42 protein-coding genes (1 of these 42 running past the window's edge) are annotated in these 57,671 nt (G+C 70.4%); 27 read left to right on the top strand and 15 right to left on the bottom strand.

The genetic code is table 11. The features are described from left to right. A protein-coding gene (locus OK345_RS15550) for a serine/threonine-protein kinase (protein ID WP_265128924.1) crosses the window boundary here: on the top strand, positions 1 to 1,070 show its end. 1,738 nt of this gene lie to the left of the window's left edge; the window shows 1,070 of its 2,808 coding nt (coding positions 1,739-2,808); the start codon falls outside the window, past its left edge; it ends in the stop codon at positions 1,068 to 1,070. On the opposite strand, the gene recQ is transcribed toward OK345_RS15550, so the two are convergent. Further along, positions 1,028 to 2,827, bottom strand: a complete 1,800-nt coding sequence (gene recQ / locus OK345_RS15545; protein ID WP_265128923.1) for a DNA helicase RecQ — start codon at positions 2,825 to 2,827, stop codon at positions 1,028 to 1,030. The genes OK345_RS15550 and recQ overlap by 43 nt on opposite strands. Positions 2,828 to 3,662: 835 nt before the next feature. Next, on the bottom strand, positions 3,663 to 4,211 hold the full coding sequence (locus tag OK345_RS15540) for a Dps family protein (protein WP_265128922.1): 549 nt from the start codon (positions 4,209 to 4,211) through the stop codon (positions 3,663 to 3,665). Between the two features lie 89 nt (positions 4,212 to 4,300). On the opposite strand from OK345_RS15540, the gene hrpA reads away from it, so the two are divergent. After that, a complete protein-coding gene (hrpA, locus tag OK345_RS15535) occupies positions 4,301 to 8,425 on the top strand; it encodes an ATP-dependent RNA helicase HrpA (protein ID WP_265128921.1) in 4,125 nt (1,374 codons plus the stop codon). Positions 8,426 to 8,446: 21 nt separating this feature from the next. Here the strand turns inward: hrpA and OK345_RS15530 are convergent, their stop codons facing one another. The 3 genes from OK345_RS15530 to OK345_RS15520 are packed head-to-tail and all read right to left on the bottom strand — an operon-like array spanning position 8,447 to position 9,998. After that, the gene (locus tag OK345_RS15530; RefSeq protein WP_265128920.1) at positions 8,447 to 8,932 is read right to left on the bottom strand and encodes a DUF4124 domain-containing protein; all 486 of its coding nucleotides are present in this window, start codon (positions 8,930 to 8,932) and stop codon (positions 8,447 to 8,449) included. 41 nt (positions 8,933 to 8,973) lie between these two features. Further along, on the bottom strand, positions 8,974 to 9,456 hold the full coding sequence (locus tag OK345_RS15525) for a hypothetical protein (RefSeq protein ID WP_265128919.1): 483 nt from the start codon (positions 9,454 to 9,456) through the stop codon (positions 8,974 to 8,976). Between the two features lie 26 nt (positions 9,457 to 9,482). Next, positions 9,483 to 9,998, bottom strand: a complete 516-nt coding sequence (locus tag OK345_RS15520) for a hypothetical protein (protein ID WP_265128918.1) — start codon at positions 9,996 to 9,998, stop codon at positions 9,483 to 9,485. A 63-nt stretch (positions 9,999 to 10,061) separates the two neighbouring features. Here OK345_RS15520 and OK345_RS15515 point away from each other — a divergent pair, with 63 nt between their 5' ends. Beyond that, positions 10,062 to 12,215 (top strand): RelA/SpoT family protein, encoded by a 2,154-nt coding sequence (locus tag OK345_RS15515; protein ID WP_265128917.1) that lies wholly within the window; start codon positions 10,062 to 10,064, stop codon positions 12,213 to 12,215. Between the two features lie 69 nt (positions 12,216 to 12,284). Continuing rightward, entirely contained in the window at positions 12,285 to 13,793 is a 1,509-nt protein-coding gene (locus OK345_RS15510; protein ID WP_265128916.1) for a hypothetical protein, read from the top strand. A gap of 9 nt (positions 13,794 to 13,802) precedes the next feature. On the opposite strand, the gene OK345_RS15505 is transcribed toward OK345_RS15510, so the two are convergent. Continuing rightward, positions 13,803 to 15,902, bottom strand: coding sequence for a glycosyltransferase (locus OK345_RS15505; protein WP_265128915.1), 2,100 nt, complete (start codon positions 15,900 to 15,902; stop codon positions 13,803 to 13,805). A 96-nt stretch (positions 15,903 to 15,998) separates the two neighbouring features. Between OK345_RS15505 and mrcB the strand changes: the two genes are divergently transcribed. The 4 genes from mrcB to tsaB are packed head-to-tail and all read left to right on the top strand — an operon-like array spanning position 15,999 to position 21,767. Then, positions 15,999 to 18,422: a penicillin-binding protein 1B gene (gene mrcB / locus OK345_RS15500; protein WP_265128914.1), complete on the top strand. Its 2,424-nt coding sequence runs from the start codon at positions 15,999 to 16,001 to the stop codon at positions 18,420 to 18,422. A 16-nt stretch (positions 18,423 to 18,438) separates the two neighbouring features. Further along, complete coding sequence (locus OK345_RS15495; RefSeq protein WP_265128913.1) at positions 18,439 to 18,957, top strand: tetratricopeptide repeat protein; 519 nt, start codon at positions 18,439 to 18,441, stop codon at positions 18,955 to 18,957. 60 nt (positions 18,958 to 19,017) lie between these two features. Beyond that, entirely contained in the window at positions 19,018 to 21,063 is a 2,046-nt protein-coding gene (yoaA, locus tag OK345_RS15490) for a DNA repair helicase YoaA (RefSeq protein WP_265128912.1), read from the top strand. Then, positions 21,060 to 21,767, top strand: coding sequence for a tRNA (adenosine(37)-N6)-threonylcarbamoyltransferase complex dimerization subunit type 1 TsaB (gene tsaB, locus OK345_RS15485; RefSeq protein WP_265128911.1), 708 nt, complete (start codon positions 21,060 to 21,062; stop codon positions 21,765 to 21,767). The genes yoaA and tsaB overlap by 4 nt, the downstream gene beginning before the upstream one ends. 166 nt (positions 21,768 to 21,933) lie before the next feature. On the opposite strand, the gene OK345_RS15480 is transcribed toward tsaB, so the two are convergent. Both OK345_RS15480 and gshB read right to left on the bottom strand, forming a co-directional pair. Next, entirely contained in the window at positions 21,934 to 22,821 is an 888-nt protein-coding gene (locus OK345_RS15480) for an energy transducer TonB (RefSeq protein ID WP_265128910.1), read from the bottom strand. Next, the gene (gene gshB / locus OK345_RS15475; protein ID WP_265128909.1) at positions 22,818 to 23,768 is read right to left on the bottom strand and encodes a glutathione synthase; all 951 of its coding nucleotides are present in this window, start codon (positions 23,766 to 23,768) and stop codon (positions 22,818 to 22,820) included. Before gshB ends, OK345_RS15480 begins: the two co-directional genes overlap by 4 nt. Positions 23,769 to 24,015: 247 nt before the next feature. On the opposite strand from gshB, the gene pilG reads away from it, so the two are divergent. The 7 genes from pilG to OK345_RS15440 all read left to right on the top strand — a co-directional run bounded on the left by pilG (position 24,016) and on the right by OK345_RS15440 (position 35,912). Continuing rightward, positions 24,016 to 24,417: a twitching motility response regulator PilG gene (gene pilG, locus OK345_RS15470; protein ID WP_265128908.1), complete on the top strand. Its 402-nt coding sequence runs from the start codon at positions 24,016 to 24,018 to the stop codon at positions 24,415 to 24,417. A gap of 18 nt (positions 24,418 to 24,435) precedes the next feature. Further along, a complete protein-coding gene (locus OK345_RS15465) occupies positions 24,436 to 24,798 on the top strand; it encodes a response regulator (protein ID WP_265128907.1) in 363 nt (120 codons plus the stop codon). Continuing rightward, positions 24,798 to 25,328 (top strand): chemotaxis protein CheW, encoded by a 531-nt coding sequence (locus OK345_RS15460; RefSeq protein ID WP_265128906.1) that lies wholly within the window; start codon positions 24,798 to 24,800, stop codon positions 25,326 to 25,328. Before OK345_RS15465 ends, OK345_RS15460 begins: the two co-directional genes overlap by 1 nt. 41 nt (positions 25,329 to 25,369) lie before the next feature. Then, entirely contained in the window at positions 25,370 to 27,403 is a 2,034-nt protein-coding gene (locus OK345_RS15455; protein WP_265128905.1) for a methyl-accepting chemotaxis protein, read from the top strand. Between the two features lie 118 nt (positions 27,404 to 27,521). After that, positions 27,522 to 34,157, top strand: coding sequence for a hybrid sensor histidine kinase/response regulator (locus OK345_RS15450; RefSeq protein ID WP_265128904.1), 6,636 nt, complete (start codon positions 27,522 to 27,524; stop codon positions 34,155 to 34,157). Beyond that, entirely contained in the window at positions 34,144 to 35,409 is a 1,266-nt protein-coding gene (locus OK345_RS15445) for a chemotaxis protein CheB (RefSeq protein WP_265128903.1), read from the top strand. Before OK345_RS15450 ends, OK345_RS15445 begins: the two co-directional genes overlap by 14 nt. A gap of 35 nt (positions 35,410 to 35,444) precedes the next feature. After that, a complete protein-coding gene (locus OK345_RS15440; protein WP_265128902.1) occupies positions 35,445 to 35,912 on the top strand; it encodes a chemotaxis protein CheW in 468 nt (155 codons plus the stop codon). 693 nt (positions 35,913 to 36,605) lie between these two features. On the opposite strand, the gene OK345_RS15435 is transcribed toward OK345_RS15440, so the two are convergent. Both OK345_RS15435 and bioA read right to left on the bottom strand, forming a co-directional pair. Continuing rightward, a complete protein-coding gene (locus OK345_RS15435) occupies positions 36,606 to 37,340 on the bottom strand; it encodes a 16S rRNA (uracil(1498)-N(3))-methyltransferase (protein ID WP_265128901.1) in 735 nt (244 codons plus the stop codon). After that, positions 37,331 to 38,722: an adenosylmethionine--8-amino-7-oxononanoate transaminase gene (gene bioA, locus OK345_RS15430; RefSeq protein WP_265128900.1), complete on the bottom strand. Its 1,392-nt coding sequence runs from the start codon at positions 38,720 to 38,722 to the stop codon at positions 37,331 to 37,333. The genes OK345_RS15435 and bioA overlap by 10 nt, the downstream gene beginning before the upstream one ends. 74 nt (positions 38,723 to 38,796) lie before the next feature. Here bioA and nudE point away from each other — a divergent pair, with 74 nt between their 5' ends. The 8 genes from nudE to OK345_RS15390 all read left to right on the top strand — a co-directional run bounded on the left by nudE (position 38,797) and on the right by OK345_RS15390 (position 44,799). Further along, entirely contained in the window at positions 38,797 to 39,345 is a 549-nt protein-coding gene (gene nudE, locus OK345_RS15425; protein WP_265128899.1) for an ADP compounds hydrolase NudE, read from the top strand. Further along, the gene (gene cysQ, locus OK345_RS15420; RefSeq protein WP_265128898.1) at positions 39,342 to 40,163 is read left to right on the top strand and encodes a 3'(2'),5'-bisphosphate nucleotidase CysQ; all 822 of its coding nucleotides are present in this window, start codon (positions 39,342 to 39,344) and stop codon (positions 40,161 to 40,163) included. Before nudE ends, cysQ begins: the two co-directional genes overlap by 4 nt. Positions 40,164 to 40,209: 46 nt before the next feature. Next, entirely contained in the window at positions 40,210 to 41,037 is an 828-nt protein-coding gene (mazG, locus tag OK345_RS15415) for a nucleoside triphosphate pyrophosphohydrolase (RefSeq protein WP_265128897.1), read from the top strand. Further along, positions 41,034 to 41,357: a YnfA family protein gene (locus OK345_RS15410; RefSeq protein WP_265128896.1), complete on the top strand. Its 324-nt coding sequence runs from the start codon at positions 41,034 to 41,036 to the stop codon at positions 41,355 to 41,357. The genes mazG and OK345_RS15410 overlap by 4 nt, the downstream gene beginning before the upstream one ends. 44 nt (positions 41,358 to 41,401) lie before the next feature. Further along, complete coding sequence (locus tag OK345_RS15405; protein WP_265128895.1) at positions 41,402 to 41,707, top strand: Mpo1-like protein; 306 nt, start codon at positions 41,402 to 41,404, stop codon at positions 41,705 to 41,707. Between the two features lie 98 nt (positions 41,708 to 41,805). Continuing rightward, entirely contained in the window at positions 41,806 to 42,912 is a 1,107-nt protein-coding gene (gene gcvT / locus OK345_RS15400) for a glycine cleavage system aminomethyltransferase GcvT (RefSeq protein ID WP_265128894.1), read from the top strand. Positions 42,913 to 42,997: 85 nt separating this feature from the next. Then, entirely contained in the window at positions 42,998 to 43,393 is a 396-nt protein-coding gene (gene gcvH, locus OK345_RS15395) for a glycine cleavage system protein GcvH (protein ID WP_265128893.1), read from the top strand. 887 nt (positions 43,394 to 44,280) lie between these two features. Next, entirely contained in the window at positions 44,281 to 44,799 is a 519-nt protein-coding gene (locus OK345_RS15390; RefSeq protein WP_265128948.1) for a hypothetical protein, read from the top strand. A gap of 311 nt (positions 44,800 to 45,110) precedes the next feature. Here OK345_RS15390 and OK345_RS15385 read toward each other — a convergent pair whose 3' ends face one another. Next, entirely contained in the window at positions 45,111 to 46,511 is a 1,401-nt protein-coding gene (locus OK345_RS15385; protein WP_265128892.1) for a serine hydrolase domain-containing protein, read from the bottom strand. 79 nt (positions 46,512 to 46,590) lie between these two features. Between OK345_RS15385 and OK345_RS15380 the strand changes: the two genes are divergently transcribed. After that, entirely contained in the window at positions 46,591 to 47,196 is a 606-nt protein-coding gene (locus tag OK345_RS15380) for a LemA family protein (protein WP_265128891.1), read from the top strand. Positions 47,197 to 47,266: 70 nt separating this feature from the next. Beyond that, positions 47,267 to 49,186: a M48 family metallopeptidase gene (locus tag OK345_RS15375; RefSeq protein WP_265128890.1), complete on the top strand. Its 1,920-nt coding sequence runs from the start codon at positions 47,267 to 47,269 to the stop codon at positions 49,184 to 49,186. A gap of 3 nt (positions 49,187 to 49,189) precedes the next feature. Here OK345_RS15375 and OK345_RS15370 read toward each other — a convergent pair whose 3' ends face one another. Next, entirely contained in the window at positions 49,190 to 50,824 is a 1,635-nt protein-coding gene (locus OK345_RS15370; RefSeq protein WP_265128889.1) for a GMC family oxidoreductase, read from the bottom strand. Between the two features lie 584 nt (positions 50,825 to 51,408). On the opposite strand from OK345_RS15370, the gene OK345_RS15365 reads away from it, so the two are divergent. Next, positions 51,409 to 52,716, top strand: coding sequence for an NTP/NDP exchange transporter (locus OK345_RS15365; protein ID WP_265128888.1), 1,308 nt, complete (start codon positions 51,409 to 51,411; stop codon positions 52,714 to 52,716). A gap of 71 nt (positions 52,717 to 52,787) precedes the next feature. On the opposite strand, the gene OK345_RS15360 is transcribed toward OK345_RS15365, so the two are convergent. From OK345_RS15360 to OK345_RS15350, 3 genes are all read right to left on the bottom strand, one after another. Further along, complete coding sequence (locus tag OK345_RS15360; protein ID WP_265128887.1) at positions 52,788 to 53,267, bottom strand: hotdog fold domain-containing protein; 480 nt, start codon at positions 53,265 to 53,267, stop codon at positions 52,788 to 52,790. A 70-nt stretch (positions 53,268 to 53,337) separates the two neighbouring features. Then, positions 53,338 to 55,809: an acyl-CoA dehydrogenase gene (locus tag OK345_RS15355; protein WP_265128886.1), complete on the bottom strand. Its 2,472-nt coding sequence runs from the start codon at positions 55,807 to 55,809 to the stop codon at positions 53,338 to 53,340. Beyond that, complete coding sequence (locus tag OK345_RS15350) at positions 55,806 to 56,723, bottom strand: alpha/beta fold hydrolase (protein ID WP_265128885.1); 918 nt, start codon at positions 56,721 to 56,723, stop codon at positions 55,806 to 55,808. The genes OK345_RS15355 and OK345_RS15350 overlap by 4 nt, the downstream gene beginning before the upstream one ends. Before the next feature lie 144 nt (positions 56,724 to 56,867). Between OK345_RS15350 and OK345_RS15345 the strand changes: the two genes are divergently transcribed. Continuing rightward, a complete protein-coding gene (locus OK345_RS15345; protein WP_265128884.1) occupies positions 56,868 to 57,467 on the top strand; it encodes a TetR/AcrR family transcriptional regulator in 600 nt (199 codons plus the stop codon). The last annotated feature ends 204 nt before the right edge of the window (positions 57,468 to 57,671 follow it).

The raw sequence follows: 57,671 nt of genomic DNA, 5'->3' as shown, positions 1-57,671 counted from the left end.
GCCGCCTGGCCGAGGCCGAGCGGCAGTTCCGCCAGGCCATGGAAATGATGCCGGGACAGGAGACCAGCCTGTTCCACATGCTGGAGACCCGGCTGGCGCAGCTGCTGCGCGAACAGGGGCGGTATGCCGAAGCGCAACCGCTGCTGGGGCGGGGGATGCGCCGGGCGGTGCAGCTCTACGGGCCGGAAAGCACCTTCGTACTGTTGCAGCATGAGGCGCTGGCCGACCTGTACCAGGATTCCGGCGACTACGAGGCGGCCGACCGCGAGCACCGGGCGCGGTTGCAGCTGGGCGAGGTCGTCGAAGGCAGCGACAGCATCAGGCAGGCCATGGCCCTGTACAACTACGGCACCCTGCAGGAGATGCGCGGCGACCTGCAGCAGGCGGAGAAGCTGTACCGCCGGTCATGGCAGTTGCGGGTGCGGAAGCTGGGCGCCGATTCGCCCATCAGCATGCGGGCCGAGGCGGGGCTGGCTGCGCTGCTGGCACGGCAGGGGCGGCTGCGCGAGGCGTGGCCGCTGCTGGAACATGCCGACGCGGGGATGGGGGCCAGTCTGCCGGAGGATGCGCCGGCGCGCATGGAAGCCCGCCTGCTGCGGGCGGAATGGCATGTCCTCAATGGCGAGCCGGCATTGGCCAATTCGCTGCTGGACGCGATGCGGCCAGGAGTAAAGGAAGGCTCGCGATCCATGGAGCAGATGCGCTACCTGCGGGTGCGGGCACTCGCGCAACAGCGATTGGGTGACGCCGGCGGTGCCGTGCGGGCATGGCGGGCAGGGTTGGAAGCTGCCGAACGGATTCATGGCCCGGACAATCCGGCGACCGTGCGCTGGCGGGTGGAGCTGGCTGCAGAACTGCTGGCTGCGGGGCATGCCGGCGAAGCCGCGGTCCAGCTGGCCAGGGCGGCTCCCGTGGCGCACCGGAAGCTGCTGCCCGAGGCCCCGCTGCGATTGCAGTTGCAGCAGTTGATCGACCTGGCCCAGGCCATGCCCGGGCCGGTCGATGCCGGTTCGGGCAGCGATGCCCCTCAGCCCTCGTTGCGCACGATCTCGACCAGCCGCTCGCCGTAGCGGGCGAGCTTGCTGCCGCCGATGCCGCCCACCTTCGCCAGTGCGTCGATACTGGTCGGACGCTGCTCGGCGATGTTGCGCAGGGTGCTGTCGTGGAAGATGACGAACGCCGGCACGTTCTGTTCGCGCGCCAGTTCGGCGCGCAGGCCGCGCAAGGCGGTGAACAGGGGCAGGTCCTGCGGCAGCACCGACAGTCCGGTGCGCTGGCCGCTGCGGTCGCGCTCGCGGCTGCGCGGCGATTCGCGTCGCATCATGACCTGGCGGCGGCCCTTGAGTACGTCGCGGCTGGCGTCGGTCAGGCGCAGGCCGCCGTAGGCCTCGCTGTCCACTTCCAGCAGGCTGGAGGCGACCAGTTGCCGGAACACGCTGCGCCAGGTGCGGGCATCCAGGTCGCTGCCGATGGCGTAGGTACTCAGTTGCTGGTGGCCGAACTGGCGGATCTTCTCGTTGTCGCTGCCGCGCAGGATGTCGATCAGGTGGCCGACGCCGAAGCGCTGGCCGCTGCGGTAGACGCAGCTCAATGCCTTCTGCGCGGCGACGGTGGCGTCCCAGGCATCGGCCGGGGTCAGGCAGTTGTCGCAGTTGCCGCAGGGCCGGGGATAGGTCTCGCCGAAGCCGGCCAGCAGCACCTGGCGCCGGCACTGCATCGATTCGCAGTAGCCCAGCAGGTGGTCGAGCTTGGCGCGTTCCAGCTGCTTGCGCTCCTCGCCGGCTTCGCCCTGCTCGATCATCTGCTTGAGCAGCACCACGTCGCCCAGCCCGTAGCACAGCCAGGCCTCGGCCGGCTCGCCGTCGCGGCCGGCGCGGCCGGTTTCCTGGTAATAGCCCTCCAGCGACTTGGGCAGGTCGGTATGGGCGACGAAGCGCACGTCCGGCTTGTCGATGCCCATGCCGAAGGCGATGGTGGCGCACATCACGATGCCGTCCTCGCGCAGGAAGCGTCGCTGGTTGGCGGCGCGCACCTCGGCCGGCAGCCCGGCGTGGTAGGGCAGGGCCTGCAGGCCCTCGCCGCGCAGGAACTCGGCGGTTTCCTCGACCTTGCGCCGCGACATGCAGTAGACGATGCCGGCGTTGCCGCGATGCCCGCGCAGGAAGTCCAGCAGCTGCCGCCGCGCGTTGTCCTTCTGCACCACGGTGTAGCGGATGTTGGGGCGGTCGAAGGAGCTTACGAACCGCTGCGCCTGCTCCAGCTGCAGGCGCTCGGCGATCTCGCGCTGGGTCGGCGGATCGGCGGTGGCGGTGAGTGCGATCCGCGGCACCTGCGGCCAGCGCTCGTGCAGCACGGTGAGCTGGCGGTACTCGGGGCGGAAATCGTGACCCCATTGCGAGACGCAGTGGGCCTCGTCGATGGCGAACAGCGCCACCCGGCTGCGGTCGAGCAGCGACAGGAAGCGGCCGGTCAGCAGCCGCTCGGGGGCGACGTAGAGCAGGTCCAGCTCGCCGGCCAGCAGTTCGCGCTCCACCCGCGCGGCGGTTTCGGCATCGAGCGTGGAGTTCAGGAATTCGGCGCGCACGCCCAGTTGGCGCAAGGCCTCCACCTGGTCCTGCATCAGCGCGATCAGCGGCGAGACGACGATGCCGGTGCCGTCGCGCAGCAGCGAAGGCACCTGGTAGCACAGCGACTTGCCGCCGCCGGTGGGCATCAACACCAGTGCGTCGTTGCCGGCGGCAACGTGTTCGACGATGGCTTGCTGGTTGCCGCGGAAGGCGTCGTAGCCGAAGACGCGCCGCAGGACTTCGTGGGAGGGGGACGACATGCGCCTAGGATACCGCGTCGCCCATGGGCGATCGTCGGCCGCAGCGCTGTCGCGCCATCGGGAAATGGCGGCCGCAGGGGTAGGGATTCCACGAAGGCCGGCCCCATGCCGGCGTGGCCCGGCCGTCGTCGCAATCCGGCGGGATGTCCCAGATCACCAGCGGTTCGTTGGCCGGAAAGGGAGGCCAATGAGGGTTCCGGAGAGCCGCCGAGAGCGGGAGACGCCGCCGGCGGGGGACTGACCAGGCAGGCCAGGGCCAGGAAGCGGCGGTGTTGCAGGCGAAGAGCCTTCTCGAGTCAAGGGCGCGCACCGGCAGGTGCGGGGTTGTGGCAGGCGAGCAAGCGGGAGCGGTTGCACCATGGGCGCAACCGCGGGCGGGTTTATCGCAACAGCAAGCGGGAAATGCCGCCGAAGGTTCCGGCAGGCGGGACCTGGCCGGGAGGCAGCGATGTCACAGAGGAAGAGCCCCCTTGAGTCAAGGAGGCGCGCCGATAGGCGGGGGGATCTGGCAGGCAGATGAGCAGGGTCCAAGGTTCCGTGCGCGGAACCTTGGAAATCCGAAGGGCGAATGCCCGAAGGATTTGCTTCCCCCTTGAGTCAAGGGGGCGCGCCGACAGGCGGGGGGATCTGGCAGGCAGATGAGCAGGGTCCAAGGTTCCGTGCGTGGAACCTTGGAAAATCCGAAGGGCGAATGCCCGAAGGATTTGCTTCCCCCTTGAGTACAAGGGGGCGCGCCGACAGGCGCGGGGATCCGGCAGGCGAGTGAGCAGGGGCCCAAGGTTCCGCCAACGGCGGAATCTTGGGCAAGCCCGTCAGGGGCAACGCCCCAGAGGGCTTACTGCAACAACGAACGCAGCATCCAGGCGTACTTCTCGTGGGTCTGCAGGCGCTGGGTCAGCAGGTCCACCGACGGATCGTCGCCGGCATCGTCGGCGGTCCTGAGTACCTTGCGTGCGGTGCGGCACACCGCTTCGTTGCCGGCGACCAGCTGCCGCACCATCTCGCGCCAGTCGGCGCTGTCGGTCAGGCCCGGCTCCTCCGGGATCGAGGTCAGCGCCACGAATTCGCGGTACGAGCCCGGCGCGTTGTAGCCCAGGGCACGGATGCGCTCGGCCACCTCGTCCAGTGCGCCCCACTGTTCGGTGTACTGGGTCTCGAACATGGTGTGCAGCGAGTTGAACATCGCGCCGGTGACGTTCCAGTGGAAGTTGTGGGTCTTCAGGTACAGCGTGTAGGCGTCGGCGAGATAGTGCGACAGGCCATCGGAAATCTTCTTGCGATCGGCGTCCTTGATCCCGATATCGATGTTCGGCGCCGAAGATGCGGCGGCGGCGAGTTTCTGTTTGCCGGTCTTGCTCTTCTCGGGGGTCTTGCTCTTGGCCACGGCGGCATTCTCCTGAGGGGTGGAATAAGGCGTCACAATAGCGAGCCTAAGGCATTGCCTGTCATTCAAGTTTTCACGTCGGTCCATTGATGAGTGCTATCGAGAACAACCCGGCAACACGATTGCGCGAGCAGCGTGCCGCCATCGACGGTGCCATGAGCCGCGACCGTGGCCGGCTGCTGGGCCTATGGTCGCGCTGGCAGTCCCAGCCCGGCAACCCGGCCGCCGCGGGAGCCTTCGAACAGGCCCTGCAGGCGTCGCTGCAGCGCCGGCAACTGCGCGCGCAGCGGCAGCCGGCGATCACCCTGGACGAGCAGCTGCCGATCGCGCGCGAGGCCGCGGACATCGTCGAGCTGATCCGTCGGCACCCGGTGGTGGTGATCGCCGGCGAGACCGGTTCCGGCAAGACCACCCAGCTGCCCAAGCTGTGCCTGGCGGCCGGACGCGGCGTGGCCGGGATGATCGGCTGTACCCAGCCGCGGCGCATCGCCGCACGCGCGGTGGCCACCCGTGTGGCGGAAGAACTGCGGTCCGAGCTGGGCACCACCGTCGGCTACCAGGTGCGCTTCACCGACCGCGTCGGCGACGACACCCGCATCAAGTTCATGACCGACGGCATCCTGCTGGCGGAAATCGCCAGCGACCGCTGGCTGTCGGCCTACGACACGATCATCGTCGATGAGGCCCACGAGCGCAGCCTCAACATCGACTTCCTGCTCGGCTACCTGAAACAGCTGCTGCGCAAGCGCCCGGACCTGAAGCTGATCGTCACCTCGGCCACCATCGACACCGGGCGCTTCGCCAGGCACTTCGACGACGCGCCGGTGATCAGCGTCGAGGGCCGTACCTACCCGGTGGAAGTGCGTTACCGGCCGCTGGAAGGCGAAGGCGACGACGCGGGGCGCGAGGGCGAGCGCAGCGTCAACGATGCCATCGTCGCCGCCATCGACGAGATCACCCGGCTCGACCCGCGCGGCGACGTGCTGATGTTCCTGCCCGGCGAGCGCGAGATCCGCGACGCGCACCAGGCGCTGGAGCGGCGCAAGTACCGCGAGACCGAAGTGTTGCCGCTGTACGCGCGGCTCTCGGTCAAGGACCAGGACCGGGTGTTCAACCCGGGACCGAAGCGGCGGCTGGTGCTGGCCACCAACGTCGCCGAGACCTCGCTGACGGTGCCGCGGATCCGCTACGTGGTCGATCCGGGCTACGCCCGGGTCAAGCGCTACAGCCCGCGGCAGAAGCTGGACCGGCTGCATATCGAACCCGTCTCGCAGGCCAGCGCCAACCAGCGCAAGGGCCGTTGCGGGCGCATCGCCGAGGGCATCTGCTACCGGCTGTATTCGGAAGCCGATTTCGCCGCACGCCCGGAATTCACCGATCCGGAGATCCGCCGTTCCTCGCTGGCCGGGGTGATCCTGCGGATGCTGCAGCTGGGGCTGGGGCGGATCGAGGACTTCCCGTTCCTGGAGCCGCCGGACGAGCGTGCGGTGGCCGACGGCTGGCAGCAACTGGCCGAGCTGGGCGCGATCGACAAGAACCGCAAGCTCACCGCCATCGGCCGGCAGATGGCGCGGCTGCCGGTGGACGTGAAGCTGGCGCGGATGCTGGTGGCCGCGCAGCAGCAGGGCTGCCTGCGCGAGATGCTGGTCATCGCAGCGTTCCTGGGTATCCAGGACCCGCGCGAACGGCCGCCGGAAGCGCGCGAGGCGGCCGACAACGCGCATGCGAAGTTCGCCGACCCGCGTTCGGAGTTCCTCGGCATCCTGCGCCTGTGGGAGGGGTATCGCGCCGCGCACGAGGAGCTGACGCAATCGAAGCTGCGCGACTGGTGCGGGCGCCATTTCCTCGGCTTCCTGCGCATGCGCGAGTGGCGCGAACTGCATCGGCAGCTGCGCCTGCTGTGCGGCGAACTGGGCTGGGATGCGGATGCCGGCGAGCTTGTCCAGGTGCTGCTCTCCGGACCGGTCGCACCGCCGCCGCGCGAAGCCGGCGAGGCCGCCCGGCGCGCCACGCGCGGGCAGCTGCACCGTGCCGCGCGCCTGGCGCGGGAAGGGCGCGGCGAAGCGCCGCCGCCCGCGCAGCCGAAGCCATCGGCGCCATCGGACTCGCCGTCCGGCAGTGTTCCGCAGGTCAGCGACAAGGCCCGCGCGGCCGCCTACCAGGCCCTGCACCGGGCGATCCTGGCCGGACTGCCGACCCAGATCGGCCACCGCACCGAGAAGGGCGATTTCCAGGCGCCGCGGCAGCGCCGCTTCCACCTGTTTCCCGGCTCGGCGCTGGCGAAGAAACCGCCGCCATGGGTGCTCAGCGCGACCCTGCTCGATACCCAGCGGGTGTGGGGCCTGACCAACGCCGCCATCGAGCCGGACTGGGCGATCGCCGAACTGCCGCACCTGCTGGCGCGCAAGCATTTCGACCCGCACTGGTCGCGCGCGCAGGGGCAGGTGCTGGCGTCGGAGCAGATCAGCCTGTTCGGGCTGGTGCTGGCGCCGAAGAAACCGGTGCACTACGGCCGCATCGCCCCGGGCGAGGCGCACGACATCTTCGTGCGGCAGGCACTGGTGACCGGCGAGATCAACACCCGCGCCGGCTTCGTCGCCGACAACCTCAAGGTGCTGGAGCAGGCGCGCGAGGAAGAGGCCAAGCTGCGCCGCGCCGGCATCGTCGCCGACGAGGACTGGCAGGCGCGCTGGTACTTGGACCGGATCCCGGCCGAGATCCATTCGGCCAGCGGGCTGGATGCGTGGTGGAAGACGCTGCCGGCCGACAAGCGACGCGCGCTGCACTGGTCGCTGAGCGACCTGCTGCCCGGCGAGGGCAGCGAGCAGGACCGCTACCCGAAATATTTCCCGCTGGGCGACGCGCGGCTGGCGCTGCACTACCGCTTCGAGCCGGGCGCGGACGACGACGGGGTGACCCTGGAGGTGCCGCTGCACCTGCTCAACGCGCTGGATCCGGCACGGCTGTCATGGCTGGCGCCGGGCTTCGTCGCCGACAAGGCCGCCGCGCTGATCCGCAGCCTGCCCAAGGCGATGCGGCGCAACTACGTGCCGGCGCCGGATTTCGGGCGTGCGTTCTTCGAGGCGTTCCCGCAGGCCGCGGCCGACGATATCCGCGGCGAGCTGGCGCGCTTCCTGTCCAGGGCGACCGGCGCGCAGGTGGCGGCCACCGATTTCGACGAGGCGGCGCTGGAGCCGCACCTGCGCATGAACCTGCGCCTGCGCGACGAACAGGGCAAGGTGCTGGCGGTCTCGCGCGAGCTCGACGCCTTGCGCGCCCGTTTCGGCGAGCGTGCCGGGCAGGCGTTCGCGGCCCGCGCGGGCCGCGCGCTGGCGGCCGAAGGGCTGCGCGAATTCCCCGCCGCGCCGATTCCGCTGCAGGTGCCGGGCGAGGCCGGGGTGCCGGCCTGGCCGGCGCTGGTGGACCAGGGCGACCGCGCCGCGCTGCGCATCTTCGCCGACCGCAACGAGGCGCAGGAGGCGCATCCGCAGGGCGTGCGCCGGTTGCTGCAGATCGCCCTGGCCGACAAGGCCCGGCAGGCGCGCAAACAGTTGCCGCTGTCGCCCAAGACCGGGCTGCTGTATGCGGCCATCGAGACGTTCCAGGCCGGCGCCGATGGCAAGACGTCGGAGAAGGAGCGGCTGCGCGGCGACCTGGTCGATGCGGCGATGAACGCGGTGCTGGCCGATGGACTGGAGGACATCCGCGACCCGGCCGCGTTCGCCCAGCGCCGCGACGAGGCCGGCAAGCGCCTGTTCGGCGAGGCGATGGAACGGCTGAAGCTGGCCGAGAACATCCTGTCGCTGGTGGCCGAGCTGAAGCCGCAGCTGGAGGCGCCGCTGATGGGCTGGGCGCGCGGCAACCTGGACGACATGGAGCGGCAGCTGGCGGCGCTGGTGCATCCGGGGTTCCTGCGGCAGACCCCGGCCGATGCGCTGGCACAGTTCCCGCGCTACCTGAAGGCGATGATCCTGCGCGCCGAACGCGCCAAGCGCGATCCGCCGCGCGACCAGGCGCGGATGCTGGAGCTCAAGCCGTTCCTGGATGCGCTGGAAGAGGCGGAGATCGGCGGCCAGCGCCAGCGCCCGCAGTGGCAGGCGCTGCGCTGGGACATCGAGGAGCTGCGGGTGTCGCTGTTCGCGCAGGAACTGGGCTTCAGGTCCGGGATCTCGGCCAAGAAGCTGGCGCAACGGGTGGCGGCGCTGCGCGGCTGAGGCCGCCGCACCCGGCAACCGTCAGCTTGCGCCGGCAGCTGCCGGCGCGCTTGCCGGGGTGGCGCCATGCTCCAGCGCGCAGCGTTTCCGCGCCGCGCCCAGTTGTGCGTTGGCCGAGGCGCGCTCGCGCGCGATCGCCTGCTGCAGGCTGGCGACCTGGCCGCGGATGGCGGCGTTGTCCGGGGCGCCGGCCAGCTGCTGGTGCAACGCGGCCACCTGCTGCTGGTAGCTGGCGACGCGATCGTTGGAGGGGCCGTAGATCGATGCGCCGGCGGTGGAAACGCAATGCTGCTCGGCGTCCAGGCCGCTGCCCGCGGTAGCCGGCGGCGCGTCGGGATCGACGCTGCTGGCCGGGCGGGTCACGCGCAGCGCCATCGGCTGCGTGCTTTCGTCGCAGGGATGCTGCGAATACACCGATTCGCCGTTCCTGCCCTTGCATTTGTAGACCTCGGCAGCGGCGGCGCCGGGAAGCAAGGCCAGCAGGATGGCGGCATGGATCAGACGCATGGCTTCTTTACTCCTTTGTCCCGATGATTGCTGGCCGCAGTTCAATCGATGCGCTCGACCTTGGCGCGCTGGTTCTGCCCTGGCAGCTGTAGATACCATCCGCCCATGTTGCCGGGGGCGATGTTGACATCGGGGTTGTCCACGGGCTGCCGCAGGAACAGATCGCCCTGTACCACGCGCCAACGCTGACCGTTCTCCAGTCTCAGCACATCACCCCGGGACCAGCCGCGGATACTGCCGGAGATTCGGGTGATGACCGGCTCACGATCACGCACCAAAGGCTTCCCGGCCACAGCTTCGCGTTCGCCCTGCGCACGTGCGTGTTCGACCAGTTCGGTTTGTTCGCTGTCGAGCAGGCGGTTGAGCAGCGCCAACTGTTCGGTGGAAAGACGATCCAGGCCGGTGGCCTGGAATTGCTCGACGCTGAGACGTTGTTCCAGTGGAACGTAGGCGCGCTTGGCCGCGAACGCCAGTATCGGCTGTGACGCCAAGCCGATCAGCAGAATGATGGATAATCGACGCATGCGGTTTCCTCGATTCGGATGGCGGATCACTTGACCCGGCGGACCTTGGCGCGGGCGTTGTAGCCCTCGATCTGCAGGTACCACACGCCCAGCAGGCCGGGGGTGATGCGCACCGGGGGCGACGACCGGCGTACCCCGGGCAGCGACGCGGCATCGGTCTGTTCCCACTGCTGGCCGTTGTCCAGCGTGTACAGCTGGCCCTTGCGGAAGCCGGTGAACTCGCCGCTGAGGCTGCTCTCGATCGGTTCGGAAGAGCCGAAGTCGAAGAAGCCGCGGTTCTTGCTGATCACTTCCTGGCGGCCTTCTTCGCGCGCCTGCTCGACCACGCTGGCGGTGGCCTGTTCCACCTTGCCCTGCAGCCAGTCGTTGAGCGAGGCCAGTTCGGCGGCGCTGAGCTTGTCCAGGCCCGCGGCCTTGAACTCGGCTTCGCTCATCTGTTGCTGCAGGTCGCCGTGGAGCACGCGCTGGGCGGCGGCGGGCAGGCTGATCGACAGTGAAAGCGCTAGGCAGGCAAGCAGCGCGGGCTGGCGGAGCAGGCTCATGGGCGATTGTTCCCGGGGATGGTTGGGCGCTAGTGTAGAGGCATCCGTTTGCGATTGACCGCTGTGAACCGTTCTTTCCCCCCTGGCCTGGATGCCCTGCTGCAACGTCCTTCGGTGGCCTCGCTGTCGCCGGCGCTGCGGCAGGCGTTGCTGCAGTGCTGGCAGGCGCCGGAAACCGGGCGCGAGCCCCGCCTGCCATGGCCGGTGCTGGCCGACACCGTCGATTCGCTGGCATTGCTGGCGGCCGACGAGGGGGTGATCGTGGCGGCGCTGCTGTTCGACCTGCCGGGCCTGCGCGCCTCGGTGGCCGAACTGCCGCTTGGTGCCGCCGCGCCGGTGGTCGCCGGCCTGCTCGACGGACAGGACGCGGCCGACCAGGTCTGGGCGCTGCATGCCGGGCGCGAGGCCGGGCGCAACAGCGAGGGCCTGCGCCGGTTGCTGCTGTCCATCGTCCACGACCTGCGGGTGGTGCCGATCCTGCTGGCGCGGCAGCTGGCGCGGATGCGCGCGGCCGACCGCCTGCCGGAAGACGAGCGGCGCGCACTGGCGCAGCTGACCCGCGACATCCACGCGCCGCTGGCCAACCGGCTGGGCATCTGGCAGCTGAAGTGGGAGCTGGAGGACCTGGCGTTCCGCCACCTCGAACCGGATACCTACCGCCGCATCGCGCGCGAGGTCGACGAGACCCGGGTCGCGCGCGAGCGCTACGTCGAGGCGGTGAAGAAGACGCTGCAGCGCGAACTGGCCCGCAACGGCATCGCCGCCGAGGTCAGCGGCCGGCCCAAGCACATCTACAGCATCTGGCGGAAGATGCAGAAGAAGCAGCTGGCGTTCCAGCAGCTCTACGACCTGCGCGCGGTGCGGGTGATGGTCGACGACGTCGCCGCCTGCTATGCCGCCCTGGGCATCGTGCACGCGCTGTGGACGCCGGTCCCCAGCGAGTTTGACGACTACATCGCCCGGCCCAAGGCCAACGACTACCGCTCGCTGCATACCGCGGTGATCGGCCCGGAAGGGCGCACGGTCGAGGTGCAGATCCGCACCCACGAGATGCATGCCCAGGCCGAGCTGGGCGTGGCCGCGCACTGGAAGTACAAGGAGGGCGGCAAGGGCGCGGAAAAGGCGTTCGACCGCAAGATCACCTGGATGCGGCAGCTGCTGGAGCAGTCGCAGGAGGGCGGGGCCGGCGAACTGGCCGGCGCGTTCGATGCCGAGCTGGCCGAGGACCGGGTATACGCGCTCAGCCCCAAGGGCGAGGTGATGGACCTGCCGCGGGACGCCACGCCGCTGGACTTCGCCTACCACGTGCACACCATGGTCGGGCACCGCTGCCGCGGCGCCAAGGTCAACGGCCGCATCGTGCCGCTGACCTACCGCCTGCGCAGCGGCGACCGGGTGGAGATCCTGACCGGCAAGGAGGCCGACCCGCGCCGCGACTGGCTGCTGCCGGCCAACGGCTTCCTTGCCAGCGGTCGTTCGCGCGACAAGGTGCGCGCCTGGTTCCACAAGCTCGATCGCGCCCGCAACGTGCAGGCCGGCAAGGACCTGCTCGACCGGGAACTGAAGCGGCTGGGCCTGCAGCAATCGGACCTGATGGTGGCGGCGAAGAAGTTCCATGCCGACAGCGTCGACGACCTCTACATCCAGGTCGCACTGGGCGACACCGGCCCCAGCCAGGTCGGTCGCGCGCTGCTGGAGGCGGAGAAGGCGCAGTCGCAGCCGGCCGCGCCGGCGCTGCCGCGGCCGACCGCGCGCCGCGACGGCATCGGCAAGTCCAAATTCACCGTGCAGGGCGTGGGCAACCTGCTGGTGCAGCTGGCGCGCTGCTGCCAGCCGGTGGCCGGCGAGCCGATCGTCGGCTACCTCACCCGCGGTCGCGGGGTGACGGTGCACCGCGCCGACTGCGCGTCCTTCGCGCGGTTGTCGGCGGCCAACCCGCAGCGGGCGCTGCCGGTGGAGTGGGGCCAGGCCGGCTCCGGCTACGAGGTCGACGTGCTGGTGCGCGCGGTGGACCGCCGCTGGCTGCTCAAGGACATCACCAACCTGATCGCCCAGGAGGACGCCTACGTGCTGGACATCAACAGCGACAACGTGCGCGACAGCGGCACGGCGCAATTGCGGCTGCGGCTGAAGGTCAGCGACTACGGCCAGCTGTCCACGTTGCTGGGCAAGCTGGATGCGCTGCCCGGCGTCAGCGAGGCGCGCAGGCTGGGGTAGCCCGGCAATGGGCAGTAAGCTGCGCGGATGCAACGGCGGCGATCACGCGGCCAGGGAGGGACGGCGACGATGTGGCAACGGGCCCGGCATTCGGGACGAGGGTGGTGGCTCTGCGGCTGGCGCAGCCGGCGGCTGTGGCGCTGGGGGCTGCTGGCCGTCGCGTTGCTGGCGATGGCGTTGGCGATCTTCCGGCAGCCGCTGGCCGACCGCCTGTGGCCGGAACCGCGCATCCAGCAGTTGCTGGACCAGGGCCAGGCGGCGCTGGCGGCGGGGCGCCTGAGCGCGGACGACGGCAGCGGCGCGCGCGAGCTGTTCCAGGCCGCGCTGGCGTTGGACAACGACCGTACCGAAGCGCGCCAGGCCTTGGTGCGGACCGGGGAAGCGGCCCTGGAACAGGCGCGCGCGGCGCTGGCGCGCGGCGATCCGGCGGGGGCGCGTTCGGCACTGGCGCTGGCGCGCGAGCTGCAGGTGCCGCGAGGCCCGGCCGAGCGCATCGCCGAACAGCTGCGTGCGCAGGACGCGGGGCATGCCGGCATCGAACAGCTGCTGCAACAGGCCGAAGCGGCGCGCCTGGCCGGCCGGTTGGATGACGGCGAGGACAGCGCGCTGCCCCTGTACCAGCGGGTGCTCGGCTTCCAGCCGGACCGGATACAGGCGCTGGAAGGGCGCGAGGATGCGCTGTCGGAACTGCTGCAACAGGCACGTACGCTGATCGACAGGGGCGACCTGGCGGCCGCGGCCGATGTGCTGCGGCGTGCGCGTGGCTACGATCCCGGACATTTCGACCTGCCGGCCGCGCAGGCCGCGTTCAATACCGCGCTGGAGCGGCGGCGGGTGCGCGCCGAACGCGACCTGGCGCGCGGGCGCATCGCGGCAGCAGGCGAGGGTTTCGCGCTGGTGCTGGCGGCCGCGCCGGACGACGCCGCGGCCCGGCGCGGCCAGGAGCAGGTCGTCGCCGCGCTGGTCGCCGAGGCGACGCGGTTGTCGGCCGATTTTAGGTTCGCCGCGGCCGAACAGGCATTGGCGCATGCCCATGCCCTGCAACCGGAGGCGGAACAACTGGTGCCGGCACGGCAGGCGCTGGAGCGGGCAAGACAGGCGCAACGGGCCATGGAAATCACGTTGTCGCCGGCGGCGCAGGAGCGCCGGCTGGAGGAACTGCTGTCCCGGTTCGCCGCGGCCGAGGCGCGCGGCGACTGGCTGCTGCCCCCCGGGCGCAGCGCCTACGACATGCTGCGCGCGGCGCAGGCGCTGGCGCCGCGGGACCCGCGCGTGCGGCAGGCGGTGGAGCGGCTGCTGCCGGCCACGCGCGAGTGTTTCGAGGAACGCCTGCGCGAAAACCGCCTGCGTGCCGCCCGTGTCTGCCACGACGCCTGGCAGGTGCTGGCACCGGCCGATGGCGGGCTGGTGCAGGCGCGGCGGCGGTTGGCGCAGCGCTGGATCGCCATCGGCAGCGAACGCCTCGGCGCCGGCGATACCGCCTTCGCGCGGCAGGCGCTGCAGCAGGCGCGGGAACTGGACGCCGCCACCCCGGAGATCGCCGCCTTCGCCGAGCGGCTGCGCAGCGCCTCGCCCTAGGCCGGGACGCTAGCCCAGAAACACCCGCGCCACCGTGTCGCGGGCGGCGTCGATCGAAAAGTGCTCGGCGATGTTGCGCAGGCCGTTGTGCGACAGCCGGCGCCACAACCCGGCATCCTCGTGCAGGCGGACGATGGCGGCGGCGAATGCGGCGGCATCGTCGGCCACCAGCACGTCCTCGCCGTCGACCAGGTGCATGCCTTCCACCGCGCAGGCGGTGGCGACCACCGGCTGGCCGTGGGCCATGCTCAGGTTGATCTTGCCCTTGACCCCGGCGCCGAAACGCAGCGGCGCCACCGCGATCCGCGCGCCGTCCATGTACGGCACCACGTCGGGTACGTAGCCGTGGATCTCGACCCCGGGCTGCGCCGACGCCAGCGCGCGGATGGCATCGGGCACGTCCGCGCCGATGCAGTGGAAGCGGACATCCGGCAGCCGCGCGCGCACCTGCGGGAATATTTCGCCGATGAACCAGCGCACCGCATCGACGTTCGGCGGGTGGCGGAAGCCGCCGACGAACACCAGGTCGCGGCGCTGCGCCCAGTCCGCGCCGGGGCCGGCCACCTCGTGCAGGTTGGACAACAGCTCCACCCGCACCTGCGGCGCGTCGATCTGCAGCTGCTCGCGTTCGGCGGCGCTGACCAGCAGGGTGACGTCGGTCCGCGCCATCACCGCCAGCTCCTGGCTGCGGGTACGTTCGGCGTTGCGCAACAGGCCGGTGTCGCCGGTCAGTTCGGCGCCGCGGCGCTCGCGCAGGTAGTGCAGGTCGACGGTGTCGAACACGGTGCGTGCCTGTGGCGCGAAGCTGCGCAGCAGCGGCAGGCATTCGCTGGCGACGTGGTGGCGCACCATCATCGCCACCTGGAAGCGCCGTCCATGCTGTCGGAGCCAGCTGCCCACGCCCTGCAGGTACGGTGCATGCCACACCTCCACGCCCAGCCGCTGCAGCGCCTCGGTGGCATTGCCGCCGTGCCCGCCGCGGGTCGGTACGAACACCACGTGCGCGCCGGCGGCCACCAGCATCCGGATCAGGTTGAACTGGCGCAGCGACCCCGAGTCGCGGTCCGGCTGCGGAACCACCTCGTCCAGGATCAGGATCTGGCGCTGGTCCCGGTGCAGCAGCGCCGGGCCGGGGACGCTGCCCGGCGGCAGCTGCGCCGCCAGCGCCGGCGCCCACTTGCGCGCGAACACCTCGCGGTTGCGCACTTGGTAGGCCTTGATGCCGCTGCCGGTATCGGTGCCGTTGCTGGTGCCCTCGTCGTGCACCACGCGGCTGGCCGGCTGCACCAGCACCCGGCGGCCGGCCGCGCGCACCGCGAAGGCCAGGTCGGTGTCCTCGTAATAGGCCGGCGCGTAGCGGGCATCCAGTCCGCCGAGCGTTTCCAGCAGGGCGCGGGGAATGGCCAGCGCCGCGCCGGAGCAGTAGTCCACGTCGCGCAGACTGGCGTAGCGCGGGTCCTCGGGCGACTCGAAGCGGCCGTAGCTCCAGCAGCTGCCGTCGGCGAACACCACGCCACCGGATTCCTGCAGCCGGCCATCGGGATACAGCAACTGGGCACCGACCAGGCCGGCCTGCGGCAGCTGCCGGAACGTCTCCAGCAACGCGTCCAGCCAACCCGGCTGCGGCACGGTGTCGTTGTTGAGCAGCACCACGTACTCGCCGCGGGCCAGCCGCGCGCCGTCGTTGCAGGCGGCGATGAAGCCGCCGTTGCGCTCGCGCACGTGGTAGCGCAGCCCGGCGATCTGCGGCATCCACTGCACGGTCTGGTCGCTGCTGCCGTCGTCGATCACCAGGATCTCGCAGGCCGCGGCCGGCGGATGCGCGGCCAGCGCCCGCAGGCAGGCCAGCGTATGCGCGCAATGGTTGTAGACCGGGATCACGATGCTTGCCCGCGGCGCCTCGCTGGTGGGCACGGCGAACGGTGCGAACGGCTCGACCGCCGGCTGGTACAGCGGTTCGCGCCGTGGCAGCGGCAGCGGCCGGGTATGCACGCGGATGCGCTGCCAGGTGGCCTGCCAGCCGCGGGTGCGCAGGCTGGCCAGGGCGCGGCGGAACAGGCCGGCGACGCGATTGAGGAAGTAGCGTGCGTCGGCCAGTGACATCGACATCCTGGTGCAACTCCAGCTTAAGCGGGGGAAAACGGCTGCCCGCGCCGCCGCTCGCGGCTGCGTTAGACTCGCCAGACCCTACATTCTCGCATCCCCGTGCCACGACGCCACGATCACGACGATTCCGAAGAGCTGGACGATGCCGACGGCGGCTGGCCGCTGTGGCGCCGCCGCCTGATCACCTGGGGCATGGCCGCGTTCGCGCTGGGCCTGGGATTCCTGATTCCCTATACGGTTTACCTGAACAACCAGGTGACCCAGCGCTTCGGCGAACTGCGCTGGCAGATCCCGACCCGGGTATATGCGCGGCCGCTGGTGCTGGCGCCGGGCCTGGCGATGGATGCGGCCACGCTCAAGACCGAACTGGCGGCCTCGGCCTATCGCGACGACGGCACCGGTGAGGCGCCGGCCACCTACCAGCAGGAGGGCAGCCGTTTCGTCATCTCCAGCCGTGGCTACGTCGACGTCGATGGCCGGGTCGCGCCGCGGCGGGTGGAAGTGGCGCTGTCCGGCGGCAAGGTGGCGACGCTGCGCGATGCGGCCACGCGCAAGTCGCTGAAGGCGGCGCGGCTGGACCCGGCGCGCATCGCCACGTTGTACGGGCAGAAGCAGGAGGAGCGCCGGCTGGTGCGCGCAGACGAGGTGCCGGACCTGCTGGTCGTCGGCCTGCAGGCGGTCGAGGACAAGGACTTCAGCCGCCACCACGGCATCGACCTGAGCGGCATCGCGCGCGCGATCTGGGTGACGGTGCGCTCCGGCGGCAAGACCCGGCAGGGCGCCAGCACCCTGACCCAGCAGCTGGCGCGCAGCGGCCTGCTCGGCATCGGCAAGGAACAGACCCTCAGCCGCAAGTTCAACGAGGTCCTGTACGCGCTGATCATGGAAGCGCGCTACGACAAGCGCACCATCCTGGAGGCCTACCTCAACCAGGTCTACCTGGGGCAGCGCGGCGGCCAGGCGATCCACGGCGTGGCCTCCGGCGCCGAGTTCTGGTTCGGCCGCGACCTCGACTCGCTCAGTACCGAACAGGTGGCGTTGCTGATCGGGCTGGTGAAGGGGCCGTCCCACTACGACCCGCGGCGCAACCCGGAACGGGCGCTGGACCGCCGCAACTTCGTGCTCGGCAAGCTGCACGAGAACGCGCTGATCGACCAGGCCGAGCTGGAGCGGGCGCTGGCCGCGCCGCTGGGCGTGCCGCAGACGCCGGGACTGGTCGCCGCCAACCGCTTCCCGGCCTACATCGACCTGGTGCGCCGGCAGCTGGGGCACGACTATCCCGAGAGCGTCCTGCAGGGAGCGGGGCTGAGCGTGCTCACCGGCATGTCGCCCTCGGCCCAGGCCTACGCCGAAGGCGCGGTGGCGCACACCATCAAGTCGCTGGAGAACAAGAACCGGCCCGAACTGCAGGCCGGGCTGGTGGTCACCGACGTGCACAACGGCGACGTGCTGGCGGTGGTCGGCGGCCGCGACGTCGCCGAACCCGGCTTCAACCGCGCCATCGAGGCGCAGCGCCCGGTTGGTTCGCTGCTCAAGCCGTTCGTCTACCTGCTGGCGCTGGCGCAGCCGGATCGCTGGTCGCTGGCCACCTGGGTCGACGACTCGCCGGTGACGGTGCAGCTCGGCCGCAGCCGCCAGTGGTCGCCGAAGAATTCGGACAACCGCAGCCACGGCACGGTGCGGCTGGTCGATGCGCTGGCCCATTCCTACAACCAGGCCACGGTGCGGATCGGCATGGCGGTCGGGCCGGAGCGGCTGACCCAGCTGATGCACGTGCTGGCCGGGCTCAAGGCCGACTCCAATCCCTCGGTGATCCTGGGTTCCACCGACCAGAGCCCGTATGCGATGGCGCAGCTGTACCAGTTCCTCGCCTCCGGCGGCGAGATCCAGCCGCTGCATGCGGTGCGCGGCGTGCTCGACCCGCAGGGCCGGCTGCTCAAGCGCTACGACAAGACCCCGGCGCCGGCGCAGGAGGGCGACTCGATCGCCGCCAACCTGATCAGCATCGGCCTGCAGCAGGTGGTTTCCAGCGGCACCGCGCAGCGGCTCAATGGCGATGGCCTGGGCCGGCTGCAGGCGGCCGGCAAGACCGGCACCAGCAACGACGGCCGCGACAGCTGGTTCGCCGGCTATACCGGCGACCACCTGGCGGTGGTGTGGATGGGCAACGACAAGAACGAGCAGACCGGCCTGTACGGCGCCACCGGCGCGATGCGGGTGTGGTCGGGCATCTTCAAGCACCTGCCCAGCTCGCCGCTGAAGGTCAGCGGCAAGGGCCTGGACTGGCAGTGGGTGGACGGCAGCGGTACGGCCACCACCGACGAAGGCTGCCCGGGTGCGCGCCGCTTCCCGTTCGTGGTCGGCTACGCCCCGGCCTATGCCTCGTGCGCGCCGCCGCAGGCCTTGCCGGAAGAGGGCGGCGAGAGCGGCGGCGGCTGGCGCAGCTGGTTCGGGCTGGACCGCAAGCGCGAGGCGCCGGCGGACGAGCCGTCCACGCCGGCTTCAGCCGAGCCTGCGCGATAATGCGGCGATGAATCCGATGACCCTGCTTCGTCCCGCTCTCGTCTCGCTGGCTGCCGGTGCGCTGCTTGCCGCCTGCGTCAATACCCCGCAGCCGAAGGCGCCGGTCGATGCCACCACGCCGGCGCAGCGCATGGCCGCGATCATGGCGGTGGCGGGGGCCGACAACACCGAACTGTCGGTGCAGCCGCTGCGCGACCCGCAGGTGGACGACCTGCGCGAAACCGCGCAGGCGCGGCGCGAGGCGGGCGACCTGGCCGGGGCCGGCGAAGCGCTGAACCAGGCGCTGCTGCTGGTGGACGACGATCCGGGCATCCTGCAGGAGCGCGCCGAGATCGCACTGCTGCAGGGCGACTGGCCACGCGCCGAGACGTTGGCCCGGCGCGCGCTGGAACTGGGGTCGAGGACCGGCCCGCTGTGCCGCCGCCACTGGGCGACCATCGAACAATCGCAGCTGGCCCGCGGCGAGCAGGAGAATGCGGCGTCGGCCCGCGCCCAGATCAACGGCTGCACCGTTCCCGGCGTGCAGCGCTTCTGATCCGGCGCGCGGCGGCTATGCTTGTCGTCACCTGCCGCCCCGGCCGTTACCGTTTATCCGATGTCACGCCTTGCCCATGCCAGCTGCGAGGCCCTCGATGAGGGCGGCGCGCTCGCCAGCCAGCTGGATGCGTTCGTCCCGCGCCCGGCGCAGCTGCGCCTGACCGCGGCCATCGCCGAGGCGTTCGAGCAGCGCGAGGTGCTGCTGGCCGAGGCCGGCACCGGCACCGGCAAGACCTTCGCCTACCTGGTGCCGGCGCTGCTGTCGGGGCTCAAGACCATCGTCTCCACCGGCACCCGCGCGCTGCAGGACCAGCTCTACCACCGCGACCTGCCGCGGGTGCGCGCCGCGCTCGGGGTCGGCCACAGCAGCGCGCTGCTGAAGGGCCGCGCCAACTACCTGTGCCGCTACCGGCTGCAGCAGGCGCGCGGCGAACCCCGCTTCACCTCGCTCGAGCAGGCGGCGCAGTTCCAGCGCATCGTCGCCTGGTCCGGCCGCACCCGCTTCGGCGACGTTGCCGAGCTGGAAGCGCTGGCCGACGATTCGCCGCTGTTGCCGATGGTGACCTCGACCATCGACAACTGCCTGGGCAACGAATGCCCGTTCTGGGAAGACTGCTTCGTGGTGCAGGCCCGGCAGCGGGCGCAGGCGGCCGACGTGGTGGTGGTCAACCACCACCTGCTGCTGGCCGACCTGGCGCTCAAGCAGGAAGGCTTCGGCGAGATCCTGCCCGGCGCGCAGGCGTTCGTGATCGACGAGGCGCACCAGCTGCCGGAACTGGCGGCGAATTTCTTCGGCGAAGGCTTCGGCATGCGCCCGTGGCAGGAGCTGGCGCGCGACTGCCTGGCCGAATGCCGCAACGTGGCCGGCGCCCAGGCGGCGCTGCAGGCGCCGGCGGCCGGGCTGGAGCAGGCGCTGCGCGAACTGCGCACGGCGATGGAAGGACTGCCCGCGCGCGGCACGCAATGGCGCGCGCTGGCCAAGCCGCAGGTGCGCGACGGCTTCGATGCGCTGACGATGGCGCTGATGCAGTTGCGCGATGCGCTGGCCGGCGTGCGCGAGGCGTCGCCGGGGCTGGATGCCTGTCACGCGCGCGCGCTGGAGGGCGTGAGCCGGCTGGGGCGCTGGCTGGGCGACGAAGCGCCGCTGCTGGACTTCGAGGACGATGCGGAAGCGGGCGCGCCGCCGCCGGCCGACGTGCTGTGGTACGAACTGACTCCGCGCGGCTTCCGCTGCCAGCGCACGCCGATGGATGTCTCCGGACCGCTGCGCGAGCACCGCGAACGTTCGATGGCGGCGTGGGTGTTCACTTCGGCCACGCTGACGGTCGATGGCGGCTTCGACCACATCGCCCGCCGCCTGGGGCTGGACGATCCGCTGATGCTGGTGCAGCCCAGCCCGTTCGACTGGGCGCGGCAGGCGCTGTGCTACCTGCCGCCGGACCTGCCGGACCCGGCCGCGCGCGGCTTCGGCACCGCGCTGATCCGCGCCCTGCATCCGGTGCTGGAAGCCTCGGCCGGGCGCGCGTTCCTGCTGTTCGCTTCGCACCGCGCGTTGCGCGAGGCGGCCGAGGCGCTGCGCGATGCGCCGTGGCCGCTGTTCGTGCAGGGCGAGGCGCCGCGGGCAACGCTGCTGCAGCGCTTCCGCGAGTCCGGCAACGGCGTGCTGCTGGGCAGCGCCAGTTTCCGCGAGGGCGTGGACGTGGTCGGCGATGCGCTGAGCGTGGTGGTGATCGACAAGCTGCCGTTCGCCGCGCCGGACGACCCGGTGTTCGAGGCGCGGCTGGAGGCGATCCGCCGCGACGGCGGCAACCCGTTCCGCGACGAGCAGCTGCCGCAGGCGGTGATCGCGCTCAAGCAGGGCGTGGGCCGGCTGATCCGCAGCGAGAGCGACCGCGGCGTGCTGGTGCTGTGCGATCCGCGGCTGCTCTCGCGCGGCTACGGCCGCGTGTTCCTCGATTCCCTGCCGCCGTTCGCGCGCACCCGCGCGCTGGCCGACGTGCAGGCCTTCTTCGCCCCGGAACCGCCGCCAATGGCGGACGTCCCGGCCGACGCGGCGCATGATGGCGCCGCCTTCTCCCTGCAACGCGAAAACCTGGAACCATGAAACTGCTCGCCTTCGAAACCGCCACCGAGGCCTGTTCGGTCGCCCTGCATGTCGACGGCCGCGTGCTGGAGCGCTTCGAGATCGCCCCGCGCCGGCATGCCGAACTGGCGCTGCCGTGGGCCGAGCAGTTGCTGGCCGAGGCCGGCATCGCCCGCTCCCAGCTCGACGCCATCGCGCTCGGCCGCGGCCCGGGCGCCTTCACCGGCGTGCGCCTGGCCATCGCCATCGCCCAGGGCATCGCCCTGGCGCTGGACCGGCCGCTGCTGCCGGTGTCGACGCTGCAGGCGCTGGCGTTGCGCGCACCGGCCGGGGCGCAGCACGTGCTGGCCAGCATCGACGCGCGGATGGGCGAGGTGTACGCCGCCGCGTTCGAGCGGCGCGACGATGGGCTGCAGGCGCTGGGAGCGGAGGTGGTGATCGCGCCGGATGCCTATGCGTTGCCGCAGGAAGCGGCGGCATGGCACGGCGTGGGGACCGGCTTGGCCGCCGCCGACGGCCTGCTCGCCGCGCGACTGCAGCCGGTGCTGGCCAGCGTGGATGCGCAGGCGCTGCCGCGCGCCTCCGACGTGCTGACCCTGGCGCTGGCGGCCCATGCCCGCGGCGAGGCGGTCGCGCCGGAACGGGTGGAGCCGGCCTACCTGCGCGACAACGTCGCACTGACGCTGGTCGAGCAGCAGGCGCTGCGCGCGGCCAAGGGCGGCTGAGGCCGTGTGTGTCCCCTGCATCCTGTAGGGGCGACGTCAGTCGCGACAGGGCCTGCCCGTTGAAGTGCCCATGCGCGAACAGACGGGACCGCAGCACGCTCAGAGGGCATGCCCCGGGTCGCGACTGACGTCGCTCCTACAGGACCAGGGGGCGCAGGGCGCGCATTCAGCGGTCGTCGCGCAGCTCGCCGCCCGGCAGGAACACCCAGGTGCGGGTCACCTGCAGGATGTCGATGTCTTCCTCGGTACGCGGCAGGGCGGGGAACGGCTGCGCCAGCTGGACGATCCGCAGCGCGGCGTCGTCCAGCACCGGGGTGCCGCTGGAGCGCAGGATGCGGCTGCTCTCGACGCTGCCGTCGCGGCGCACGCCGACGCTGATCACCACCTGGCCGCCGAGCCGGCGCCGGCGCGCCTCGTCGGGATAGTTGAGGTTGCCGACCCGCTCGGCCCGGTCCACCCAGGCGCGCAGGTAGTTGGCGTAGGCGTACTCGCGGGTGCTGGCGGAGACGAACTTGCGGTTCGGCCGCTTGGCGTACTGCTCCGAGCGCAGGTGCACCTCGGCCGCCAGCCGCGCCATCTCGGCGTCGCGCTGCTCGCGCGCAGTCGGGGCGGCGTTGGGCTGCGGTCGTTCCGGCAGCGGTCGTGCCTGCGCGTCCGGCATCGGTTCCTCGCCGTACTGGCTGGAGACCACCCGTGCCTGCGGCGGTGGCGGCGCGGCGGCGTCCTGGCGCCGCTGCGGCACCGGCGCCAGGCCGGCCTGCGGTTGCGGCACCACGCCGGGCTGGCTGTCGCGCGGGCGTCGTGCCTGGTCGTGGTCGCCGCCGCCCTGCTGGTTGGCCTGGGCCAGGAAGTCGGCCTGTTTCGGCGTCAGCGGGGTGCTGGTCTGGCTGAAGATCACGTCCAGGGTCGGCACCAGCGGCGCGTCGTCGTCCACCGCGAACCCCACGCCCAGGATCAGCAGCCCGTGCACCAGCAACGACAGCACCAGGGTGGCGCCGAAACGCTGCTCCTCGCGGGCCTGCGCGGAAAGGGGGGGCGCTGCGGCGGAACTCATCGCGGCCAGTCGGCCTCGATCGCGTCGAACAGCAGCCCGGCGATGTTCAGGCCGAACTGGGCGTCGAGCTCGCGCACGCAGGTCGGGCTGGTGACGTTGACCTCGGTCAGGTAGTCGCCGATCACGTCCAGGCCGACGAAGCGCATGCCGCGGCGTTTCATCTCCGGGCCGACCTGGGCGGCGATCCAGCGGTCGCGCTCGCTCAGCGGCCGGCCTTCGCCACGGCCGCCGGCGGCCAGGTTGCCGCGGAACTCGTCGCCCTGCGGGATGCGCGCCAGGCAATAGTCCACCGGCTCGCCGTCCACCAGCAGGATGCGCTTGTCGCCGGCGCTGATGTCCGGGATGAAGCGCTGCGCCAGGGCCAGCTTGCGGTTGCCGTCGGTCAGCGTTTCCAGGATCACGTTCAGGTTGGGGTCGCCGCTGCCGCTGCGGAAGATCGAGCGCCCGCCCATGCCGTCCAGCGGCTTGAGCACGGCCTGGCCCTGCTCGAGCACGAACGCCTTCAGGTCGTGCGCCTGGCGGCTGACCAGGGTCGGCGGGCAGCATTGCGGGAACAGCAGCGCGGCCAGCTTCTCGTTGTAGTCGCGCAGTCCCTGCGGATCGTTGACCACCGCCGCGCCGGCGCGCTGCGCCACCGACAGCACCTGGGTGTCGTAGATGAATTCGGCGTCCACCGGCGGGTCCTTGCGCATCAGCACCAGCTGGCCCGGGCCGAACGCCAGCTCGCGGAAGTCGCCCAGGCTGAACCAGCCGGCCTTGTCGTCGCGCACCTGCAGCGGCGCCACCCGCGCCACCGCCGCGCCGTCGCGCAGCGCCAGGCCGCCGGGAGCGACATAATGCAGCCGGTGGCCGCGGCGCTGGGCTTCCAGCAGCATCGCGAAGGTGGTGTCCTTGGCAATCTTGATGTCGGCGATGGGATCCATCACCACGATGACGTCGAACGGCATGAACTGAACCCGGCGGACAGGAGGGCGATGTTAGCGGGTAACCGCAAGGGCCGCCCAGCGCCCCGCGCGGGGCCGGGCGGACCGGCGCAAAAAGTTGCGCGTCAAAGTGGGATTTGTGTCACATTGATGCTGCGGACGCCCGCGCCACTGCTGCGACCCTTGACAGTGCGCGCCGGTATTGGGATATACATGCGGTTTCGCAGTGGCGCCAGATCAATGAAGCGCCGCGCGCTCGGGGAAAATTGCAATGGCTGAAAACATGGCTGCGGGTGGGGAACTCGCAGGTCTGAGGGTCATGGTCATCGACGATTCGAAGACCATCCGTCGTACCGCGGAAACGCTGCTCAAGCGCGAAGGCTGCGAGGTGGTGACCGCGACCGACGGGTTCGAGGCGCTGGCGAAGATCGCCGACCAGCAGCCGCAGATCATCTTCGTCGACATCATGATGCCTCGCCTGGACGGGTATCAGACCTGCGCGTTGATCAAGGGCAACCAGTTGTTCAAGGGCACGCCGGTGATCATGCTCTCGTCCAAGGACGGGCTGTTCGACAAGGCCCGAGGCCGCATCGTCGGCTCCGAGCAGTACCTCACCAAACCATTCACACGCGAAGAACTGCTGGGCGCAATCCGCACATACGTCAACGCCTGACCAGGGGGGAAAGGCACAATGGCTCGAATCTTGTTGATCGAGGACTCACCGACCGACCGGGCGGTGTTCACGCAATGGCTTGAAAAGGCCGGCCACGAGGTGGTCGCCACCGACAACGCCGAGGACGGCCTGCAGATCGCCCGCACCCAGACCCCGAATCTGGTACTGATGGACGTGGTGCTGCCCGGGATGAGCGGCTTCCAGGCGACCCGCGCGATGTCGCGCGACGACGCCACCCGCCACATCCCGGTGCTGATCGTCAGCACCAAGGGGATGGAGACGGACAAGGCCTGGGGCATGCGCCAGGGTGCCGCCGACTACATCGTCAAGCCGCCGCGCGAGGACGAACTCATCGCGCGCATCAACGAACTGGTGGGCTGATGCGTTCTCCGTTCGACATCCTCGAAGCCTATGAACGCCGCAGCCTGGCGCACGCGGTGCAGTTGCCCGAGCGCCAGTTCTCGCAGGACGTCTGGCGTGGCGTCGGTTACCGGGTCGGCAAGCGCCGGCTGGTCTCCGACTTCCGCGAGGTGGTCGAAATCGTGCCGATGCCGCCGGTCACCCCGGTGCCGGGCGCGCAGCCGTGGCTGCTGGGCGTGGGCAACCTGCGCGGCAACCTGTTCCCGGTGGTGGACCTGAAGTACTTCCTGGAAGGCGAGCGCACCGGCTACCAGGAAGGCCAGCGCGTGCTGATCATGCGCCAGGCCGGCGGCGACGTCGCCCTGACCATCGACGAGCTGTACGGCCAGCGCAGCTTCGAACAGAGCCTGCAGGTCGACGCCGGGGAGCTGGCGCAAGGCCGCTATGGCCACTTCATCGATCGCGCGTTCCGTGGCGAGGAGCATGACTGGGGCGTGTTCTCACTGTCGCTGCTGTCGCGCACACCCGAATTCCGGCAAGCCGCCGCCTGAGCGCAGGCCTGCCTCACCGTATTGAAGATCGAGGTCGAACCATGAGTACTGCTCCGGACGCCAAGGCCAGCAAGCTCGGCAACGTGGGAACCAATTTCTGGCTGGGCCTGCTGGCGCTGTCGATGATCGTGTTCGGCGCCAACACCGGCGTGGCCACCTGGCAGGGCAGCCGCCTGGCCGGCGCCAGCACCGGCGCGGCCGACCTGCAGGTGCTGTCGCAGCAGCTGGCCAACCAGGGCCGCGAGGCGGTGGCCGGCAACGCCGAGGCGTTCAACCAGTTCAAGGACACCAAGTCGCGCATCGAGAGCACCGTGAGCAGCCTGCAGGGGCGCTACGGCAACGAGGCCGGCGTGGCCGCGCCGATCCGCCAGCTGACCACGACCTGGGGCCCGCTGGCCAAGAACGCCGAGCAGGTGGTGGCCAGCGAGCCGGCGGTGCTGGCACTGGCCGGCAACGCCGACAGCTTCGTCGACGGCGTGCCGCAGCTGCAGGCGCAGCTGAACGAGGTGGTGCGGGCGATGACCGCCAGCGGCGCCCCGTCGTCGCAGACCTACAACGCGCTGCAGCAGGTGGTGGTGAGCGGCACCATGGCCCGCCGCGTGACCGAAATCCGCGCCGGCGGTGCCGGCGCCAGCGGTGCCGGCGACGCGCTGGCGCGCGACTCGGTGGTGTTCAGCCAGATGCTGGAGGCCCTGCGCAACGGCAACGAGGAACTGGGCGTGGCGCCGGTGCGCAACGCCGCCGCGCAGGTCGCGCTGGAGCAGTCGGCCAACAAGTGGGCCGCGATGAAGAAGGACGCCGACGCCATCCTGGCCAGTTCGCGCCACCTGTTCGCCGCACAATCCTCGGCCGCCGCGCTGACCGCCGGCTCGGGCAAGATGCTGGACGACAGCAAGAAGCTGTTCGAGGCGTTCTCGGCCTTCGGCTCGGTGCGCGACACCCGCCTGTTCCCCAATTTCTGGCTGGGCGTGGTGTCCGGCGCGCTGTCGCTGCTGTCGATCATCGGCTTCGTCTGGAGCTCGGTGCGCGTGCGTGCCCGCGAGCAGGAAATCCGCTACCAGACCCAGGTGGAATTCAACAGCCGCAACCAGCAGGCGATCATGCGGCTGCTGGACGAAATCAGCTCGCTGGGTGAAGGCGACCTGACGGTGAAGGCCTCGGTGACCGAGGACATGACCGGTGCCATCGCCGACGCTATCAACTACGCCGTGGACGAACTGCGCCACCTGGTGACCACGATCAACGACACCTCCAGCAAGGTGGCGGTCTCGACCCAGGAAACCCAGGCCACGGCGATGCAGCTGGCCGAAGCCGCCGGCCACCAGGCCAACCAGATCACCACCGCCTCCGAGCGCATCGGCGAAATCGCCGCCAGCATCGAACAGGTGTCGCGCAACTCCAGCGAGTCGGCCGAAGTGGCGCAGCGCTCGGTGGTGATCGCCGCCGAGGGTGCCGGCGTGGTGCGCGAGACCATCCAGGGCATGGACCAGATCCGCGACCAGATCCAGGAAACCTCCAAGCGCATCAAGCGCCTGGGCGAGTCGTCGCAGGAAATCGGCTCGATCGTGGAACTGATCAACGACATTTCCGAGCAGACCAACATCCTGGCGTTGAACGCGGCGGTGCAGGCGGCATCGGCCGGCGAGGCCGGTCGCGGTTTCGCGGTCGTGGCCGACGAAGTGCAGCGCCTGGCCGAACGCACCTCCGGCGCGACCCGACGGATCGAGAACCTGGTGCAGGCGATTCAGGCCGACACCAACGAAGCGGTGACCTCGATGGAACAGACCACCGCCGAAGTGGTGTCCGGTGCGCGCCTGGCCGAGGACGCCGGTACCGCACTGACCGAGATCGAGCGCGTGTCCAATGCGCTCAACACCCTCATCAAGAACATCTCCATCGCCGCCCACCAGCAGTCCGCGGCGGCGACGGACATCACCCAGACGATGGGCGTGATCCGGCAGATCACCGGCCAGACCTCGCAGGGTGCGGGACAGACCGCCGAGTCGATCGGCCACCTGGCACAGCTGGCGGCAGACCTGCGTCGTTCGGTCGCCGACTTCAAGCTGCCGGCGTGATCGATCGTTTGGATGGGGAAGGAAGGAATCAGCAGATGATGCGTCGCCACACCTCAATGCAGGCCATGTTCGCCATCAGGCCGGACGATGCGCGGACGACCAAGGGAAAGGGGTTGCGATGAGCACGCTGCGCGACGCGATGAGCCATGCGGCACTGGGTTGGGTGAAGCCCGAGCTGGACGAGACCCTGCGCCAGGTCCGCAACGAGATCGAGTACTTCGTCGAGGAGCCGAGCGACACCAGTCGCATGCGCTTCTGTGCCGGCTACCTGCACCAGGTGCAGGGCACGCTGCGCATGGTCGAGCTGTATGCGCCGGCGATGGTCGCCGAGGAGCTGGAACTGCTGGCCAATGCCGTCCAGGCGGGCGGGGTGCCGGACCGCGACGAGGCCTGCGCCACGCTGATGCGCGGCACCGTGCTGCTGCCCGACTACCTGGAGCGCCTGCAGAACGGCCATCGCGACATCCCGATCGTGCTGCTGCCGCTGCTCAACGAGATCCGCGCCGCGCGCGGCGCCGAGGGCATCAGCGAGAGCGTGCTGTTCGCCTTCGACCCGGACGCCGGCAGCGCCAGCGAGGCCGAGCTGGACCACGCCCGCGGCAGCCTGAGCGGACGCAACCGCGAACTGCTCGATACCGTCGGCAGCGCGGTGAAGGAAGAACTGCTGCGGATCAAGGACGCGCTCGACCTGCACCTGCGCACCGGCGGCGAGCCGGCCGCGCTGCAGACCCAGGTCAACGAACTCGGTGCCGTGGCCGACACCCTCGGGGTGCTGGGCCTGGGCGTGGCCCGCGGCGTGGTGGTGCAGCAGCGCGATTCGCTGCGTGGAGTGGTGGACGGCTCCCAGCAGATCGACGAAGGCATGCTGCTGGACATCGCCGGCGCGCTGCTCTACGTGGATGCCTCGCTGGACGACCAGGTCGCCCACCTGGGCGCCGGCGGCAGCGGCGAGGATGATCCGGGCTCGGTCGAGACCCGGCGTACCGTCGAGGTGCTGGCGCACGAGGCGATCGCCAACTTCTCCGCCGCCCGCGAGCATTTCGTCGCCTTCATCGAGACCAACTGGGACCACCAGCGGCTGGCCGACGTGCCGCGCCTGCTGGGCGAGGTGGCCGGCGCGCTGCGCATGCTGGACCTGCCGACCCCGGCCGATTACCTGCAGGGCGTGCGCCGCTACATCGAAGTCGAACTGATCGCGCGCCAGCGCGTGCCCAGCGGCCGCCAGCTCGACACCCTGGCCGATGCGATGGCCAGCCTGGAGTACTACCTCGAAGCCCTGCGCGAGCGTCGTCCGGGTCGCGAGGAGATCCTCGACATCACCCGTTCCAGCCTGGAAGCGCTGCGCTACTGGCCGCTGCCGACCGCCGAAAGCGAAGCCGCCGCCGCAATGCCGCCGGCGCCGCAGCCGGAAGCCGTGGTACAGGCGGACCCCGCACCGGCGACGACGGTGCCGGCATCCGTGGCCCCCGCCGAGGCGCCTGCCGTCGCCCCGGTGGCCAACGATACGAGCCGGCCGGCGGAACTGCCGGTGGTCGAGGTGCCCGCACCGACACCGGCACAGACCCCGGCGCCGGTTGCGACCGAAGCATCTGCCCCGGCAACCGAAGCTCCGCGCCCGTATCCGTATGTGTTCCAGGCCTCGGTGACGCCGTATCCGTCCCCGGGCCGCGACGACACCGCCGCTGTCGAAACGCCGGCGTTCGCGCCCGATACCGCGACGACCGCGGCAAGCAGCACCGGTTTCGATCCGGTCGCCGCCGAGGAGGGCGGCGCGGCCGACGGTGCCGGCTACACGCTGGCGCCCATCGACCTGTCCGGCGATGGCACCGCGGAATTGCCGCCGGCGGCATCCACCGAAGACGTGCTGGAAGTGGCGCCGACGGTCTTCGATCCGGTCGCCGCCGAACAGGAACAGCTGGACACGGACGCCGCCGCGCAGGTCTACACCTTCGACAGCAGCCTGCTCGAAACGGGCGAGCCTGCCGCAACCGCAACCACGCCGGCTGCGGCGATCGAGCCGGCGCTTCCGTCGCAGGACGCAGCGGTCGCCAGTGTCCAGGCGCTCGACGCCGCGGCACCGGAAGCCGGGCTTCCGGTTTCCACCGTCGCCGCACCGCTGCCGCCGGAACTGCCGACCCCCGCCGAGCCGGCGGTGGCCGCCGACGCCGGGGACACCGGTGCCGCACAGGCGCCGGTCGAGCAGACGCCGGCCGCACCCGAACCGACCCCGACCTCTGCTATCGAGCCCGACGCCGCTGCGCAAGCGACGCCGACGCCCGCTGCCGAGCCGGAGCCTGAAGTCCGTACCGCCGCCGTTGCCGGCGTGCAGGATGCGGTGATCGGCAAGATCGAGCTCGACGACGAGAGCGCCGCGTTCCTCGCCGAACTCGACGCCGCCGCCGCCCAGTTCAATCCGTTGCCCGAAAAGCCGGCCCCGGCCGCCGAAGCGGAAGCCGTGCCGCCGCCGGCCCCGGAAGCGCCGGTCATGCTCGACGGCGGTTTCGAGGACAACGGCGACGAGATCGACCAGGACATCCGCGAGGTCTTCATCGAGGAATTCGACGAAGAACTGGTGAACCTGGGCAACCTGCTGCCGCAATGGCGCGCGGCGCCGGCCAACGTCGACCGGCTGCGGCCGGTGCGGCGCGTGTTCCATACCCTCAAGGGCAGCGGCCGCCTGGTGGGTGCGCGCACCCTGGGCGAATTCAGCTGGAAGATCGAGAGCATGCTCAACCGCGTACTCGACGGCAGCCGCCCGGCCAGCCCGGCGGTGGTGGCGATGGTCACCCAGGCCTACGAAGTGCTGCCGCAGCTCAACGCCGCGCTGCGCGACGGCAGCGGCATCAGCGCCGACCTGCTGGCGATGCAGGCCGTGGCCGACCGCGTGGCGGCGGGCGAGGAGACCTTCTACGTGCCGACCCCGGCCGCCGCGACGACTGCAGCGGCTCCGGTCGCCGAGGTCGCCCCACCGGTCCCGGCGGGTACCCCGGCTTCGGTCGACAGCGTGCTGCGCGAGATCCTCGAAGCCGAGGTCGCCACGCACCTGGAAACGCTGCGCGAATGGCTGGCGGCGTCGCAACAGCAGCCGCAACCGGTCAACGAGGCGCTGCTGCGTGCGGTGCACACGATGAGCGGCGCGTTCGCGATGACCGACGTGCCGGAAATCACCGCGGTGACCACCCCGGCCGAAACCTACGTCAAGCGTTCGCTGGCCGCCGCGGTCACCCCCGGCGACGACGGCGTGGCCGCGATCGCCGATACCGCCGATGCCATTGCCGCGACCATCGTGGCGTTGCAGGCGCCGGCGCCGATGATTCCATCCTTCAGCGCGCTGGCCCAGCGCCTGCAGGTGCTGGTGGATGCGCTGCCGGAGGCCAAGTGGCCGCCGCTGGCGGTGGACGAGCTGTCGTTCGCCGACGGGGAAGACGATCTGGCCGCACCGGCGGCATCCACGGTCGATCCGGTCGAACTCACCGGTGTGGAAGACCTGTCGCGCTACCTGGGTGCCGAGCCGGGCGACACCGGCGTGTCGGCGAGCGTCGATGCGGACGTATCGCCGGTCGTGCCGACCGGGGAAGCGGACGGTTTTACCTTTGCCGCCGAAGACGTACCGGCGCCCGAGGTTGCCAGCGTGGACGACGGCAACGCGGCCGATGCCGGCATCGCGCCGGCGGATGTCCAGGACGAGGCGTGGCTGCAGGACGCATTCATCGAACCGGTCGTCGAAACCCCGGTCACCGCCGTGGTCGATGCCGGCGAGCAGCCGGTCATTTCCGGCGGCGACGCTGCCGCCCCGGCGCAGGCCGCCGAGGATCTGCCGTCGTTCGCAGCGGAGTCCACCGCATCGGTGGATGCCCCGGCCGCGACCGACGCTGCCGACACCTTCGCAGGGAGCGTCGAGCAGGCGCTGCCTGCGGCCCCGCTCGCCGGACCGGAAGTGGTCGAAGAGCCGTCCGCGCAGCCCGCTGTCGAGAACGAGACCATCGTGGATGCCACGGTGCAGGCGTCGGGCGCCGACGTGGTGGCGACGGCTGTGGAAGAGGTCCCGACCGAAGAGGTCGCCGCAACCGACGGTGGCGAACAGGTCGAAGCCGTTGCCGCGACCGACGCCGGCGATGCCGCGGACGCCGTGGAAGCGGCTTCGCAGGTGGCGGGAACCCCGGCCGCGGAAACCGCCGCGGTGGATGCAGCGGTACCCGGACAGCCGGTCGATGCACTCAGCGCGGCCATTGCCGCGGCGATCGCTGTCGGAACCGGCGGCGCCGACAGCGCGGTTGGCGACGACGAGCCGCTGGACTTCAGCGACCTGGATCGCGAACTGGTCGATATCTTCGTCGAGGAAGGCAAGGACCTGCTCGACCACTGCGACGGCCTGATCAGCGAACTGCGCGAAGCGCCGGAAGACCGCGAGCTGCTGGCCGGCCTGCAGCGCGACCTGCACACGCTCAAGGGCGGCGCGCGCATGGCCGGCATCAATGCCATCGGCGACCTGGGCCACGGCATCGAGTCGTTGCTGGAAGCGGTGGCCGCCAACCGCACCGACATCACCCGCAGCGACGTGCAGTTGCTGGAGCGCGGTTTCGACCGCCTGCACCAGCTGTTGACGCGTACCGGCGCACATCGCGCGGTGGCGATGCCGTTCGATCTGATCGAGGCGTTCGACGCGCGTACCCACGGCCGCGCAGAGGCGCATCCGGAGGTCGCCGCGACGGTGGAGATTCCGGCCGTTGCCGCGGTGGAGAGCGTGCCGGCAGCGGAAAGCCCGGCGCCGGAGACGGTCGAAGTCACGGCCGACACCACGGCCGCCGAAGCGCAGGCCGTGGCCGAGGCGCCCCAGCCGCGTCCGCTGCCCGTGCCGGAAACGCCCACCGTCGCCAAGGTGGCGCCGCTGTCCGAACCCGTGGTCGAGGAAGCGTCGGGCGAGGAGGAAGGCGGCGTGCGTTCGCAGGAACAGGTGCGCGTACGCGCCGACCTGCTCGACCGCCTGGTCAACCACGCCGGCGAAGTGGCGATCTACCGCTCGCGCCTGGAACAGCAGTTGGGCGCCTTCCGTGGTGCCATGGCCGAACTGGACCGCACCAATGCGCGTCTGCGCGACCAGCTGCGCCGTCTGGACCTGGAAACCGAGGCGCAGATCGTCGCCCGCTACCAGCGCGAACAGGACCAGGCCGACCAGACGTTCGATCCGCTGGAACTGGACCGTTTCTCCACCCTGCAGCAGCTCAGCCGCGCCCTGAACGAATCGGCGGCCGACTTGAGTGGCCTGCAGGGCGTGCTGGACGACCTGTCGCGCAACTACGACGCGCTGCTGCAGCAGCAGTCGCGCGTGAGCTCGGAACTGCAGGACGGGCTGATGCGTGCGCGCATGGTGCCGTTCGACGGACTGGTGCCGCGCCTGCGCCGCGTGGTGCGCCAGGCCGCGCACGACACCGGCAAGCAGGTACACCTGACCCTGGACGGCACCCACGGCGAACTGGACCGCAACGTCCTGGACCGCATGGTCGCGCCGCTTGAGCACATGCTGCGCAATTCGGTGGCCCATGGCCTGGAGACGCCGGCGCAGCGCGTGGCCGCGGGCAAGCCGGAAGAAGGCGGCATCACCATCCGCCTGCGCCGCGAAGGTTCGGAAATCGTGCTGGAAGTGGCCGACGACGGCGCCGGCCTGGACCGCGAGGCGATCCGTCGCCGCGCCGAGCAGCGCAATCTGATCCAGCCGGGCGCGGAGCTGAGCGAGAACGAGCTCGACAGCCTGATCTTCGCCTCCGGCTTCAGCACCTCCGAGCAGGTCAGCCAGCTGGCCGGCCGCGGCGTCGGCATGGACGTGGTGCGCAACGAAGTGCGCCAGCTCGGCGGTTCGGTGGACATCCACTCGGTCCGCGGCAAGGGCGTCACCTTCACCCTGCGCCTGCCGCAGACGCTGGCGGTCACCCAGGCGGTGTTCGTGCAGATCGGCGAGACCACCTTCGCGGTACCGGTGGCCTCGGTCAGCGGCATCGGCCGCATCTCGCGCGAGCGTTTCGAGTCCGGCGACGGCGGCTACCACTACAGCGGCGAGCACTACGCGCTGCACGACCTGGGCTCGCTGGTGGGGCAGGAGTCGGCCAAGGCCGAAGGCCAGGCACAGATCCCGCTGCTGCTGGTGCGCGCCGGCGACCTGCGCGCGGCGGTGGCGATCGACCAGGTGCTGGGCAACCGCGAAATCGTGGTCAAGCCGGTCGGCCTGCAGATCGCCTCGGTACCGGGCATCTACGGCGCCACCATCACCGGCGACGGTCGCGTGGTGGTGATCCTGGACGTGGCGCCGCTGGTGCGCCGTCACCTGGCGCAGCCGCAGCGGGCGCTGGCGCAGCCGGCCCCGGCCAGCCAGCGGCAGGTGCCGATGGTGATGGTGGTGGACGATTCGCTGACCATGCGCAAGGTCACCGGCCGCGTGCTGGAACGCCACAACTTCGAGGTGGTGGCCGCGCGCGACGGCATCGAGGCGCTGGAGCGGCTGGAAGAGCGCGTGCCCGACCTGATGCTGCTGGACATCGAAATGCCGCGCATGGACGGCTACGAGCTGGCTACGGCGATGCGCGCCGACCCGCGCTACAAGGATGTGCCGATCGTGATGATCACCTCGCGCAGCGGCGACAAGCACCGCCAGCGTGCGTTCGAAATCGGTGTCCAGCGTTACCTGGGCAAGCCGTACCAGGAACTGGATCTGATGCGAAACGTCTACGACCTGCTGGGGATCGCCCGTGCCCGTGAATGATATCGACAGCGGCAAGCCGGTCGCCCTGCTGGCCCGTCCCGGCCAGGCGCGCGAGCGCCTGCGCGAGGCGGTATCCCACGCCGGCGGCCACATCGTGCTGGAGGACGACCCGACCACGCTGGAGCCGCAGACCCTGGACGATGCCGCGCCGGCGGTGGTGCTGATCGCCCTGGAACCGGCCATCGAGGACGCGCTGGAACGCCTCGAACCGGCACTGGGCGCGTCGCACCTGACCCTGATCTTCGACGAGGCCGAACTGGCCGCCCGTCGCGAGGGCTGGGAGGCGCAGCGCTGGGTGCGACACCTGGCGGCCAAGCTGCACGGCCACGACAACGTGCTGCCGCCGGGCCACGAGAACGAGACCTCGCCGCAGCCCGAGCCCGGCCTGCCGGTGACGCCGGCGCAGCTGCATTCCGACGCGCCGCTGGAATTCCACCTGGAAGAAGCGGTGGATGCCGCGCCGGCGCTGCCCGGCGATGGCCTGTACGCGCCACCGGCGGCACCCGCGCCCACGCTTGCCGAGGTTGCCGCCGAACCGGTCGCCGCCCCGGTGGCGGCCACGCCGCCACCGTTGCCGGCGGCGCCGGATTTCAGCAGCTGGTCGCTGGTCGAGGACGATGCGCTGGTCGCACCGGCCGCGGCTGTGGCCGCGCCGGCGGAGCCGGCGGCCGAGTTCTCCACCGGCGGCCTGTCGCTGCTGGAGCTGGAGCCGGAAGGTACTGCCGAGGCCGGCGGTGCGCTGCTGGTGCTGGCCGGCATCGGCGGACCCGATGCGGTGCGGCGCCTGCTGGCGGCGCTGCCGGAAACCTTCAACCGCCCGGTGCTGGTGCAGCTGCGCCTGGACGGCGGACGCTACGGCAACCTGGTCAAGCAGATGGCGCGGGTCACGCCGTTGCCGGTGACGCTGGCCGAGGCCGGGCAACCGGTCGAGGCGGCGCAGATCTACATCCTGCCCGACGACGTGGGCGTGTCCTGCGCGGAAGACCGGCTGCGCTTCGTCGCCGGCGCCGGCGGTACCCAGGTGGTGGCCGCGTTGCCGGCAGCGCAGAGCGCGGTGCTGATGCTCAGCGGCGCCGACCAGGCGCAGGTGGACGACGTGCTGGCGGTGGCCGCGCAGGGCGGCTGGGTGGGCGGCCAGATCGGCGAAGGTTGCTACGACCCGGGTGCGGCCAGCCGACTCGCCGTCGCCGGCATGCCTGCCGGCGATCCGGTGCAGCTGGCGCAGGCCCTGTCCGAACATTGGGGCGCCTGAATGGCGTTCCCCACCCAACGACCCAGGAACATCCGATGAGCTACGCCAGCAACGACGAAATCCGAGGCGTCCTGATCCAGGCCGGCAGCGAACGCGTGCTGCTGCCCAACGCGACCGTCGCCGAGGTGATGTCGCGGGTGGCGGTGGAGCCGGTGCCCAACGCGCCGGCATGGCTGGCCGGGCAGATCGCCTGGCACGGCTGGAACGTGCCGCTGCTGGCATTCGCGCGCTTCAGCGGGCTGGGCGAGGAAGCGGTGGCGGCCAACAACAAGATCGTGGTGCTCAAGGCGCTGGGCGGCAATCCCGAGTTGCCGTACTTCGCGCTGCTGACCCAGACCTTCCCGCAGCTGATCGCGGTGCCGCGCGACGGCCTGCTGGCCGACGCATCGGAAGAAACCCTGCCGCAGGGCGTGCACATGCGCGTGCTGCTGGGCGAGCAGAGCGCGTTGCTGCCGGACCTGGACGCACTGGAAGCGGCCATCGCGCAGAGCCTGGCCGCCTGACCGGGGCGCCGACCGCAACATGCCGCAACGTGGAGGCTGCGAGCGATCGCGGCCTCTTGCGTTTTCCGCCCGCGTAGCAGGGGGCAAGCCGACGGCGAATGGCGCGCGGGTCTGCTGATTGCCGTCCGTCGTCGTGGGTGGGAGGCAGCAACCGGCATGGTCGGTGGGAACCGCCTCGGTCGTATCGCGCAGGAGATCCGCCGTCATCCTGCGCAGGCGGCGGAAGCTTCACCACAGCGCGAGGCGCTGGCCTGCCCGCGATGGGCGCGGATCCCGGGCGCAATGGCTTCATCTGCACGAGGGGCGCTGTATCACCCGCCTGCGCGGGAACGACGATCCGGAAGAATCCGCGAACCCGGTCCCGGCCGTTTCCGCGGACAGCTGGGGGCCAACGCCCGCCCGGGAATGGTCAACGTACCGGATGAGCGGTTTGCGGCTGTCGAAGTGCGCTTCCCGCCCGACCCGCTTCGGCTGCCGAAACGCATCTGGTCGGGACCACGAGCCGTGGCGACGACGGGTTCCGTTGGCCGCTCCCGGTCTGTCGCGATGCGGGCACCGGTCGCAACGACGTTGCCAGGAGGTCGCCGCGGCAAGGCCCACGCTGCGGGGGGAAGCGTTGCCCGATCCACGGCATCGGGCCGCAGCGGAGATGTGCAACGCGTCGGCCGCTTCCCGCCGCCCCGTTTCGCGCCCCTACAGGTCGCCGAACCGGGCCTGCAGCGCGGCGATCGCGGCCAGTCCGGCGGTTTCGGTGCGCAGGATGCGCGGGCCCAGCTGCAATCCTTGGAAGCCGGCTTCCTGCAGCGCCTGGCGATCGCGCGGCGACCAGCCGCCTTCCGGGCCGATGGCGATCGCCACGCCCGCGGCCGGTGCCGCCGGCAGCGTCGCCAGCCGGTACTCGCCCTGCGGGTCGAGGGTGAGCCTGAGCAGCTCCGCCGGCAGCGTGCGGGCCGCCTCCTGCAGCGGCCGCGGCGGCGACAGCTCCGGTACCCGTGCGCGGCCGGACTGGCCACAGGCCGAGGCGATCACGCTGTGCCAGTGCGCAAGCCGCTTCTCCGTCCGCGCCGCATCCAGCTTGACCTCGGTGCGCTCGGCGTTGACCGGCATCACTGCCGCCACGCCCAGCTCGGTGGCCTTCTGCAGGATCAGGTCCATCTTCTCGCCGCGGGCGATGCCCTGCAGCAGGGTGATGCGCAGCGGCGACTCGTTGTCGACGACCTGCGCCGCCTCGATCCGCACCCGCGCCTCGCGCTTGCCGGCGGCGAGCAGCCGCGCCGGGTAGTCGCGGCCGTCGCCGTTGAACAGCACGCAGAGCTCGCCTTCGCGCAGGCGCATCACCCGCACCAGGTGGTTGGCGGCGTCCTCGGGCAGCACGATCTCGGCGCCGGGTTCCAGCGTCGATTCGACATGGCAGCGGGTCAGGCGCATGCGACGGCCTCGTCGATGGCCGCCAGCGTGGTCTGCGCCAGCAGGTCCAGCTGTTCGTCGTCGATGCAGTACGGCGGCATCCAGTACAGCACGTCGCCGAGCGGACGCAGCACCACCCCGCGCCTGAGCGCGGCCCGGTAGGCGTGCAGGCCGATCCGCGCGCCGGGCTCGAACGGGGTGCGCCGGTCGCCGTTGCGGGCCAGTTCGAACGCCACCACCATGCCGGCCTGGCGCACGTCGGCCACGTGCGGATGGTCGACGAACGGTGCCGCCAGCCGGCGCATGACCTCGGCGGTGCCGCGGTTGCGCTCGATCACGTCGTCGCTGGCGAAGATGTCCAGCGAGGCCAGCGCCGCCGCGCAGGCCAGCGGGTTGCCGGTGTAGCTGTGCGAATGCAGGAACGCGCGCTCGCGCGAATCGTCGAGGAAGGCGTCGTACAGCGCCTGCGTGGCCAGCACCGCCGACAGCGGCAGGAAGCCGCCGGTCAGGCCCTTGGACAGGCACAGCAGGTCCGGCATCACCGCGGCCTGCTCGCAGGCGAACAGGGTGCCGGTGCGGCCGAAGCCGGTGGCGATCTCGTCGGCGATCAGGAACGCGCCATTGGCGTCGCACAACGCGCGCGCGCGCTGCAGGTACACCGGATCGTGCATGCGCATGCCGCCGGCGCATTGCAGCCGCGGCTCCAGGATCACCGCGCAGATCTCGCCCGGATGCTGGTCGAACAGGTTGGCCAGCGCATCGGCGGCCTGGTGCGCACGCTGCGCCGGGCTCTGTCCCGGCTCGGCCTGGTAGGCGTCGGGCGAGGGTGCGAACAGCGCCTCGGCCAACAGCGGCGCATAGACGCGGCGGTACAGCGGGATGTCGCCCACCGCCAGCGCGCCGAGGGTTTCGCCGTGGTAGCCGTTCTCCAGCGCGACGAAGCGGGTGCGGTGGTGCTCGCCGCGGTTGCGGAAGTAGTGGAACGCCATCTTCAGCGCCACCTCGACCCCGGCCGAGCCGTTGTCGGCATAGAACACCTTGGCCAGCGGCGCGCGCCCGGACTGGCGCGGGGCGATCTGGAGCAGCCGTTCGGCCAGCCGTACCGCCGGTTCATGGCTGAACCCGGCCAGCATCACCTGCTCCAGCCGGCCGGCCTGTGCGGCGATGGCGGCGGCGATGCGCGGTTCGGCATGGCCGAACAGGTTGGTCCACCAGCTGCTGACCGCATCCAGGTAGCGGTGGCCGTCGTGGCCGACCAGCCAGGCGCCCTGGCCATGGGCGATCGGCACCAGCGGCAGGGTGTCCGGGTGCTCGCGCATCTGCGTGCACGGGTGCCACAGCACGGCCAGGTCGCGTTGCCGCCACTGGTCGGCCAGCGGGGAGGAGGCTGGGTCTGCTAGCATTTCGGGCTCATGAAAACGTTCTCGCTTGCGCACATTCTATCGGCCTGCCGGACCGGCCGCGGCGGGAGCCCCGCATGAGCCGCCGCCTGCCGATCATCCACGACGTGGTCGACCACGAAAACGGCCCGTTCCTGCTGCAGCAGCTGGACCTGGAGTTCTCCAACGGCGAACGCCGCCGCTTCGAACGGCTGGTCAGCCGCGGCCACGGCGCGGTGGTGGTGGTGCCGATGCTCGACGACGAGACCGTGCTGCTGGTGCGCGAGTACGCCGCCGGCATGCACCGCTACGAACTGGGGCTGGTGAAGGGCCGCATCGACGCCGGCGAGACGCCGGAACAGGCGGCCGACCGCGAGCTGAAGGAAGAGGCCGGCTACGGTGCGCGCCGCGTCGACGTGCTGCGCGCGATGACGCTGGCGCCGACCTACATGAGCCACCAGTCGTGGCTGGTGCTGGCGCGCGACCTGTATCCGGAGCGACTGGCCGGCGACGAGCCGGAGGAGCTGGAAGTGGTGCCGTGGAAGCTGGCCGAGCTGGACCGGCTGATGCTGCGCGAGGACTTTTCCGAAGGGCGTTCGCTCGCGGCGCTGTTCATCGCCCGCGAATGGCTGGGAGCGCAGCGATGAGCCGGCTCGACAACGACCTGCGCGAGACCGTCATCGCCATCGCCCAGGACGCGGCGGCGGCGATCATGAAGGTGTACGCCGCCGGCTTCGAGGTCGAGCGCAAGCACGACGACAGCCCGCTCACCGCCGCCGACCTGGCCGCCAACCGGGTGATCGTCGAGAGCCTGGCGCGGCTCACCCCGGACCTGCCGGTGCTGTCGGAGGAGTCGGCGATCATGCCGTGGGAAACCCGCCGCCACTGGAGCAGCTACTGGCTGGTGGACCCGCTCGACGGCACCCGCGAGTTCGTCAAGCGCAACGGCGAGTTCAGCGTCAACATCGCCCTGATCCAGCACGGCGCCCCGGCGATGGGCGTGGTGCTGGCGCCGGTGACCGGCACGGTCTGGCATGCCAGCCGCGGCGAGAGCGCCTACCGCCGCGAAGGCCTGCACGACACCGTGCTGCATACCTGCACGCCGGCCCCGGCGCCGCTGCGGGTGGCGGCCAGCCGCTCGCACCGCAGCGCACGCACCGAGGCGCTGCTGGCGCGGATGGGCGAGGTGGAAGTGGTGTCGCAGGGTTCCTCGCTGAAATTCTGCCGCCTGGCCGAAGGCTCGCTGGACGTGTACCCGCGGCTGGGACCGACCAGCGAGTGGGACACCGCCGCTGGGCAATGCGTACTGCAAGCCGCCGGCGGCGCCCTGCTGGCGGCCGACACCGGCAAGCCGTTCCGCTACAACCGCCGCGAATCGCTGCTCAACGGCGACTTCGTCGCCCTGGGCGATCCCTCGCTGCCGTGGCGCGACTGGCTGGACACGCCGCAGTCGCGCCCGTCCTGACGCCTGCCGCCAACGGCATGTCCTTCCACGACCCGTGACCACCGCCATGCCCCCGATGCAAGAGAACCGCGACATCCGGCAGCTGCTGCAGATCATGGCGCGCTTGCGCGACCGCGAGCGCGGCTGTCCGTGGGACCTGGCGCAGGACTTCTCCAGCATCGCCCCGTACACCATCGAGGAAGCCTACGAGGTGGCCGACGCGATCGACCGCAACGACCTGGCCGCGCTGAAGGACGAACTGGGCGACCTGCTGCTGCAGGTGGTGTTCCATGCGCAGATGGCCAGCGAGCAGGGCGCGTTCGGTTTCGCCGACGTGGTCGCCTCGATCTGCGACAAGATGCTGCGCCGCCACCCGCACGTGTTTGCCGAAACCGTCGTCGACGGCGCCGAGGGCGTGAGCGCCAACTGGGAAGCGATCAAGCGCAGCGAGCGCGCGGCGGCCGGCGAGCGCGACGATTCGGCGTTGGCCGGGATCGCGCGCGGCCTGCCGGAATGGCAGCGTGCGCAGAAACTGCAATCGCGTGCGGCGCGGGTGGGATTCGACTGGCCGGGTCCGGCGCCGGTGCTGGCCAAGCTGCGCGAGGAGATCGACGAGGTGCAGGCCGAATTCGAGCGCGGCGATGCGGACGGCAACCATGCCCGCCTGCAGGACGAGATCGGCGACGTGCTGTTCGTCTGCGCCAACCTGGCGCGGCATGCCCGGGTCGACGTCGGCGCCGCGCTGCGCCAGGCCAACCTCAAGTTCGAGCGTCGTTTCCGCGCGATGGAGGCGCAGGCGCGCGAGGACGGCACCACCCTGCCGCAGCTGTCGCTGGCCGAACAGGAAGCGCAGTGGCAGCGGGCCAAGCGGGCCGAGCGCGAGCCGGCATCGTGAAGACGCTGCTGCTGTTCCTGGCCACCGCGCTGGCCGAGATCGTTGGCTGCTACCTGCCGTGGCTGTGGCTGCGCAAGCAGGGCAGCCCATGGCTGTTGCTGCCGGCCGCATTCAGCCTGGCGCTGTTCGCCTGGTTGCTGACCCTGCACCCGACGGCCAGTGGCCGCGTCTATGCCGCCTATGGCGGCGTCTATGTCGCCGTGGCGCTGCTGTGGCTGTGGCTGGTCGACTCGGTGCGGCCGACCCGCTGGGACCTGCTGGGTGCCGGGCTGTGCCTGCTGGGCATGGCGGTGATCATGTTCGGGCCGCGCAACGGCTGAGCCGCGCTATGCTGCCGGCGCACGTCCACCCGGAGAGGTCCGCCATGCGCCGCCGCTTCGCCAGCTTCCGCGAGTTCTATCCGTTCTACCTGCAGGAACACGCCAACCGCACCTCGCGGCGGCTGCACTTCGTCGGCAGCTGCGGGGTACTGCTGCTGGTGGCGGTGGCCGTGCTCGACGGCAATCCCTGGTGGCTGCTGGCCGCGCTGGCCTGCGGCTACGGTTTCGCCTGGGTCGGGCACTTCTTCTTCGAGAAGAACCGGCCGGCCACCTTCCGCCACCCGTTCTATTCGTTCGCCGGCGACTGGGCGATGTTCGGCGACATCCTGCGCGGCCGCATACCGTTCTGATCCGGCTCGCGGCGGCATCCCGCCGCTGCGACGCCGCGGGCGTTGCGTGGTGCCATCTGGGATAATGCCGGGCTTCCATCTTTGCCCGGATCCGGTTCATGACGCAGAAGACGCTCCTCAACGATACCCACCGCGCCCTGGGCGCCAAGATGGTCGATTTCGGCGGTTGGGACATGCCGATCCACTACGGCTCGCAGATCGACGAACACCACCTGGTGCGGCGCGAGGCCGGCATGTTCGACGTCAGCCACATGACCGTGGTTGACCTGCGCGGCGCCGGCGTGCGCGTGTTCCTGCGCTCGCTGCTGGCCAACTCGGTGGACAAGCTCAAGGTCCCGGGCAAGGCGCTGTACTCGTGCATGCTCAACGAGCAGGGCGGGGTGATCGACGACCTGATCGTGTATTTCCTCGGCGAGGACTTCTTCCGCATGGTGGTCAACGCCTCCACCCGCGAGAAGGACCTGGCGTGGATCCGGCAGCAGGCGGCCGCCTTCGAAGTGCAGGTGGAAGAACGCGCGGACCTGGCGATCGTCGCCGTGCAGGGGCCGCAGGCGCGCGCCGCGGTGCTGGGGCTGGTGGCTGCGGACGACCGCGCCGGGCTCGAGAAGCTGGGCCGCTTCGCGGCGCTGGACGTGGCGTCGACGCAGGGCGTGCCGCTGTTCGTCGCGCGCACCGGCTACACCGGCGAGGACGGTTTCGAGATCCTGCTGCCGCAGGATGCGGTGATCGCGTTCTGGAACGCGCTGCTGCAAGCCGGGGTCAAGCCGGCCGGACTGGGTGCGCGCGACACGCTGCGGCTGGAAGCGGGCATGAACCTGTACGGCCAGGACATGGACGAGGCGGTGTCGCCCTACGAGGCGGCGCTGGCCTGGACCGTGGCGCTGGACGAGGGCCGCGACTTCATCGGCCGTGCCGCGCTCGAGGCGCAGAAGGCCGCCGGCAGCCCGCGGCAGATGATCGGCCTGGTGATGGACGACAAGGGCGTGCTGCGCCACGGCCAGAAGGTGCTCACCGCCCAGGGCGAAGGCGAGATCCTGTCCGGCACCTTCTCGCCGACCCTGGGCAAGGCCATCGCCTTCGCGCGGGTCCCGGCCGGCGAACCGGGGGCGGTGCGCGTGGACATCCGCGGCAAGGAAGTGCCGGTGCGGGTGGTGAAGTTTCCGTTCGTGCGCGAGGGCCAGCCGCAGCCCGGCGTGCTGGCCTGAGGCGGACGCCGACGCATCTGTTGGCTAAACTAGCCCCCGGCTTTTCCAGGCCTTCCCCGACCACCGTTCTTTTCGGAGCAGTTCCATGAGCGAGATCCCCGGCGACCTCAAATTCCTCAAGTCCCACGAATGGGCGCGCGCCGAAGGCAACGGCCGCGTCACCGTGGGTATTTCCGACCATGCCCAGGGCTTGCTGGGCGACCTGGTCTACGTCGAACTGCCCGGCGTGGGCGATACCGTCGAGGCCGGCGCCGGTGCGGCGGTGGTCGAGTCGGTGAAGGCGGCCTCGGACGTCTACAGCCCGGTCACCGGCACCGTCGTCGAGGTCAACACCGCGCTGAGCGACAAGCCGGAGACCATCAACGAGGATGCCTACGGCGAAGGCTGGATCTTCGTGGTGCAGATCGACGACCCGGAGCAGTTGAACGAACTGCTGGGTCCGGACGACTACGCCGAACTGCTGGAAGACGACAGCCACTGATCGCGCTTCTTTCCAGTGACCTGCGAAACGGCCGCCATGTGCGGCCGTTTTCGTTTTCGCCGGCGGGGTGGTCGCGTGTGCCGTGCCGGCGATGTCATCGGCGCGTGACGAAGCCGGAGCCGCATCGTTCGCATCGCGGCGGACATGTCGATGCAGGGGCGACCGTCGACGACGAATCCGGACGCGTCCGCGCGCACCCGTGCCGTCGTCCGTTTCCGTCTCTGCCGTCGCCTCGTTGCGGCCGAAGCGTTCCAGAAAAGCTTGCGCACTTTTGCGCATTTGCATCGATGCGCCGCCGAAACCCGGCGGCCGGATCAAACTTTTTTGCATGGGCTTACAACGCAGTCGCGCCGCTCGCGCCGGCAGGTTGCAGCGCACGGAGCGGCATGGCTTCCGCAACGCGCGCGATGCATGCATCGAAAGAAAAGTGCGGTATTTCCCGTGTTTTCTTGTTGTCGCCTGGTTGCGTTCGTCGCACCGGTGGCAACCTGCATGCGGCGACGGCGATACGCTGCGGTCGGTGCCGCGGGACGGGCGCAAGGCCGCGCCGCGAAAAAGTTGCGCAGAGACTGTTGACAGTAAAAAAAACCGTGATTAGGTTTCGCCCAGCAGACCTTGCCTGCGGAAGAGAGTGAGCCGGATCAACATCCAGACGCGAAGCACAACTTGGAAATCCGCCACGAGTCCGATGATGGTGGAGCAGGGTTCGCTTCCTTCCGCAAAACCTGGAATCAATTCAGACACGACACCCGTATCGGCGTTCGATGCGGGTGTTTCTGTATCCGTCACGACGCGCGCGACGCGTCGGCGGACCCCGCGGCCACCGGCGGCGGGTTTGCTTCAACTGGGCGTTTCAACTCCATAGATCACTGACGAGGAGCCATCACATGGCCACGAAGAAAGCTGCGAAAAAGCCGGCCGCCAAAAAGGCGGTGAAGAAGGTCGCCAAGAAGGCGGCTGCCAAGAAGACCGTGAAGAAGGTCGCCAAGAAGGCGGCCGCCAAGAAGACCGTGAAGAAGGCTGCGGCCAAGAAGACGGTGAAGAAGGTTGCAAAGAAGGCAGCAGCAAAGAAGGCAGTGAAGAAGACCGCGAAGAAGGCGGCTGCCAAGAAGACCGTGAAGAAGGCCGCCAAGAAGGCTGTTGCCAAGAAGGCGGTGAAGAAGACCGCCAAGAAGGCCGCCGCCAAGAAGACGGTGAAGAAGGCCGCCAAGAAGGCCGTCGCCAAGAAGGCGGTGAAGAAGAGCGCGAAGAAGGCCGCCGCCAAGAAGCCGGCTGCCAAGAAGGCCGCGAAGAAGGTAGCCGCCAAGAAGCCGGCCGCCAAGAAGGTCGCGAAGAAGAAGCCGGCCGCCCGCAAGAAGAAGGTCGCGCCGGTCGCGCTTCCGGCCACCCCGGCACCGCTGATCTGATCCAATCCCGATAGCCGTACCTGAAGCTCCTTCCCCGATGCCCAGCGGGGAGGGAGTTTTTTTATGGGGCATCGCCAGGAGAGTCGATGACCCGGCGGTGGTCGCGACTGACGTCGCTCCTGTAAAGGGCAGGAGTGTGTTGTAGGCGCGACGTCAGTCGCGAGCTTTTCGACCAGCCCGGGTGGGTATGCTCTGCTTCCATGCGCGGTTCGGCATGGCGGCCATGCAAGGCGACGGCGCCGCCGGGCGCCGCAAACGCAAGAGGCGGCTCGCGCCGCCTCTCTTCCCGATGCCCGCCGCCGCCGCCGTGGTCAGCGCGGGGAGGCCACCGCGCGGGTGGCCGAAGCGCCCTTCTTGTCCTTGGTTTCGGGCACGACGCCGTCGGCCATCAGGTTGTCGCTGCCGAAGTCGGTATCGACGTCGAGCCAGCGCTGCGCCGGTAGGCCCATGGCACGGTCGAGGATGGTCGGCAGCAATCCGGTGGGCAGGCTGCTTTCGCCATTCCACAGGATGACGATGCCCAGGTCGTGGCCGGGTACCAGCGCTGCCAGTCCGCGATAGCCCTGCACCGCGCCGGCATGGAACACGACCGGTTGTCCGGCGTAGTCGAACACGCGCCAGCCCAGTGCGTAGCCGGCCGAATTCAGGCGATCGCGTCGCCAGCCCGAGCGCATTTCGCCCGGCGTGCTCACCAGCGGCGCATGCAGCGTGGCCAGCAGCGGCGCCGGCAGCACGTCGGGACGGTGGCCAGTCTGCGCCAGCAGCCATTGCGCCATGTCGCTGGCGCTGGCGTTGACGCCGGCGGCCGGCGCCACCCGGTAGTAGGTGGGTTTGGGATTGAGCGATACCCAGCCGTTGCGGCTGCGCACGTGCGGCCGCGCCCAGCGCGAGCTGGCCTGGATGCCGGCCAGCCCCAGGCTGGCGTCGTTCATGCCCAGCGGCTTGAGCAGGCGGCGCTCGACCGCCTGTTCGTAGAAACTGCCCGAGGCGGCGAACACCACGTCGCCGATCAGGCTGAAGGCGACGTTCTGGTAGGCGTAGCACTCGCCGGGAACGCACTTGAGCGGCGCCGAGGCGAGCTTGTGGGTGAGCGTGTAGTACTCGGCGTTGGCCTCGATGTCGCGGTCGTAGGCGTTGTACGGCAGGCCGACGCGGTGGCTGAGCACGTCGGCCACGGTGAGCCGGCGGGTGGCCTCGGGCGTGCTGAGCTGGAAGCCGGGTACGTAGTCGGTGACCTTGCTGTCCCAGCGCAGGGTGCCGTCGTTGACCAGCAGCCCGGCCATGGTGCCGGCGAAGGCCTTGGACAGCGACGCCAAGCGGAACACGGTATGGGCATCGACCGGCTGCGGGTTGTTGACGTCGGTGACGCCATAGCCGCGCGCGCTGAGCACCCGGCCGCCCTGCACGATGGCCACGGCCATGCCGGGAACGCGCTCGCCATAGGTGAGTTGCTGCGCCATCGATTCGAACGCGGCCACGTCGAACCCGGGGGCCAGCGGCCGCACCTGGTCCGGGCGCAGTGCGGTGCGGTAGGGCAGCGGCTGGGTCGGCGAGACCGTCGACATGGCTTCGATGTTGACTGGCAGGGTATCGGCCGTGGCCAGGCTCGTCGCCGGCGTCTGCGCAGTGGAAGTCAGTGCGAAGGGCACCAGCAGCCCCAGCAATCCCGATGCCACCGGACGGAAGCGACGGCGCCTGCGGTTGTCTTTCATCGCGATCGATGCCTGTAAGCTACTGCTGCACGCGATTCTAGCGCCGCTTTTTGTTATTGCACAAATGGGGAGAAGATGAATGGGCATCACATTGATACTGTTGGCATTTCTGGGTCTCCTGGTGGTCGTTGCCGGGTGGGGCGTGGGCCTCTACAACGGCCTGGTCCGGGCCCGTAACGCCTATCGCAACGCGTTTGCGCAGATCGATGTGCAGCTGCAACGCCGCTTCGACCTGATCCCCAACCTGGTGGAGACCGCCAAGGCCTACATGGGCCATGAGCGCGAGACGCTGGAGGCGGTGATCGCCGCGCGCAGCGCCGCCCAGGCGGGGCTGGCGGCGGCCAAGGCCGACCCGGGCGATGCCGCGGGCATGGCGCAGCTGGCGGCGTCGCAGGGCCAGTTGAACGGCGTGCTGGGACGGCTGATGGCGGTGGCCGAGGCGTATCCGGACCTGAAGGCCAACCAGAACATGATGCAGCTCAGCGAGGAACTGAGCAGCACCGAGAACAAGGTCGCCTTCGCCCGCCAGGCCTACAACGACGCGGTGATGTCCTACAACAACCAGCGCGAGGTGTTCCCGGCCAGCGTGGTGGCCAACAGCTTCGGCTTCGCGGCGGCGGCGCTGCTCGACATCCCGGCGGAGAAACAGGCGCAGGTGCGCGAGGCGCCGCGGGTACAGTTCTGATCGTGGCCGTCTGCAGGCCCCGGCCCCGCGGACAGGTGCGGCCGGGGCCGCTTGCGCGTGGGGAGGACGGATGAATTTCTTTGAACACCAGGCCCGGGCGCGTCGCAGTTCGACGCGGCTGGTGGTGCTGTTCGCACTGGCGGTGGCCGGCATCGTCGTCGCGGTCGATCTGGCGGTGCTGTTCTTCAGCGGTGGCTGGGGCCCGAACAGCGCTGCGGTGATGCTGCTGTTCACGGTGCTGACGCTGGCGGTGATCGGGCTGGGCTCGCTGTACCGCGTCGCCTCGCTGCGCGGCGGCGGCGAGGCGGTGGCGCTGCAGCTGGGCGGGCGCGAGGTGCCGGCGGATACGCGCGACCTGCAGCTGCGGCGGCTGCGCAACGTGGTCGAGGAGATCGCCATCGCCTCGGGCGTGCCGATGCCGAAGCTGTACGTGCTGGAAGAAGAGAGCGGGATCAATGCCTTCGCCGCCGGCTACTCGCCGGCCGACGCGGCGATCGCCGTCACCCGCGGCTGCCTGGAGCGGCTCAACCGCGACGAACTGCAGGGCGTGATCGCGCACGAGTTCAGCCACATCCTCAACGGCGACATGCGCCTGAACATCCGCCTGATGGGCGTGCTGTTCGGCATCCTGATGCTCAGCGTGATCGGTCGCAAGGTGCTGCAGCTGGGCGTGGGCCGGCGCTCGCGCGACCTGTCGGTGGTGCTGGTGATGGGCGTGGCGGCGCTGGTGATCGGCAGCATCGGCGTGTTCTTCGGACGTTTGATCAAGGCGGCGGTGAGCCGCCAGCGCGAGCTGCTGGCCGATGCCTCGGCGGTGCAGTTCACCCGGCAGACGGCGGGGCTGGTCGGTGCGCTGAAGAAGATCGGCGGCCTGTCCGATGGCTCGACGCTGCGCGACGAGGCCGGGGCCGAGGAGGTCAGCCACATGCTGTTCGGCGAGGGCCGCGCGTTCTCGCGCTGGTTCGCCACCCATCCGCCGTTGCCCGAGCGGATCCGCCTGCTCGATCCTTCATTCCGCCCGGAACAGCTGCAGCAGTTGCAGACGCGCTGGCGGGCGGCGCCGCCCGATGGCCTGGAAGAGGACCGCTTGATGGGGCTGGACGGGGGGTTGGCACCGGCCTCGCGCGCCGCGCCGCCGCCGTTGCCGCGGCATGACGCCGGGATGGCGCTGGATCCGGCGCAGGTGTCCGCACAGGTGGCCTCGCCGGGCGACGACGATTACCGGCGTGCGTCCCAGCTGTCCGGCAGCCTGCCCGAGGATCTGCGCGTACTGGCGCGCGACCGCGAGGCGGCGATGCCGCTGCTGATGGCCCTGCTGCTGGATGCCGATGCCGGCATCGCCGCCAGGCAGCGCGGCGAGATCGAGGCGCGCATGGGCGCCGGGCTGGCCGATCGCAGCGCGGAACTGGCGCGGCGGCTGGCGTCGCTGCACCCGGCATTGCGATTGCCGCTGGCGTCGCTGACGTTCGCCGCCCTGCGGGCGCAGCCGCGCCCGCAGCTGCAGCTGTTCCTGGACACCATCGATGCGCTCAGCCACGCCGACGGCCGCGTGTCGCTGTTCGAGTACTGCCTCTCGCGGCTGCTGCAGGTGCAGGTGCGCGCGGCGCTGGATCCCTCGCAGCACCTGCACTTCGGCCGGCGCAAGACCACCGGCGTACGCCGGGAGTTCGCCACGCTGCTGGCGGTGGTGGCGCAGGCCGGGCATCCGGATTCGCCGATGGAAGCGCAGCGCGCCTACCTGGCCGGCCTGCAGCGGGTGCTGCCGCAGGATCACCTGCCCTATGCGCCGCCGGCCGCCGGGGTGCTGGCGCTGGATGCGGTGTGGGCGCCGCTGGATGCGCTGGACCCGCTGGCCAAGCAGGTACTGGTCGAGTCGGTCACCGCCACCATCGGCCACAACCATCGCGTCAGCGTGGCCGAGGCCGAACTGCTGCGGACGATCTGCGGCGTGCTGCATTGCCCGCTGCCGGCGATGCTGCAGGTGGCCTGAGCGCTACGCCGGTTCGCACGCCGCCGTCACCGGTGCGTGCAACGGCGGCGGCGCGCGGCCGCGGATCAGGTCGGACGCGCGTTCGGCCAGCATGATCGTCGGCGCGTTGGTGTTGCCGCTGAGCAGCGTCGGCATCACCGAGGCATCGACCACGCGCAGGCCGTCGAGCCCGCGCAGGCGCAGCTGCGGGTCGACCACGGCACCGTCGTCGCGGCCCATGCGGCAGGTGCCGATCGGGTGGTAGATGGTCTCGGCCTTGGCGCGCACGAATGCGGCCAGCCCCGCGTCGTCGAGGTCGTCGCGCTCCGGGAAGATCGGCGCGCCGCGCCAGCGGTCGAACGCCGGCTGGGCGAGGATGTCGCGGGCGATCCTGGCGCACTCGACCATCATCTTCAGGTCGAAGCCGTCGGCGTCGCCCAGGTAGTTGGCCTGGATGTGCGCCGGCGCGGCCGGGTCGGCGCTGGCCAGGCCGATGCGGCCGCGGCTGCGCGGGTGCAGGTAGCAGGCGTGCAGGGTGTAGCCGTCGCCGGGCAGGCGGTGGCGGCCGTGGTCGTCGAGCATCGCCGGCACGAAGTGCAGCTGGATGTCGGCGCGCGCGTCGGGCGCCAGGCGCGAGCGGACGAAGCCGCCGGCCTCGGCCACGTTGCTGGTGCCGGCGCCACGGCGGCCGCGCAGGAAGTAGTCCAGGCCGATCTTCAGTTCGCTGCTGCGGTCGTAGCTGACGCCCGGCACGGTGTGGCGCAGGGTGCAGATGTCCAGGTGGTCCTGCAGGTTGCCGCCGACCTGCGGGTGGTCGAGGCGGACGTCGATCCCGTGGCGGTGCAGTTCGTCGGCCGGGCCGATGCCGGAGAGCATCAGCAATTGCGGTGAATTGATGGCGCCGGCACTGAGCAGTACCTCGGCGCCGGCAAGCGCCCGTTGCGGGCGGCCACGGTGCCGGTAGTCCACCCCGGTCACGCGGCCGCCCTCCACCCGCAACCGCTGCACCAGCGCGCCGGTGACGACGTGCAGGTTGCCGCGCCCGCGTGCGGGCACCAGATAGGCGACGGCCGACGAGCAGCGGGCGCCATCCTTCTGGGTGACCTGGTACAGCCCCACGCCCAACTGCGTGGGGCCGTTGAAGTCGGGGTTGTGCGGCAGGCCGGCCTGCTGCCCGGCCTCGACGAAGGCGGCCGACAGCGGATTGTGGTGGCGCAGGTCGGCCACGTGCAGCGGCCCGGCATCGCCATGGAACGCGTCCGCGCCGCGCGCGTTGCATTCGCTGCGGCGGAAGTAGGGCAGCACGCTGGCCCAGTCCCAGCCGTCGGCGCCGGCGGCGGCCCAGCCGTCGTAGTCGGCGGCCACGCCGCGCACGTAGCACATCGCGTTGATCGAGCTGGAGCCGCCCAGCACCTTGCCGCGCGGCCACCACAGGCGCCGTCCCTGCAGTTGCGGCTCCGGGGCGGTGGCGTAGCTCCAGTTGAGCCGGCGGTTGTTGACCAGCCGCGCCAGCCCGGCGGGCATGTGGATGAAGGGATGCCAGTCGCGCGGGCCGGCCTCGAGCAGCAGCACCCGGCAGCCGGGGTCCTCGCTGAGCCGGTTGGCGAGGACGCAACCGGCCGAACCGGCGCCGACGATGATGTAGTCGTATTCCCGCATTGCCTTCCCCTGTTCCCGCGGCTCTCCCTGCGGAAGAGCGGTTGTGGATAGGGTAAGGGCGAAGCCTCGCGCAATCGAGCGGGCGAGGCTTCGCCCATGCCTTCATCCACCCTGCCGAGCGGCGGGCGAAGATGGCGGCAGGGCGGCCCGGCGCCCATGCCCGGTCCTGGTTGGTGCTGACGTCCAGCTTTTCCCTTTTTTCCCTTCGGAGAAGGCGTGTGGCTTGTGAGCCATGGGCGCGCGCACGGCTGAACGGCCGCCGCGGGAAGCGAGGTGCCCCGATGGGGAGATGAGGGTACGGACGAAGCCCCGTGCAACCGAACATTGCAGGGCTTCGCCCGCACCTACTCCTGCCGCTCCGTAGCCGGCCCTGGCGCTGGCGCGGGGCCCCCGACGATCTGCGAGCCCGCGGTTCGCAGACCATCCGCCCCGGACGGAGAGGGGCTCTGCAACCGAAGCTTCGTGCCGACCAGGCGCCCGATGGCGGTGGCAGCCGGCATGACCGGCGCGGGTGCTGCTGCACTGGCGATGTTGCAGTGCATCGGATACCGTGCGCGCTTCATCGCGCGCGGAACACGCAACGCATGCAGTCCAGTCGGGGCAGGGTACATAGCGGGGAATGGCCGGCCGTTGCGCTGTCCTTCGCCTACTTCTTTTGCGTGCTGGCCGCCTACTACGTGATCCGGCCGTTGCGCGAGCAGTTGGCCGCAGCGGTCGGTTCGACCCAGTTGCCATGGTTCTACGGCGCCACCTTCATCGGCACGCTGTTGCTGACGCCGCTGTTCGGCGCATTGGTCACGCGCTGGCCGCGACGGGTGGTGATACCGCTGGTCTATGTGTTCTTCATCGCCTGCCTGCTCGGATTCGTGCCGCTGTTCGCGTGGCCGGAGCTGCTGACGCCGCGCACTCTGGGCATCCTGTTCTTCGTCTGGGTGAGCGTGTTCAACCTGTTCGTGGTGTCGGTGTTCTGGAGTTTCATGTCCGACATCTGGAGCACCGAGCAGGCGCGGCGGCTGTTCCCGGTGATCGCGGTGGCCGGCACGCTGGGCGCGGTGGCCGGGCCGACGCTGACGCGCTCGCTGGTCGGGATGATCGGCGTGGCGCCGCTGCTGGTGGTGTCGGCGGTGCTGCTGTGCGTGGCGCTGGGCTGCGTGGTCGCGCTCGGACGCTGGGCGCGGGTGCATGGCGCGCGGCGGCACGAGCCGGGTCATGAGGCGGCGGTGGGCGGCGGCATGTTCGACGGCCTGAAGCAGGTGTTCGCCGACCCGTTCATCCGCAGCATGTCGATCCTGCTGTTGCTGGCCGACGGCATCGGCACGGTGAACTACGCGCTGGTGGCCGACTATTCCGGCGCCACCTTCGCCGATGCGGTGGCACGCACGCGCTTTGCCGCCAATGTCGATCTGGCCGGTAACGTGCTGACCGCGATCACCCAGCTCACGCTCACACGCTGGCTGCTGCCGCGCAAGGGGCCGGGCATCGTCATCATGATCTGGGCGCTGGCCAGCATCGCGGTGCTGATGCTGGTGCTGTTCGCGCGCGACGCGCACGCGCCGCTGCTGTTCGGCATGCCGGCGGTGGCGATCGCGCTGATCGTCAGCCGCGGCCTGGCCTACGGCATGGCAGAACCGGCGCGGCACAGCCTCTACACCCGGGTGCCGCGCAACGTGCGCTACAAGGGCCAGAACGCGGTGGATACGGCGGTGTGGCGCTTCGGCGACCTGTCCATCGCCCTGGGCATGAACGGGCTGCGGCTGCTCGGCCTCGGCACCGCCGGTTTCGCCGGCATCAGCGCGACCGCGGCGGTGATCGCCGCCGGCATCGGCTGGCGGTTGTCGCGCCGCACCGAGGGGGCCGTGGCGCCGCCAGCCGGGACGACAGCTTCCTCCTGAATGCCGGCGGTGGTTGGCGGTCATGCGCAGGCGGGCCGGCCTGTCCCGGACACCTTGCATGCGCGGCCGGTTCAAGCCTTGCCGCCGCGGACCGGCGACAGCCACATGTCGATGCGCGCCTGGAACACTTCGCTGCCGGCACGATCACGGATGCTGACCACGACCGGCAATGCATAGGCTTCGGTAGCGGTGACGATGGGTTGCGCGGGCAGCGCGACGGCATGCAGGGTGCCGCGCGCCTTGGCCAGGTACTGCACCTGCATGCCACGGGGTATCCAGCGCATGCCGGGCGGCAGCGAGGCATCCACCATCAGCCCTGCGGTCAGCTCGGCGAGATTGCACAGCGCGATGGCATGCACCGTGCCGATGTGGTTGCGCACCTTGCGGCGGTCGGCCAGGGTGCCTTCGCAGCGGCCGGATTCGAGCGCGGTGATGCGCGGGGAAATACTGGCGAAGTAGGGTGCCTTGAAGCACACCGCACGCGAGAACAGCCATTGCCCGCCCGGCCAGCGGCGCAGGCGGCGATACAGCGACAGCAGCGGAGCGTCCATCGGTTGCCTCCCGGAAAGAGGAACGGCGGACCGAAGTCCGCCGTTCCGGGTTGCCGTCATGCGCGGGCGATCACGCCGCCTGCGACTGCTTGCCGCCTTCGCGGTCGTAGTACGACGCCGCGCGCAGCTCGTGGCTGTCGAAGTCGTCCACGGTGATGGTGTCCAGCGTCAGCGTGCGCAGCTCTTCCAGCAGCGTGCGCTCGTCCTGGCTAATGACGCCCTCGGCCACCGCCTCGTCCAGCTGCGCGGGGAAGTCCAGCGCCTCGATGCCCTTGGTCTTGAGCGCCTTGAGGAACTTGCGCTCCACCGGCTCGGCCATGATCGCCTTGGACAGGTAGCTGTTGATGCGGCCGCCCGGGTTGTTCTCGCACGGGGTCAGGAACACGCCGTGGGCCAGACGGTCGCGGGCCTCGTTCGGCGCCATCAGCAGCGCGGCGACGCGGTGGCCCAGGCGGTCGCCGGGAGCTTCGGCGCGACGGCCCAGCGGGAAGATCAGCGCCCACATCAGCCAGCCGATCGGGCGCACCGGGAAGTTGCGCAGCGCGGCCGACAGCGATTCCTCGATCTTGTGCACGCTGTCGTGGAAGGCCCAGGCCAGCAGCGGCTGGTCGGCCGCCGGCGCGCCTTCGTCGTGGTAGCGCTTGAGCATCGCGCTGGTCATGTAGACGTGGCTGAGCACGTCGCCCAGGCGGCCGGACAGCGATTCCTTGAACTTGAGCTTGCCGCCCAGCGTCATCATCGAGATGTCGGCCATCAGCGCCAGGTTGGCCGAATAGCGGTCCAGCTTGCGGAAGTAGCGGCGGGTATAGGCGTCGCCCGGGGCCGAACCGAAGCGCGCGCCGGTCAGGCCGAACCAGAACGAACGCACCGCGTTGGAGATGCCGAAGCGGATATGGCCGAACAGGCTCTTGTCGAACTCGCGCAGGCCGGCGGCGCGGTCCTCGTCCTGGGCGGCCTTCATTTCCTTGAGCACCCACGGATGGCACAGGATCGCGCCCTGGCCGAAGATCAGCAGGCTGCGGGTCATGATGTTGGCGCCTTCCACGGTGATGGCGATCGGCGCGGCCTGCCAGCTGCGGCCGGCGAAGTTGCGCGGGCCGAGGATGATGCCCTTGCCGCCGATGATGTCCATCATGTCGCCGATGCACTCGCGGCTCATGTTGGTGCAGTGGTACTTGGCGATCGCCGAGGGCACCGACGGCACGTCGCCGCGGTCGACCGCCGCGGCGGTGGCCTGCGACAGCGCGCTGATCTTGTAGGCCTTGCCGCCGATGCGCGCCAGCGCTTCCTCCACGCCCTCGAAGCGGCCGACCGACAGGCCGAACTGCTTGCGGATGCGCGCGTAGGCGCCGGTGATGACCGCGCCGGCCTTGGCGCCGCCGCTGGCGGTGGACGGCAGGGTGATCGAGCGGCCCACGGCCAGGCACTCGTTGAGCATGTTCCAGCCCAGGCCGCGCTTCTCGGCGCCGCCGATCAGCTGGGTCAGCGGGATGAAGACGTCCTTGCCGCGGATCGGGCCGTTCTGGAAGGTGGAGTTCAGCGGGAAGTGGCGGCGGCCGATCTCGACGCCCTCGGTGTCGCGCGGCAGCAGCGCCAGGGTGATGCCGATGTCGCGGGTATCGCCCAGCAGGCCGTCCGGGTCGTACATGCGGAAGGCCAGGCCGATCAGCGTGGCCACCGGCGCCAGGGTGATGTAGCGCTTGTCGAAGGTCAGCTTGACGCCGAGCACTTCCTCGCCCTTCCAGGTGCCCTTGCAGACGATGCCGTAGTCGGGGATGGAGGTGGCGTCGGAGCCGGCGAACGGGCCGGTCAGGCCGAAGCAGGGTACTTCCTGGCCGACGGCCAGGCGCGGCAGGTAGTAGTCCTTCTGTTCCTGGGTGCCGTAGTGGTTGAGCAGTTCGCCCGGGCCCAGCGAGTTCGGCACGCCGACGGTGGAGCTGACCACGCTCGACACCGAGGCCAGCTTCTGGATCACCTTGTGGTGGGCCAGCGCGCTGAAGCCCAGGCCGCCGTATTCCTTGGGAATGATCATGCCGAAGAACTTGTTCTTCTTGATGAAGTCCCACAGTTCCGGCGGCAGGTCGGCGTGGACGTGGGTGATCTCCCAGTCGTTGACCATCCTGCACAGTTCCTCGACCGGGCCGTCGAGGAAAGCCTGCTCCTCGGCGGTGAGCTGCGGCTTGGGATAGTTCAGCAGCTTCTGCCAGTCCGGATCGCCGGTGAACAGCTCGCCCTCGAAGCCGACCGAACCGGTCTCCAGCGCGATGCGCTCGGTCTGCGACAGCGGCGGCAGCACCTTGCGGAACACCTTCATCATCGGCGCGGTCAGCAGCGGCTTGCGGATGAACGGCAGCAGCAGCGGGAGGCTGATCGCGGCGACGATGATCGCGGCCACCAGCGTGGCGGTCTGGTTGACCGGCGCGAACCAGCAGGCGGCCAGCAGGGCGGCGCTGATGAGCGTCCATGCGACGAGCCGCATGCGATGGTAGGCGACGAATGCGCCTGCCAGCACGATGGCGATGAAGGGAACGACGATGCTCATTGGCTTGCTCCGGTGACGTGCGCGGTGGTGGCGGACGATGCGACGGCCGAAACCGCGGGCAGGGCGTCCAGGTAATTCAACACAGTGGCGGTAAACGCATTGTTGTCGTCGCCGGCCAGCATATGCGTTGCTTCCGGCAGGTGCACATGCTGCGCGTGCGGCGCCAGCGACAGGAATTCGGAAACGGTCTGCGGCGTGACCAGGTCGCTGCGGCCGCCGCTGACCAGCAGCAGCGGGCATTCGACCCGGCGCGCGGCCTCGGCGATGGCCCCCTGGTGCTGCTCGCTGTCGCGGGCCAGTTCCTCGACCAGGCGCGGGTCCCAGTGCCAGGTCCAGCGCCCGTCGGCAGTGGGACGCAGCAGCGTGCGCAGCGATTCCTCGCTCTTGCGCGGACGGTGCGGCAGGTAGGCGGCGATGGTGTCCGCCGCCGCTTCCAGCGAGGCGAAGCCGGCCGGGTGCGCGGTCATGAAGGCGAGGATGCGCTCGACCCCGCGCGTCTCCCAGCGCGGGGTGATGTCCACCAGCACCATCGCCGAGAACAGGCCCGGCCAGCGCGATTCGGCCAGCAGCCCGAACAGGCCGCCCATGGATGCGGCCACCAGCACCGGCGGCTTCGCCATCTCGCCGGCGATCACGATCATGTCGTCGGTGAACTGCAGGCCGTCGTAGTCCAGGCCGGGCGCGTTCCAGTCCGATTCGCCGTGGCCGCGGGCGTCGTAGCTCAGGGTGCCGTGGCCGGCGGCCGCCAGTGCGGCGGCGGTTGCCGTCCACGCCCTGCGGGTCTGGCCGAAGCCATGGGCCAACAGTACCGAGGCACGATCGCCGGGGGTGTGCGTGGCGGCCAAGGCAGCCCCATGGGCGCCACCCAGTCGCAGTTCTTGCGGAGGCATGGCGAGAGTATTGGAGGTAACCATACTTAATGGTATGGATGGTGCTCGGGCACTGTCAATACTGGCGGGTATGGTTTGCCTGCGGGATATCGCCTCCGCACAACCTGAATCCGCACCCGAGGGGCGCGGCATACTGCAACCAACCCCAGCGTATGGTTAAATCGGCCAATGAACGAATCTTCAGCTTCATCAGAGGAACAGCGCAGCGCCCGCAACAGCCGGCTCAGCGCCGAGGACTGGGCGCAGGCGGCATTGGACCTGATTGCCGAACAGGGGGTGGGCGCGGTGGCGGTGGAACCGCTGGCACGCCGGCTGGGGGTGACCAAGGGCAGCTTCTACTGGCACTTTCCTTCGCGCGACGCGCTGCTGCAGGCGGCCCTGGAGCGCTGGGAGCTGTTCGAGCAGGAAAAGGTGTTCGGCAGCCTGGAGGAAGTGCCCGACCCGCGCACCCGCCTGCGCGCGCTGTTCCAGCTGGTGGCGCACGAAGTCACCCCGCACATCATCTACAGCGAGCTGCTCAAGGCGCTGGACCACCCGATGGTGCGCCCGGTGATCGACCGCGTCTCGCACCGGCGTCTGGACTACCTGGTGGCCTCGTTCCGCCAGGCCGGGCTGAGCCGTACCGACGCGCAGCACCGCGCGCGCCTGGCCTACGCCGCCTATGTCGGCTTCCTGCAGCTTTCGCTGCAACTGCAACAGCCCAAGCAGGCCCGCGAGGAGTTCGAGGCCTATGTCGAGCACGTCATCGAGACGTTGATTCCGGGGTGATCGCTTCCCTCACTTGGGGGGGCGATACTCGACTTGAGAAAGCGATCATCCAACTGGCGAAGGCTCCGCTTGGCTTTCCCATGCGACCGACGTCCCCCCGGTTTTGAGTAGCGCGGCGATCTGGAGTCCAATTCCCCAGAGTAAGGAGATTGGACGTGAAGAAGCGCTTTTCCGAAGAGCAGATCATCGGCTTCCTGCGTGAGG

It is taken from the genome of Xanthomonas chitinilytica (assembly GCF_026107455.2).
Lineage (GTDB): Bacteria > Pseudomonadota > Gammaproteobacteria > Xanthomonadales > Xanthomonadaceae > Stenotrophomonas > Stenotrophomonas chitinilytica.
This window is presented reverse-complemented; position numbering and strand designations above follow the sequence as displayed.

What these genes read in the sequence shown, in the direction of transcription:
- gcvH (WP_265128893.1), top strand. Translation starts at nt 42,998, where the DNA reads ATGAGCGAGATCCCCGGCGACCTCAAATTCCTCAAGTCCCACGAATGG.
- tsaB (WP_265128911.1), top strand. Translation starts at nt 21,060, where the DNA reads ATGAAACTGCTCGCCTTCGAAACCGCCACCGAGGCCTGTTCGGTCGCC.
- OK345_RS15375 (WP_265128890.1), top strand. Translation starts at nt 47,267, where the DNA reads ATGAATTTCTTTGAACACCAGGCCCGGGCGCGTCGCAGTTCGACGCGG.
- OK345_RS15525 (WP_265128919.1), bottom strand. Translation starts at nt 9,456, where the DNA reads ATGCGTCGATTATCCATCATTCTGCTGATCGGCTTGGCGTCACAGCCG.
- bioA (WP_265128900.1), bottom strand. Translation starts at nt 38,722, where the DNA reads ATGCTAGCAGACCCAGCCTCCTCCCCGCTGGCCGACCAGTGGCGGCAA.
- OK345_RS15455 (WP_265128905.1), top strand. Translation starts at nt 25,370, where the DNA reads ATGAGTACTGCTCCGGACGCCAAGGCCAGCAAGCTCGGCAACGTGGGA.
- OK345_RS15465 (WP_265128907.1), top strand. Translation starts at nt 24,436, where the DNA reads ATGGCTCGAATCTTGTTGATCGAGGACTCACCGACCGACCGGGCGGTG.
- OK345_RS15365 (WP_265128888.1), top strand. Translation starts at nt 51,409, where the DNA reads ATGCAGTCCAGTCGGGGCAGGGTACATAGCGGGGAATGGCCGGCCGTT.
- OK345_RS15345 (WP_265128884.1), top strand. Translation starts at nt 56,868, where the DNA reads ATGAACGAATCTTCAGCTTCATCAGAGGAACAGCGCAGCGCCCGCAAC.
- OK345_RS15370 (WP_265128889.1), bottom strand. Translation starts at nt 50,824, where the DNA reads ATGCGGGAATACGACTACATCATCGTCGGCGCCGGTTCGGCCGGTTGC.
- OK345_RS15495 (WP_265128913.1), top strand. Translation starts at nt 18,439, where the DNA reads ATGACCCTGCTTCGTCCCGCTCTCGTCTCGCTGGCTGCCGGTGCGCTG.
- OK345_RS15385 (WP_265128892.1), bottom strand. Translation starts at nt 46,511, where the DNA reads ATGAAAGACAACCGCAGGCGCCGTCGCTTCCGTCCGGTGGCATCGGGA.
- OK345_RS15530 (WP_265128920.1), bottom strand. Translation starts at nt 8,932, where the DNA reads ATGCGTCTGATCCATGCCGCCATCCTGCTGGCCTTGCTTCCCGGCGCC.
- pilG (WP_265128908.1), top strand. Translation starts at nt 24,016, where the DNA reads ATGGCTGAAAACATGGCTGCGGGTGGGGAACTCGCAGGTCTGAGGGTC.
- OK345_RS15450 (WP_265128904.1), top strand. Translation starts at nt 27,522, where the DNA reads ATGAGCACGCTGCGCGACGCGATGAGCCATGCGGCACTGGGTTGGGTG.
- OK345_RS15435 (WP_265128901.1), bottom strand. Translation starts at nt 37,340, where the DNA reads ATGCGCCTGACCCGCTGCCATGTCGAATCGACGCTGGAACCCGGCGCC.
- recQ (WP_265128923.1), bottom strand. Translation starts at nt 2,827, where the DNA reads ATGTCGTCCCCCTCCCACGAAGTCCTGCGGCGCGTCTTCGGCTACGAC.
- OK345_RS15360 (WP_265128887.1), bottom strand. Translation starts at nt 53,267, where the DNA reads ATGGACGCTCCGCTGCTGTCGCTGTATCGCCGCCTGCGCCGCTGGCCG.
- mazG (WP_265128897.1), top strand. Translation starts at nt 40,210, where the DNA reads ATGCCCCCGATGCAAGAGAACCGCGACATCCGGCAGCTGCTGCAGATC.
- OK345_RS15355 (WP_265128886.1), bottom strand. Translation starts at nt 55,809, where the DNA reads ATGAGCATCGTCGTTCCCTTCATCGCCATCGTGCTGGCAGGCGCATTC.
- nudE (WP_265128899.1), top strand. Translation starts at nt 38,797, where the DNA reads ATGAGCCGCCGCCTGCCGATCATCCACGACGTGGTCGACCACGAAAAC.
- OK345_RS15440 (WP_265128902.1), top strand. Translation starts at nt 35,445, where the DNA reads ATGAGCTACGCCAGCAACGACGAAATCCGAGGCGTCCTGATCCAGGCC.
- OK345_RS15380 (WP_265128891.1), top strand. Translation starts at nt 46,591, where the DNA reads ATGGGCATCACATTGATACTGTTGGCATTTCTGGGTCTCCTGGTGGTC.
- hrpA (WP_265128921.1), top strand. Translation starts at nt 4,301, where the DNA reads ATGAGTGCTATCGAGAACAACCCGGCAACACGATTGCGCGAGCAGCGT.
- OK345_RS15510 (WP_265128916.1), top strand. Translation starts at nt 12,285, where the DNA reads ATGTGGCAACGGGCCCGGCATTCGGGACGAGGGTGGTGGCTCTGCGGC.
- OK345_RS15520 (WP_265128918.1), bottom strand. Translation starts at nt 9,998, where the DNA reads ATGAGCCTGCTCCGCCAGCCCGCGCTGCTTGCCTGCCTAGCGCTTTCA.
- yoaA (WP_265128912.1), top strand. Translation starts at nt 19,018, where the DNA reads ATGTCACGCCTTGCCCATGCCAGCTGCGAGGCCCTCGATGAGGGCGGC.
- OK345_RS15350 (WP_265128885.1), bottom strand. Translation starts at nt 56,723, where the DNA reads ATGGTTACCTCCAATACTCTCGCCATGCCTCCGCAAGAACTGCGACTG.
- OK345_RS15505 (WP_265128915.1), bottom strand. Translation starts at nt 15,902, where the DNA reads ATGTCGATGTCACTGGCCGACGCACGCTACTTCCTCAATCGCGTCGCC.
- cysQ (WP_265128898.1), top strand. Translation starts at nt 39,342, where the DNA reads ATGAGCCGGCTCGACAACGACCTGCGCGAGACCGTCATCGCCATCGCC.
- OK345_RS15405 (WP_265128895.1), top strand. Translation starts at nt 41,402, where the DNA reads ATGCGCCGCCGCTTCGCCAGCTTCCGCGAGTTCTATCCGTTCTACCTG.
- gshB (WP_265128909.1), bottom strand. Translation starts at nt 23,768, where the DNA reads ATGCCGTTCGACGTCATCGTGGTGATGGATCCCATCGCCGACATCAAG.
- OK345_RS15480 (WP_265128910.1), bottom strand. Translation starts at nt 22,821, where the DNA reads ATGAGTTCCGCCGCAGCGCCCCCCCTTTCCGCGCAGGCCCGCGAGGAG.
- OK345_RS15390 (WP_265128948.1), top strand. Translation starts at nt 44,281, where the DNA reads ATGGCCACGAAGAAAGCTGCGAAAAAGCCGGCCGCCAAAAAGGCGGTG.
- OK345_RS15460 (WP_265128906.1), top strand. Translation starts at nt 24,798, where the DNA reads ATGCGTTCTCCGTTCGACATCCTCGAAGCCTATGAACGCCGCAGCCTG.
- gcvT (WP_265128894.1), top strand. Translation starts at nt 41,806, where the DNA reads ATGACGCAGAAGACGCTCCTCAACGATACCCACCGCGCCCTGGGCGCC.